The following is a 54,672-nucleotide window of genomic DNA, read 5'->3' as shown; positions in this document are numbered from 1 at the left end:
GGACCACGCTCCGGTCGGAGGCGTCGCGTGCGATCCGGAAGTAGGTGTGCGCGGCGGCCTCCGCCGCGACGCGTTCGTTCTCGAAGACGGCGATGCCAGCGGGCCAACCGGAGGCCGGTACGGGTTCGGCGGGCCGCGGCGTCGCATCGGTATCAAGTACACGACCGCTCACGCCGGGCCGCCTCAGGTCTTTGACGAGGGAGTCCAGGGTGCTGTCGCGCTGGTCCAGCCAGTCCACCCACTGTGTGGGTGACAGGTAATATCCGAGTCGTTCCGGCTGGACCTGCTCCAGCCGCACCCAATAGATCGGGATCTTCGCCTTGTCCGCGAGATGGACCTCCCGCTTGACGTGCACGCTCGAATCCGCCGAGGCGCAGAACAGCAGAACCAGTGCCTTGGAGTTCTTGATCGCGCGCGAGATCGCCTCGTCCCAGTCCGAGCCCGGCGGTACGTCGCGCGGCGCCCACCACGTCGAAATGTCGTGGCGGGCAAAGTATGTGGCGATGTGTTCGACGACGGGCCGCTTGCTGCTGTGATAGCTGATGAAGACGGCCACACCCCTCCTCCCCATGCGTCTGTCGGTGTTCGTATCGTATCGACTCCGGCGCGCGGGGAGTAGTTGCACGGTGGATGTCCCGGATCGAAGACCGCGGCCGGGAGCCGCGGGGAAGCGGGTCGGCGGTGCGATCGTGGGCGTAGTGGGCCAAGGGTAGGCGGCATCGAGCATGACTCTGCACGGTTTCGGGCGGCGCGCGGAGTCGCGCCGTTGTCGGCCGCGACGCTGTCGCTCGGGGGCGATCCGTGCTATCGAGGACGGATGACGCCGACTCGCTCCTTCTACGATGTCGTGATCGTCGGCGGCGGCCACAACGGTTTGGTGGCGGCCGCGTACCTGGCGCGGGCCGGGCGCTCGGTCCTGGTGCTCGAGCGGCAGCGGCACACGGGTGGCGCCGCGGTGTCGGAACGGGTGTTCGCGGGCGTCGACGCGCGGCTGTCGCGGTACTCGTACCTGGTGAGTCTGCTGCCGCGGTCGATCGTGGACGAGCTGGGGTTGCGGTTCGCGACGCGGCGGCGGCAGATCTCGTCCTATACGCCGGTCGGTGACAGCGGCCTTCTCGTGTCCGCCGAGCAGGCGCGGACCGAGGCGAGTTTCGCGCGGCTCACCGGGTCGGATCGGGAATTCGGTGCCTGGCAACGGTTCTACGGTGCCACCGGGCAGCTGGCGCGCCGTGTGTTCCCGACGCTGACGCGCCCGCTGCCTACCATGGACGAGCTGCGCGACCTGGTGGACGACGCGGCCACCTGGGAGGCACTGTTCGAGCGCCCGTTGGGCGAGACCATCGAGTCGGCTTTCGGCAATGACACCGTGCGCGGCGTGGTACTCACCGACGCGCTGATCGGCACGTTCACCCACGCGCACGATCCATCGCTGCGGCAGAATCGCTGCTTTCTCTATCACGTGATCGGCGGGGGCACCGGCGACTGGGACGTGCCGGTCGGCGGCATGGGCGCGCTCACCGACGCGCTGGCCGGGTCCGCGCGCTCGGCCGGTGCCGAGATCGTCACCGGCTGCGTGGTGACGAGTATCGAAACCGATGGCAGCACAGCCGAAATCGGCTATTCGGACGGAAGGGTCGGCGCGCGCTTCGCCTTGGTGAACGCCGCGCCGTACACGCTCGCTGGATTGCTCGGCGAGCCGTTGCCGCCGAAACCCGAAGGCGCGCAGCTGAAACTGAACATGCTGTTGCGTAGGTTGCCGCGCTTGCGCGATCCCGACGTCGATCCGCGCGAGGCGTTCGCAGGCACCTTCCACATCGGCGAGTCGTACGCGCAACTCGACCGAGCTTATGGCGAGGCGGCGATCGGCCGCATTCCCTCCGCCCCGCCCGCCGAAATCTACTGCCACACCTTGACCGACCCGACCATCCTTGCGCCCGACCTTGCCGCGCAGGGCGCGCACACTCTCACGCTGTTCGGGCTGCACGCGCGGGCGAAACTCTTCGCCGCCGATCCTGAGGGCGCAAAGGCGGAGCTGGTGAAAGCAACCCTCGCACAACTGGATTCGGTGCTGACGGAACCGATCGCCGACTGCCTGGCGACGGATGCGAACGGCGCAGCCTGCCTGGAGGTGAAGACCCCGCCCGAACTCGAGCGCGAGGTCGGCCTACCGGGCGGCCACATCTTCCACCGCGACCTGGCTTTCCCTTATCTCCCGGAAGACGCCGACCCGGCCGACCCCGCCGCCCGGTGGGGCGTGTCGACCGGGCATAGCAACGTGTTCCTATGTGGCGCGGGGGCGATTCGAGGTGGCGGGGTCAGCGGCATTCCCGGGCACAACGCCGCGATGGCCGTGCTCGACGCTCAGACAGTCTGAGCCTGCAACGCGATCTTGGCGTTGCGCCCCGGCGTCTCGGTGGCGACCGCGGCCTCGGCCGCGGAATCCAGCGGATAGGCGGCCTCGATGTCCAGCTTCAGCACACCGCGGGCCGCGAGGTCGATCAGCTCGCCGATCAGCCGCCTGCGCTGCTCGGCGCCGATCTCCTCGATCCGCTTCGAGCCCCAGAACCCTTTGACCACGGTCTGTTTGAAGATGAGGCTGCCGGGATCGAGCGAAAGAGGCTTGCCCGACAGCGCGCCGAAGGAGATCAGCTGTCCACCCGGCGCGAGCATCGCCAGCTCGTCGGCGGCGGCGCGACCACCCACCTGGTCGACGGCGCGTGCGATGGGCGCGCCCGAGGTCACGGCTTCCACCTGGTCGCGCCAGCCGTCGCTCTCGGTGTCGAGCACCGGCTCGAGACCGAGTTCGCGCAGCGCGGCGACCGAGGCCGGTCCGCGCACGAGGTTCAGCACATGGAGTCCGCGTTGCCGGGCGAAGATGTTGACCTGCCTGCCCACCGCGCCGTTGGCGGCGTTGATCACCAGCCATTCGCCCGAGTTCAGGCCGAGGTCTTCCACCAGCATCAGCGCACTCAACGGCATCGCGAGCAGCTGTGCCGCGGTCTCGTCGGATACCGAGTCGGGCACCGGGATGACCTGCCGGGCCGGGACCACGAAGTACTCGGCCCACACGTTCTGCGCTCCGGAGACCGTGACGCGCTGGCCCACCGATAGCCCGGTGACGTCGGGGCCCACCGCGTCGACGTGGGCGACCGCCTCGGTGCCCGGGATTGCGGGCAGCTCGGGCCGGTAGCCGTACACGCCGCGCACGATGGCCAAGTCGTGATTGTGGATCGGCGACAGGATCAGCGCGAGTCGCACCTCGCCCGGTCCCGGCTCGGGTGCCGGGCGGTCGGCGGTGGTCAGCACGTCCTTCGGTTCGCCGAACGCTTCGATGACTACGGCACGCATATCCGCTCCTTCTCGATCAGTCGTCGGCGACAACGAGTTGGACGTCGATGTTGCCGCGGGTCGCGTTGGAATACGGGCACACCAGGTGCGCCTTGTCGGCGATCGCCTGCGCGTCCTCCCTGGACAGATGGGGAAGCGAGATCTCCAGGGTAACCGCCAGACCGAAGCCCCCGCCGCCGTTCGGGCCGATGCCGACCTTCGCGCCGACCGCGGAATCGTCGATGTTCGCCTTGGCCTGCTTACCCACCAGGCGCAGCGCCGAATGGAAGCATGCGGCGTAGCCGGCCGCGAACAGCTGCTCGGGGTTGGTGCCCTCGCCGTTGCCGCCCAGCTCCTTCGGAGCGGACAGCTCCACGTCGATCTTGCCGTCGGTGGTGCGTGCGTGGCCGTTACGTCCGTCGCCGTTGGCAAGAGCTTCGGCGGTGTAGAGGATCTGCATGTCTACTCTCCTTCGTTCAACTGGGTCATCAGCGAGTGCGTCAGTCGCCGCAGGGTGTCGCGCAACGCGAGGAACTCCGCCGGGGACAGGCCGCAGGCCTCGGCCATCTCGGCCGGGATGTCGCCCGCCTCGGCGCGCAGCGCGCGCCCGCGCTCGGTGAGCTGGATATCCACCCGGCGCTCATCGGTCGCCGACCGCCGCCGCTCGACCAGACCCGCTGCCTCCAGCCGCTTGAGCAGCGGGGACAGCGTGCCGGAATCCAGGGCGAGCGCGTGGCAGACGTCGCCGACACTGCGTCCGTCGCGTTCCCACAGCGCCAGCATCACCAGGTACTGCGGGTAGGTGAGCCCGAGCCGTTCCAGCCTCGGGCGGTAGACCGCGGTCATCGCCCGGGACGCCGCGTAGAGCGGGAAGCACAGTTGCTCGTCGAGGGTGAGGTGATCGGTCATGAGCAATAATGTAGTGAGCAACTATATTGTGCGCAATAAATATGGGAGTTGTGGTCGTCACAGACAGCATTGTTGGCTCAACGCGGCCAGAGGCGCTCGAACAGGTGTCCGGCTCAGCGAGCAGGGAATCGCAGCACGCGATCGTCGCCGCGGTCGACCTCCCCGCGGCCGTCGGTATCGGAGGTGGTCAGCCATAGCGCACCGTCCGGCGCCACCTCTACCGTGCGCAATCGGCCGTAGCGGTCGCGCAATTCCGCACGCGGTGTGCCCGAGCGGCCGTCTTCCATCGGTACGGTCCACAATCGTCGGCCGCGCAGCGCGGCGGCATACAGGGTGTCCGCAGTGATGGCGATACCCGAGGGGGAGGCTTCCGCGGTGGTCCAAGTGACCAGCGGATCGGTGTAGCCGCGGTCGACGCCGCCCGTGCCCTCGACGGCGGGCCAGCCGTAGTTGCGTCCCGGCTCGATCAGGTTGATCTCGTCGAATCGGTCCTGGCCGAACTCCGCCGCGAACAACCGGCCCGCCCGGTCCCACGCCAATCCCTGCACGTTGCGGTGGCCGAGGCTGTAGACCGGCGAGCCGGGGTCGGGATTGCCTGGAGCGGGGCGGCCTTCGGGAGTCAGCCGGAGGATCTTGCCGTTCGGGCTCGCGGGGTCCTGCGACCGGCGGGATTGCCCGGCATCGCCGGTTCCGGCGTACAGCATGCCGTCCGGCCCGAACGCGATCCGCCCACCGTTGTGATTGCCGGCCTTGGCGATGCCCGCGACCAGCACCTCCGGCTGGCCGTCGAGCCGGAACCGAACGATTCGGTTGTCCGTGTCGGCCGTGAAATAGGCATAGACATAACGGGTTTCGGCATAGTCCGGGGGGACGGCGAGCCCCAGCAGCCCGCCCTCGCCCCGCGCGACGACTCCCGGCACTTGGTACACCTGTTCCGGCTCGCGGCCCGGCACCAGTCGCAGGATCCGCCCGGTGTCGCGTTCGGACACCAGCGCCGCGCCGTCGGGCAGAAACGCCAATCCCCATGGAACGTCGATGTTCTCGGCCACCTGCTCGGGCGCACCGAGATCGGGCTGTCCTGTCGGGCTACTCGGCGAGGTGGTGCCGACTCCGGTGGGCGGCGGCGGGACACTCGGTCCGGTCGGGTTCTCAGCGCCGCATGCCGCTATCGCCCCGGCGATGAGCAACCCGGCCACAGCGGATATGGCCTTTGCGCGTCCATGCGGAAGACCGTGGGACGGAGGTCTCATCCTTCCCATGTGCCGACCTCCGACGACATGAGAACTCCGGATAGTCCGCGTGTGCCATAGTGCGCTGGCGTGTACAGGCGCGAAAGCCGCTCGTTCGTACGTCGGGTGCAGCATTGTGCGCGCGTCAGCGAATCCGGCGACAGGCGCGTCGGTCGACTCGAGGTGCTCGAACTGGCCACCATCAGCCGAGATACGTGCTGTACCAGTCGAGCACGCGCCGCCAGGTTTCCGTGGCGGCCGCGGCGTTGTAGCGCTGCCCGGTGTCGTTGAAGTAGGCGTGATCGGCGTCGGGCGCAGTGAAGATCTCGTACGGGGTGCCGGTGCGGGCCAGCGCCGCCTCGGCGGCGGGACGGGAGGCGTTCACGCGGGCGTCGGCCGACGCGTAGATCGCCAGCACCGCGGCTTTCGACGCGGCGAGATCGCCGTTGTCCGGGAACGGGCCGTAAAAAGGTGTCGCCGCGGCCAGTTGCGACGCACCGGAGGTCATCAGCAACCAGGTCAGGCCGCCGCCGAAGCAGAAACCGGTGGCGCCCAGCTTCTTTCCGTCGACGCGGCGCTGCAGTTCATCGAGCCCGGCGCGCAGGTCGGCCACGAACTGGTCCTGCGGAATACGACTCAGCTCGGCGGTCGCCGCGGCCGGATCGGTGAACGCGGCGGTGCCGCCGCGAGAGGAGAGCAGGTCGACCGCGAGCGCGGAGTATCCGGCACCCGCGAATCGGCCGGTCACCGAGCGGATATGGTCGGTGAGGCCTTTGTTCTCATGGATGACCAGCACCCCGCCCCGCGGCTGCTGCGCCGCGGCCCACGCGGCTTGTAGCTGCGTGCCGCCGGGTCCGGCGAAAGTGATGGCGGTAGTGGGGATCGCGTTGACCGAGCCGGGCGGCGCCGAGGGAGCCGCGGGCGAGGGGTCGAAGTCGGTGATCTTGGTGTCGTTCCCCGAACAGGCGGCGAGCAGCGCGGCCGCGGCGCCGGCGCCCAATCCGAGCAGAGCCAGTCGGCGCAGCGCCTCCCGCCGGGACAGGATGCCGTCGGCGTGGTCGACAGCGATTTCCTCCGCGATGTAGCGCTGCAACGGCGTCATAGGCCCAACCATAGGCCGGATCAGCCGTGCTCGGGCGCTGTTCACCGACTGGTCACCCTGCGACAAACCGACCTGAGCAGGCTTCCTGCACGACCCGCCAGGCGGTGGTCGATGTAGCGCGACGGCGTCGGGTCTGTCGCGGGACGAACGACGGCGATCCGGATGTTGCCGTCGCCACCGTGCACAGCTCAGAGCTGCGACTGCACCTGGGTCGAGATCAGCTCGAGATGATCGAGATCGGCCAGATCGAGAACCTGGAGGTAGATACGGCCGGTTCCGATCTCGGCGTATCGGCCGATCTTGTCCACCACCTCGGCGGGTGAACCGGTCAGGCCGTTGGTCTTCAGTTCGTCCACGCCGCGTCCTATTGCCGCGGCTCGACGCGCCACGTCGGCGTCGGTCGCGCCGACGCACACCACCAGGGCGTTGGAGTAGACCAGATCGTCGGCCTTGCGGCCGTGTGCCTCGGCGGCGGCGCGAACCCGGTCGAACTGGCGCGTACTGTCCTCGATCGAGGAGAACGGCATGTTGAACTCGCTCGCGTATCGTGCGGCCAGCCGCGGGGTGCGGGTCGCGCCCTGGCCGCCGATCAGCAGCGGTATCGGGTCTTGCACCGGCTTGGGCAGGGCGGGAGAGTCGGCGAGCTGATAGTGCTCGCCGTCGTAGCTGAAGGTGTCGCCGGGTTTGGTGGCCCAGAGCCCGGTGATGATCGCCAGCTGTTCTTCCAGCCGGGCGAACTTGTCGGCTGGGAACGGGATGCCGTACGCGGCATGCTCTTCGGCGAACCAGCCGCTGCCGATGCCGAGCTCCACCCGGCCGCCGGACATCTGGTCCACCTGCGCGACTTGGATGGCCAGCGGGCCGGGCAGCCGGAACGTGGCCGCGGTGACCAAGGTGCCCAGCCGAATCCGCTCGGTCTCCCTGGCCAGCCCGGCGAGGGTGATCCAGGCGTCGGTGGGGCCGGGCAGACCGTCGGCGTCGCCCATGCTCAGGTAGTGGTCGGAGCGGAAGAACGCGTCGAAGCCCAAGTCCTCGGTAGCCTTGGCGACGGTGAGCAGCGTGTCATAGCTGGCGCCCTGCTGCGGCTCGGTGAAGATGCGTAGTTCCATACCGCATGACACTAGACGCCGGGCCTTCCGGCCATTTCCCGCGCTCATGAGTTGCGGAGGGCGGATGTCGACGGCGCGTAGCTTCGTGCGATGAACGCCGCGCGGCTACCCGTCCGGCCGGTATGGTGCTCGCGTTGCGTCGTTGTATGCTCCGCCAGGCTGTTGCCGAGGACAAAGTCGAGGTACGGGATATCGCACCGCGCAGGACGGAGGTTCCAGTGCACGATGTACCGGTGATCGTCGTCATGGGCGTGTCGGGTTCGGGGAAGACGACAGTGGGCACCCGCCTGGCTGACGCATTGGGCGTCGAATACACCGAGGGCGACGACTTCCATCCACCCGCGAATATCGCGAAGATGGCGGCGGGGACGCCCCTGGATGACGCCGACCGCTCCCCTTGGCTGGACGCCCTGGCCGCCGTGATGGCCGAGCGGTCCGGCCGCGGCGCTGTCGTCACCTGTTCCGCTCTCAAACGGGCCTACCGCGATCGGCTGCGCGCGGCTGTGCCCGATGCCTTCTTCCTGCAACTGGACGTACCGCGCGATGAACTCGTGCGACGCGTCACCCACCGGCGCGGGCACTTTCTGCCGCCCAGCCTGCTCGATTCCCAGCTCGCCACGCTGGAGCCGCTGGACGCCGACGAGAAGGGCAGCACCGTCGATGCGACCCGCCCGCCCCAGGAGTTGGTCGGCGAGGTTGTGGCGACTTTTCGGTAGGCCGATGGGCGCCTCAGTGCGGTTGGTGGGCCGGGCGGTGCAGGGCTGAATTCTTGTGGTGGCTGATGATGTCACCGAGCCGGAACACCTCGCTCGGGTCGGGCAGCAGGTGTCGTTTGGCGAAAACGCCGACGCGAGCGATCCCACGCACGGCGACCGTGAAAACTCGTGGGGGCGAGGCGATTCGAAGCGTCGAGACAACATGATCTTCACACAGCGCGACGGCCGGCCAGTGGCGGGAGCACCCGGGCTGACCGGTCGTAGAACAGGGCGAAGACGACCGCGTTGTGCAGGAAGGTATGCGTCGGCATCGGCCAGTTGCGCGCGACCGAGGAATGCCAGTTGCTGTGGGGAATGAATGCGACGCGCTTCCGGGAACGCGGCGCTGGGCCGCGAGATCGGGATACGAGCGCAGGCTGATGCCGCCCCTCGGTATCGCGGCCGGGGAGGCGGTTATCAGGACACCGGCTAGAGACCGCCGAGGCGCGACAGCGTGTCGAAGGCGAAGTCCAGGGCGCGCCAGAGGACGTCGATTTCGACGGTCGCGGCGGGCGCAAGGGCCGGGTCCCGCAAGGCCAGCCCGTTGCCGAAGATGACGACATTGGCGCCCGCGTCGGCGAAACGGAGCAGTGGACCGGTCGCGACGCCTCGGCCGAGCAGCAGGTCCAAGCCCTCGCCCACGAAGTAGAAACGCCACAGTGGTCCGAGATCGGCGCCGTAGACCGCCTTGGTCGACGCGACGATCAGCGCGCCCTGTTGGGCGATCGCATCGACGATGCGGAAGTAGTCGGGAGCATTGGCGGAGGTACTGCCGACCGCCGCGACGGAGTAAGCCAGATCGACGGTGAGGTGCGCGTTGTATCCGGCCATCGCTACGCGGGCGGGGGACAGCTCGCAGCGGCGGGCCAGATCGAAGTAGTGCGTCCACTGTGGATCGGTAGGTGCGCCGGTGAATTCGGCATGCACATTGCGCAGGAAACGCGACAGCAGCTCGAGGCTGATCCGGTGCGCCCACTCCTGGTCGGCGAAGGATGCGGGATCGCGCTGCAACGGCAGCACGGCGGCGTGTTCGACCGCGTCGAGCCCGAGCGCGAACAGTCCGCGCCGGTCACGATGGCGGACCAGGATTTCGGTGATCCGCTGATGATCGGCGATCGCCTGTTCCAGTCGCCGCAGCGACGAACCGGTCAACGTCGCGGGGTCGGAGAGCGTTGCGATTTCTGCGGTTTCGGCGGCCGTCAACGGGGTGCCGCAGGCCGCATGGATCGGTGCGGCAGAGGCGGTGGCGCCGGGAGCACCCGTGAGGAAAAGCATCGTGACGAGCGTGATCATCGAAAAGGACTGGTGCAGAATCGCTGTGCGCGCACGGGTGTACATCGTCGCTCCGGATGTCGGGAGAACTGGCATCGGGACGCCCGAAGCGGCGTTGCTCGGCGATGCGCCGCCGCAGCGGGCGGCGGCACAGGGCGGGCTTCGAGCCTAACCGAGCCGGCCGGGCCGCGCTGCGCGGCGAGCGCGGCGTCGAGACCGGGGGTATCGAGGAATTAGTCGCCTACGGGGCGTAGAACGTAGCGAACCCGGGAGTGTGGATGCCGCCCGGATTGAGTACGACGAGAACTTGCCCGACGCCGGTGCGCAGTGTTGCCTCGGGAGGTAATCCATGCAGCCCGTTGGACATTTGCGCGGTTCCGGTCGCACCGGTAGAGAGGTTGATCCATTGCACCGGCGCGGACACCGAGCAGCCCCAACGTCCGGGGTTTGCTCCGGTGACGACGACGATGCCGGACTGTTCGCCGACTACGGCAACGCAGCGAGCTGATCCGACAAGATCGAAGCTCCCGTTCGGATTCCCGAGCGGAGCCGCGTTGATCTGGAACGGAATCGTGGTGGCTGCGGCAGCTGTCCCAGCTGTCGACAACCCCGGGACGGCGAACGCCATCGCGCAAATGACAAGTCTACGAACGAACTTCATGAGCGAAATCTCCTGTCGAGCTGACCGGACGCGAATCTTCCTTTACAGCAAGCGAGTACCCACCACCCACCGTCTCCAGCCGAGCGGTTGATACGACGCCCTCGGTGCGGAACAGTCGTGCTGTCGAACACCGATCAGGAGCCGGACGACACGTTCGGCAGGCTGAGTTCGGCGATGTCGGAGATCAGGAGTCCCGCGCCGAGCAGTAGTGAGCCCACCGCGATCGCGCCGAACACGAATACCCACAGCAGGCCGGGCAGGCGGGTGAGCCGTGCGAGTTGATCGGCGTCCGACTCGACCTCGTGATTCCGGGAACGCTGCTGGCGGGAGCGGCCGCGTTGCAGCTCGGCCACCGGACGCGCCCCGGCGAACAGCAGGAACCACGCGCCCAGGTACGCGAAACCTGCCTGCAAGGTGTCGGTGCCGAACCAGGACACCACGAAGACCAACCCGCCGAGACCGATCACGGTGATGCCACCGTAGATGTTCCTGATCTTGATCAGCAGTGCGGCGAGCAGCGCGATGGCGGTCCAGAGCATCAGTGTGATCCGGCTCGCGCCGAGTAGGGCGGCGAATCCGAGACCGAGCAGCGGCGGCGCCGGGTAGCCCGCCATCGTGGTGAGGATCATCCCGAGGCCGTACGGCTTTCCGCTCGACACGGTCAGGCCCGAGGTGTCCGAATGCAACCGGATGCTGTTGAGCTTCCGGCCGGTCAGCAGCGCGACCACGGCATGCCCGCCTTCGTGCGCGATGGTGACGATGTTCCGGGTCAACCGCCAGATCGGCGTGTAGCCCACCAACATGAGCGCCGCCACCGCGGCCGCAACCACCAGCCACCACGGCGGTTGCGCTTGCGTAGTCGTCAGACGATCGGCGATGGAAGCACCGCGCTCGACAAATTCCGCTCTATCCACCGCCGCACCTTAACCGCCTGCGGGCAACCGCGCTCGGGGCAAGGCTCCCGGTCGCGGCACGCGCGCGGGGTATAGTTGGCCGGCCCGGGCGTCCATGTGCCCTGGCTCGTACTACGGGGATTGCATGGGAGGGGATCAATGAAGCGAATCGCAATCGCCGCTGCTTTCGGGTTGGCGGTAGCGGCAAACTCGTTCGGCTTCGGCGGGCAGGAGGTCGCTACTGCTTCTGCAGAGTCAGCGGCGGAGTACTGCGCGTCACCGGTCGACATCAATACGCCTGAGTACGTGAACTTCTGCTGCGAGCTCTACAACACGGGGCGGCTGGAGCGGATTCCCGTGATCGTGAACCGGTGGGACGCGCGCTGCCGCCCATGACGGTGACGGCGCGTCCGATCAGCCGGTTCGGTTGAGGATCCCGGCCATATCGCCCGCCACGCCCTGAGTTCGGTACGACATCGTTCCGTCCGGTCGCAATTCCAATCGGGAGGTCGCTCCGTCGTCGTTGCAGCCGCCGTTGTCCTCGGTGAGTTTGGCGGTCAGTGTCACGCTGCCTGCGGTCGCGGACGTGAGTGTCTCCGCCCGGCCGCACTTCAAGCCGACGATTCGGCCGGTATTGCTCGATTCGCCGACCTGCTCGCCGACCTTTCCCGGAGTGAGCCGCACTATGATGTCGTAGCTACCCAGCAGGTCTTTGGCTACACCCTGCCACTCGCCGACCAGTGCGTTCGGCACGGTAGCGACCGTGTCGCTTCCGGTCGTGGAAGTGGAACCGTGTGCGTCCTGGGCCCGCAGCTGGGCGCCGATCACGAATGCCGCCGCCGCGACCACAACGGCGACCACGAGCGCGCTCCCGATCAGCACGGCGCGGCGGCGTGGGGTGGACGCCGCTGCGGTGGGTGGATGGAAATGAGGCGAATCAGATTGCGCGGGTGGGTAAGTCGTCTGCCCAAAGGAATGGCGGGCGAAAGCTGGAGAGGGGTGTGGGCCTGGCTGCCGCTTTTGTGTCGGCACCGAGCCCTCGGCGTGGCCGCCATGCGCGTACTGCCGCTGTGGTGGTGGCGTCGGGTGGGCCACGGTGTCGGCGGTGCGCGCCGGATCCGGTGGACCGGGGGCAGGGAGCTCCGGGCGGTCTACTAGACCAGGTGTTGGAAACTCCGGTCTGTCGATCGGAGCGAGCGCCGTGGGCTCCAGCCGGTCGATCGTGCCGGAGTCCAGGTCGAGCAGCTCGATCGCACGCCTGCTGACTTCCTCGAGCGCCGGGCCCGGCAGCCAGCCGCCGCGATCGGGGATGCCGAGGGCGGTCAGCTGCGTGAGCAGCTGGTCCAGGGTCGGGCGCGCGGCGGCGTCTTTGGTCAGGCAGGCCGCCACCAGCGGACGCAGCCGTTCCGGCACGTCGTCGAGCTGGGGCTGCTCGTACACCACCCGCCACAGCATCTGCATCGTCTCGCCGACGCCGAACGGCCCGTGGCCGGTCGCCGCGAACACGAGCACGCCGCCCAGCGCGAAAATATCCGCGGCCGGGCCGATCGGATCGCCGGTCACCTGCTCCGGGCACATGAATCCCGGTGAGCCGATGAGCTTTCCGGTCGTGGTGAGCTTGCTGTCGTCGATGGCGCGGGCGATGCCGAAATCGATCACCTTGGGACCGTCGAGGGCCAGCAGGACATTCGACGGTTTCAGGTCGCGATGCACCACGCCCGCCCGATGCACCGCCACCAGCGCCTCGACCAGCCCGTGCGCCAGGACGAGCAGCGAGTTCTCGGTGAACGGGCCGTACCGGTCGACCGCGTCGGCCAGCGCGAACCCGGCCACATAGCCGGTGGCCAGCCATGGGGGGTCGGCGTCGACATCGGCGTCGAGCACCGGCGCGGTGAACCGTCCGCCGACCCGCCGCGCCGCGGTGACCTCGCGCCGGAAGCGCTCGCGGAATTCGGCGTCGATCATGTCCGGGCGGATGACCTTGACCGCGACGGTGCGCCCGCCCGCGTTCCGCCCCAGGTAGACCCTGCCCATGCCGCCCGCGCCCAGCACGCCGAGCAGCCGATAGTCCCCGATCCGCGCCGGATCGCTCGCACCGAGCGGTTGCATCGCGCTGCTGGCTCCCTTCGAATGGCGTCGACCATCCGAAAGGCTAGGCTACTCATCGGGCCGGCCGGTGTCCGGATCGCCCGTTGTCGCCGCTAACTCGCCATGCTCGGCACCGGCGTGCCCCGGTCCCGTCGCGCCCGCCTGGCCAGCAGATACGCCGCGAGGGCTGCGGGGATGTTCATCAGCACGCCGTACACCGCGCCGGGCACGGCCATGGCGTCCTGGTGCAGAACCGACGCGGCGACGGCGATCGCGATCGCCCCGTTGTGGATGCCGATCTCCATGGACGAGGCGATCGCCTGGTCGGTGTCCACCCGGAACAACCGGGGCACGAAGTAGCCGACGGTCAGGCTGATCACCGCGAACGACAGGCAGATCGAGGCCAGCGTGCCGATGTTCTCGGTGAGCGTCTCGAAGTTCTTGCCGACCGCCGCGGCGACCACCAGCGCGAGCACCACGATGGACAGGATCTTGACCGTGCCGCGCATCCGCTGCGACCACGCCGGGAACCGCCGGTGCACCAGCATGCCGATCGCGACCGGCACCAGCACGATGGCGAACACCTGCGCGAACTTGTCCGGCCGCAGTCCCAGCGACCCGTCGCCGTCCAGGAACAACGTGTAGGCCAGCGCGACCACCACCGGCATGGTGAACACCGCGAGCACCGAATTGATCGCCGTCAGCGTGATGTTCAGCGCGACGTTGCCGCCGGCGATGTGGCTGAACAGATTGGCCGACGGCCCACCCGGCGACGCCGCGAGCAGCATCATGCCGACGGCCAGCGCGCCGTCGAGGCCGAACAGGTAGATCATGCCCAGGCACAGCGCGGGCAGCACCGCCATCTGGCAGACCAGCGCGATCAGCGCCGCCTTCGGAAACCGCAGCACGCGGGCGAAATCGTCCACGGCCAAGGTCAATCCGAGCCCGAACATCACCAAGGCCAGGGCCAGCGGCAGGAACACCGCGAAAACCGTTGAACCCATTCGGATCTCCTCTCCGCCCAACCGGCCCCATCCGGGCCGACCTCGGGGATCGACGTTATCGAGTCGCGGCGGAGGTGGCCAGCCCTGGTCAGGCGGTGACGGTCACACCTGCGGCAGCCGACTCCCGAGCCTTCGCCAGCAGGCGGACCGTGGCGACGGCATCGCGCGGATCGACGGGAACGGGCGCGCCGTCGAGTACTGCCGCCGCCATCGCGGAATAGAACGCAGGGTAGTCGCCCGGCGCTGTCGGTAGCGGCGCGAAGTCCGGTTCGGCGCCCAGGACACCCCAGCGCTCGGGTTCGACAGTGCCCCATGGCAAACCGTCGTCGGGTCGGCGACCGGACCGCAGCGCGTCCTCCTGCGGGTCGAGCCCATAGGTGAGGTAACCGGCTTCGGAGCCGAGTACCCGGAAACGCGGGCCGAGGTGCGGGGCAACGGCATTCATCCACAGATGGGACCGGACGCCGCTGGTGTGGGTGAGGGCGACGAACGCGTCGTCGTCGGTGGTGATCGCTTCGCGCCGCCGGTCGAGCTCGCAGTACACCGAGCGCACCGGGCCGAGCAGCGTCACGGCCTGGTCCACCAGATGGCTGCCGAGGTCGATGAGAATGCCCGCGCCCTCCTCGTCGGAGCCGATCTCCCGCCAGCCGCCTTTCGGCACCGGGCGCCAGCGCTCGAACCGCGACTCGAAACGGCGCACCACGCCCAGCTTTCCGGTCCGCACGAGGTCGCGCACGGTCCGGAAGTCACCGTCCCAGCGCCGGTTCTGGAAGACCGACAGCGCGAGCCCCGCCCGCTCCGCTCGCTCGACGAGGTCTTCGGCGTCGGTCACCGAGACCGCGAACGGTTTGTCCACCACCACCGGCAACCCGGCGTCGAGCGCCTGGCCGGCCAGTGGCGCGTGCGTGCGGTTGGGCGTCGCGATCACGACCAGATCGATTCCAGTCGGCGCGGCGAACAGCTCTTCTGCGTGCGAGAACACGCGCACCCCAGGATGCTCGTGGCGCGCCTGCTCGGCCCGTTCCGCCGACGAGGTGACTACCGCCGCCACTCGCATCCGAGGTTCGGCGGCGATCAGCGGAGCGTGGAACACGGACCCAGCCAAGCCATAGCCCACAATGGCGACCTCGAGCATGCTCATGCCGTCACGCTACCGTCGCCGGAGGACGAAGCCGCCCTGGGCGCGAGAGCCCGCCGGATGCGGACGGGTTCTCAGGCGGAAGCCGGCTCAGCTCGGTTCGTCACCGGCTTCGTCGCTCCAGCGCTGCACCCATCCCTGGAGCGGGGCGAGCGCGGCGACGAGCTCCATGCCGTCGCCGCTGAGGTGATACCCGTCCGCTCCCGCGACCACGATTCGCACATCCCGCAATTCGCGCAGCCGATCGTTTAGCACGCTGGCCGAGACGCCATCGCACCGTGCCTGCAACTCGCGAAAGGTGGCCGCGCGCCCGTCCCGCAGTTCCCACAGCACCCGTAGCGTCCACCGTCTGCCGAGCAGATCCAGCAGCACCATGATCGGGCGCCCCGAGCGCGATCCGCGCACGGGGGAGCCGACAGCAGGCACCTTGCCCGCTTCGGATTCCGAAGCTACCATCGCCACCATCCTTGCTCTGATTTTCGAAGCACAGGATACCGGCGCTCACACGGCGCGTTGTGTGCGCCTCCATCAACTCTTTCATCCGACACGAGAGGATTGACCATGACAGCGAAGCAACCCGGCCCGCGCATCGCGCCACTGAATCCGCCGTACCCACCGGACATCGAGGCACAGCTGCTCAAATGGATGCCGCCCGGCGCTGCGGTGGAGCCGCTGGCGCTGTTCCGCACCCTCGCGATCCACGAGGAACTCTTCGGCCGGATGCGTCCGCTCGGCGCGGGCATCCTCGGTCACGGTCGCGTCCCGCCGCGCGACCGTGAGATCGTCATCCACCGCATCTGCGCCAGGGCGGGCGCGGAGTACGAGTGGGGTGTGCACGCCGTCGTCCAGGCGCCCGAGGTGGGTTTGACCGCCGAGCAGACCGACGCCGCGGCGATCGGAACCGCCGACGATCCGGCGTGGTCGCCGCAGGACACCGTGCTCGTGCGCCTCGCCGACGAACTGCACGACACCGCGGACATCTCCGATGACCTCTGGCCGGAACTCACCGCCCGCTACCGCGACGATCAGATCCTCGAACTCGTCACCATCGCGGGCTGGTACCGACTGCTCAGCTCCGTGCTCAACGTCGCGCGCACGCCACACGAGCCGTGGGCGCGGCGATTCCCCGTCCGCACCGCCTGAACGAGGACGTCGCGCCGTTCGTTCAGCGCTGGGGCGCCGCCGAGTACTCCTGCTCCGGCCGTCCGGTGCTGCCATAGCGCAGGCGCATATGCACGGCGCCGCTCGAGACCAGGGCGGCGAGATAGCGTTGCGCGGTGGCGCGGGAGACGCCGATGGCGGTGGCCACCTCGCCGGCGGACAGCGGGACACCCGCATCCCGAATAGATTGCAGAACAAGGTCTTTCGTGGGGGACGCCGCCGCCGCGGTCGGCGCGGTCGTGGTGGCGACGGGACGCAGCGCATGCAGCGCTGCCGACACCCGGGTGTTGTCGATCTGTGGGGTGGCGAGGATGCGCCGGTAGCGGGCGTATGCGGCCAGGCGCGCGGCAAGTTCGGTGTGCGGAAACGGCTTGATCAGGTAGGCCAGCGCTCCGGCCGCGATCGCGGCCCGCGCGGCGTCGCTCTCCGTGGACGCGGTGAGAATCATGGCGTCGCAGTGGATCTCGCGGACGAAATCGATGCCGGAGCCATCCGGAAGGTAGACGTCCACCAGTGCGAGATCGACCGGTTCCGCCGCGACGAGTTCCCGCGCGGCGGCGAGGGTGTTGGCGGTGCCCGCCACAGTGAAGCCCGCGATGGACTCGACGATTCCGGCGTGCAGGTTGGCGACCCGGAAATCGTCGTCGACGACCAGGACGGTCAGAGCTGTTGCGGCCATGGCACCTCGCTCTCGACGAGCACTCCGGGTATGCGGGCGATGAATTCGGCGCCGGTGAGTGGCGGCTGTCCGCCACCGGGGCTGGACAGGCGCACGTCGCCGCCGTGGGCGCGGGCGATCTGCCGGATCAGGGCCAGGCCCACTCCGCGCCCGCCGGGGACGCCGTGGTCCTCGCGGGTCGAGATCCCCTCGGTGAACAGTGTGTCGACCAGATCCGGGGCCACTCCGTCGCCGCTGTCCGCGACGGTGATGTGCAAGGTCGAATCCTCTTGCACCAGTTCGACTTCCACCTGCCGCACCGGGCGGTCACGATCGCGAACGGCCTCCATCGCATTGTCCAGCAGGTTGCCGAGCACGGTGGTCACGTCCACCGGATCGGCGAGGCTGCCCTCCACCCAGGTGTTGGGTCCGAGCACCAGTTCGACGCCGTTCTCCCTGGCGTGCGCCGCCTTGGCGGCCAGGAACGCCTGGAGGTACGCGTCGTGGATGGCGTCGATTCCCGGGGTCGCCGCACCGAGCGGACCCGCGCCGATCAGCTCGTCGATCGATCGCGACGCCTCCTCGACGCGTCCGCTGTGCAACAGGCCGCTGATCAGGTGCATCTTGTTGGAGAACTCGTGGCGCTGGGCGCGCAGCACCGTGCTCATCGACTGCACCGCGTCCAGCTGCCTGGTCAGCGACTCCACGTCGGTGCGGTCGCGCACGGTGAGCACCGCGCCCAGGTCGCGCCCGTCGCGGCTGACCCGCCGCGCCGAGATGATGACGATGTGCGAGCCGACCGTCGCGGAAGCGGGTTGTTCGTCCAGGTTGCGGAACGCCTCCAGCACCCGAGGGGTCAGCCCGATCTCCTCCACCGGACGTCCGAGGTCGGGTGCGATGCCCAGCAGCCTGCGCGCCTCGTCGTTGACGAAGGTCGTGCGCCACGACGCGTCGACGGCGAGCACGCCGCCCCCGATACCGTGCAGCACCGCGGCTTGACCGCGAACCAGTTCGGCGAGCTCGTCGGGCTCCAATCCGAGGGTCAGGCCGCGCCACCGCCGGGCGAGCAAAATCGAGCCCACGATGCCGACCAGCAGCGCCGCGCCGACGAGCACACCCGCGGTGCGCAGATCGTCCAGAAGCTGATCGTGCACCGCGTCCGTGGAGATGCCGACGCTCACCGCGCCGACGACGTTGCCCGAATCGGGTGCCAGGACCGGGACTTTCGCGCGGACCGAGTCGCCGAGGGTGCCCCGTTCCTCGGTGATCGATTCGCGGCCCGCGAGTGCCTCGGACGGGTCGGTGCTGACGTGTTCGGCGAGTCGGCTGGGATCGGGGTGCGCGAGCCGGATGCCCGCGTCGTCGGTGATCACCACGAACAACGCCGCATTGCGCTGCGTCGCATCCACCGCGAGCCGCTCCAGGGGACCCGAGGTGAGTTCCTCGCGTACCGCGGGGTCGTCGGCAACCGCGCCGGGCGCGTACCGGGCCACCTCCGCGCGCACCACCGGGTCGGCGGCGACGGTTCGCGCAATGGCGAGCGCGCGCTGCCCATAGGTGTCGCGCAGCCGCTGATCGCTGAGGTAGCCGAACACCGCGAACGCGACACCGAGCGTCAAGGCGACGACCACGATCTGCGACAGCAGAACCTGGGTCCGCAACCGCACGGCCCGCGCGCCCTCAGTGGCCATAGGCGCAGCATAGGCGGCTGTCTCGCCTTCGCTCGACCCGGCGCGGTCTATCGACGGACTTCGTCCGACTGCGTTCTTTCTGCGGCTGTCTCTGCCTTCGCTCGACCCGGCGCAGTGTATCGACGGACTTCGTCCGACTGCGTTCTTTCTGCGGCTGTCTCTGCTTTCGCTCGACCCGGCGCGGTCTATGGACGGACTTCGTCCGGCTGCGTTCTTTCTGCGGCTGTCTCTGCTTTCGCTCGACCCGGCGCGGTCTATGGACGGACTTCGTCCGGCTGCGCCCGTTCGACCACCACAGCGCATGAGCAGAATGCGCAGAACCTGCGAATCCCGTGTTTGTGGCGGTTGTGCGCACAAGCTCTGTGGTGTGACGCGGGACACGTACGGTCGCCCTATCTCGATCTCGCAGGAGTAGGAAGCAATGACGCAATCACTCATTCAGCTGCGGAGCGCGACCAAGCGCTTCCCCGGCACCGGCGGTGGCATTCATACCGCCGTGCGGAATTTGAACCTCGAGGTGCGGCCCGGCGAATTCGTCGCCGTCGTCGGCCCGACCGGGTGCGGTAAGTCCACCACGCTCTCGCTGGTGTCCGGGCTGGAACCCGCCTCGGCCGGGCGGACGCTGGTGCGCGGCAAGGACGTGCACGGCATCCCGGACGGCATCGGCTACATGTTCCAGCAGGACGCGGTGCTGCCGTGGAAGAGCGTGCTGGACAACGTCGCGCTCGGTCCGCGCCTGCGCGGCGCGTCGAAAGCCGAGGCGCGCGAGAAGGCGTCGGCGTGGGTGCGCACGGTCGGCCTGGCCGGGTTCGAGCGCTACTACCCGCACCAGCTGTCCGGCGGCATGCGCAAGCGCGTCGCGCTGGCGCAGACGCTGGTCAACGAGCCGGAGATCCTGCTGATGGACGAGCCGTTCAGCGCGCTGGACGTGCAGACCCGCCAGCTCATGCAGGACGAGCTGCTGCGGGTCTGGGCGGGCACCAATGCGGCGGTCATCTTCGTCACCCACGATCTGGAGGAGGCGATCGTGCTCGCCGACCGGGTGGTCGTCATGACCGCGAGCCCGGCCACCGTCTGCGGAGACTTCACCGTGGGGCTGGAGCGGCCGCGCAGCGTGGAGGACGTGCGGCTGACCGCCGAATTCCGTGACATCTACAAGGAAATCTGGGAAACGCTGCGCGACCAGGTCGAGGCAGCCCGGGCGAAGGGAGCCTCCCGTGTCGCATGACGTGCTGGTCGAGGACGCCGTCCCAACGCCGGTGGTGGAGAACGAGACCGAAGAGCAGATCCTGGCCAGGGTACGGACCAACGCCCGCCGCGCTCGCCTGCGCACCTGGGGGCTGCGCGCCGCGCTGGTCGCCGTGTGGCTCGGCGCGTGGGAGATCACCGCGACGGTGTGGATCGACCCGTTCTTCTACTCCAAGCCGTCGCTGATCTGGGCCCGGCTGGTCGAATGGTTCACCGAGGGCACCCAGTTCGGCTCGATCTGGTTGCAGATCTACACCACCGTGCAGGAGGCCGTGCTCGGCTTCGCGATCGGCACGGTCGCCGGTGTGGTGCTCGGCGTGCTGCTCGGGCGCAGCCGGTACTGGGCCGAGGTGCTCGCGCCGTTCATCAAGGCGCTCAACGCGGTTCCGCGCATCGTGCTCGCGTCGCTGTTCATCATCTGGTTCGGCCTCGGGCTGAGCTCGAAGGTGGCGACGGTGGTGGTGCTGGTGTTCTTCGCGGTGTTCTTCAACGCGTTCACCGGCGCGCGCGAGGTGGACGGCAACGTGATCAACAACGCCCGCATCCTCGGCGCGAGCCGCAGGCAGGTGCTGGTGACGATCGTGCTGCCGAGCGCGACCACCTGGATTCTGTCCAGCCTGCATACCGCCTTCGGCTTCGCATTGATCGGCGCGGTGGTCGGCGAATACGCCGGTGCGAGTAAGGGTTTGGGCCTGCTGATCAGCAACTCGCAGGGCACCTTCGACTCGGCGGGCATCTACGCGGGCATGATCATCATCACCGTGATCGCGCTGATCGCGGAGTGGGGGATCGGCATGGCGGAGAACCGGTTGCTGAAATGGCGTCCGTCCCAGGCGAACTCGAACCACGGGATCTGATCATGAAACATCGCAAGCATTGGGCGCTCGTCGTCGTCGCGATCGCGGCACTGCTGCTGACCACCGGATGCCGCGACTCCCGCAGCATCCCGATGGCCGATGGCCGCCCGCAGATCACCATCATGGTGGGCGGGCTGGAGAAGGTGATCTACCTGCCCGCCATGCTCACCCAGCAGCTGGGCTTCTTCAAGAGCAACGACATCGACGTGAAGCTGCTCGGTGAACAGTCCGGCGCCACCGCGGAAACCGCGCTGCTCACCGGCGACGTGCAGGGCGTGGTCGGGTTCTACGACCACACCATCGACCTGCAGGCCAAAGACCAGTGCATCCGCTCGGTAGTGCAGATGTCGGACGTGCCGGGCGAGGCCGAACTGGTGTCGAAGTCCGATACCGGCATCACGTCGGTGGCCGACCTGCGCGGCAAGAAGCTGGGCGTGACGTCCCTCGGATCCTCGACCGACTTCCTCACCCAGGCGCTCACCGGCCAGGAGGGCATGACCACGGCCGACTATACCCGGGTGAAAGTCGGTGCCGGACAGACGTTCATCGCGGGCATGAACCACGACGGCATCGACGCGGGCATGACCACCGACCCGACCGTGGCGCAGATGGTGAACTCCGGCGACGCGCGGATCCTGGTCGACATGCGCACCGAGGCGGGGACGAGGGCCGCCCTGGGCGGGTTGTATCCGGCGACGTCGCTGTACATGAGCTGCGCGACCGTCGACGCCCACCCGGAGATCGTGCAGAAGCTCGCCACCGCGTTCGTGCAGACACTCCAATGGATCAAGACACACACTCCGGAGGAGATCGCGGCGAAGATGCCCCCGCAGTACGCCAGCGCGGGCAAGGACCTCTACGTCCAGTCGATCCGCGACTCGATCGGCATGTTCAACGGCGACGGCTTGATGAAACCCGAAGGCGCGCAGAACGTTCTGGACATCCTCGGCAAGTACTCGAAGAACGTGCGCCCGGTGCGCGATCGCATCGACCTGTCCGAAACCTACACCACGCAGTTCGTGCAGGAGGCGTTGCGCGCACCGAAGCAGTAGCGCGTCGTCCTGGAAGTTCGACCAGCCGCCCGAGGGCCGTACGCTCTCGGGCGGCGCGGCACTGTCTGCCCAGGAACTGAGCACGCGCAGACCCAACTGATGCGTTAGCGGGCGGTGACGAATCCCGATTCGTAGGCCACGATCACGGCTTGGGTTCGGTCGCGCACCCCGAGTTTCGCCAGTACCCCTGCTCTTCATCTATGGTGACAACGACCCGGCCCGCGCCGAACCCTTCCACCCCGGCGCAGACGGCCACGTCTACCTCGCCCCTGATGCCAACCACCTCGCCCGCATCGCTGACCTCACACCGGCAGATCGCGCCACAGCTACCGCCACACTCGAGCGCTGGGCAGCGCAACCGCGCGGATGAGGCTTTCGGGAAGCAGCGTAGAGAAGAACTGGAACCCTGATTGCGCGGTCGAGGTCGAGTCGGTCGATGATCCCGACGGTAACGTGCCACGCCTGCCGCATTGACAGCTCTGGGCCTGGGACCGAACCGAATTCGCTGAATGCGACCGGCTCTTTCGTGCCACCGGAAGCCTCAGGGCCTGGGTGGCGCCGCCGACGCTGGCGATGTTCCGCGTGTCGCCGCCGCTATTGGTGTGACTGGATGGCATCCGGCATGTCCGGATCTGTGGGGACCGCGTCCTTGCGGACTTGATCCGGTGCCTCGAGACTGGGCTCATGGAGGCAAGTGATGACGTCCTGGTCGCGGTGTCGGACGGTGTGCTGATGCTGGACGTCGCCGGGCCGGTGCAGGTGTTGCACTGGGCCGGACACCGGGTCCGGTTCGCCTCGCCGGATGGGGCGCCGGTGCGTACCGACGTGGGCGTGCCGCTGGGGGTCGACGGTGCGCTCGGCGACTTCGGCGGACCGATCGAAACCCTGCTGGTGCCGGGACACGCGCCGGAGGATCGGGTTCCGGATGCCCTGGTGGACGCGGTGCGCGCGATCGGCGGCAGGGCTCGTCGGGTGGCGTCGGTGTGTACCGGGGCGTTGGTGCTCGCCGAAGCGGGACTGCTCGACGGTCGGCGCGCCACCACGCATTGGCTGGCGTGTGCCGAACTGGCTCAGCGGTTTCCGCGCGTCCAAGTCGACGCCGACGCCATCTATGTGCGAGACGGGCCGATCATCACGTCCGCGGGTGTCACCGCGGGTATCGACATGGCGCTGGCGCTCGTCGAGGAGCAGCACGGCGCCGAATTGGCGCGCAGCCTGGCCAAGCACCTGGTTGTGTTCCTGCACCGGCCCGGCGGGCAGTCGCAGTTCAGCGTGCGCACCACCATCCCGACTCCGCGCACCGAGGGGCTGCGCCAAGTGGTGGATTCGGTGGTCGCCGATCTATCCGGAGACCACAGCCTGGCGGCGATGGCCGCCCGCGCCGCGCTGAGCGAACGCCACCTGAGCAGGCTGTTCCGCCGGGAGATCGGCATGACGCCGGGGCACTACGTCAAGCAGGTCCGGCTCGAGGCCGCGCAGGCACTGCTCGAATCCGGCGACGAGCCGATGGCGGTGATCGCACGCCGCAGCGGGTTCGGCTCCGAAGAGACGATGCGCCGCACTTTCGTCGAATTGCTCGGCATCTCGCCGAGCGACTACCGCAGGCGCTTTCGCGCGCCCGCGCACTGATCCACCACCACTCACCAGGGAGTCGACCATGTCGATATCACGCCGTGCCGCTATGGGCGCGGGCGTTGCCGCAGGCGCCTACGCGATGGTTGCGAAACCAGCTATGGCACAGCCACTTTCGTTGAACTTCCCGCCGACTGCACTGGCGGGCAAGGCGAATGAGCTGATCGCCGCCCACCTGATGGCGGCGCTGCGCAATCACAGCGTGCGCAGCTTCTTTTTCGGACGCGCCATCGCCGAGCAGCAGGGCATGCGACCGGGCGTCGACTACGACGAGGAAACCATGTATCTCATCTGCGCGCTGCACGATGTCGGGTTGTCCGACATCGCAGGCGGCGATCAGAGATTCGAGCTCGACGGCGCCGACTACGCGGCGCGCTTTCTCGAGGACAACGGGGTCACCGATGGCAGGGTGGACACGATCTGGGACGCGATCGCCGCGCACACCGCGGGATTCACCGATTCGCCGGTATGGCGCCGTCGCCGACCGCCGGAAACGTGGATCGCGGTGGAGGGCATCGGTCTCGATATCGGGGGTGCGCCGACCGACCTGCCACCCGGATTCGCCGACCTGGTGCACGCCGCGTATCCGCGGCTGGGCGGTAGCCGCGCGCTCGCCGACCTGGTCGAGGCCCAAGCCTTGGCGAATCCGCGCAAGGCCCCGCCCGCGAGCTTGGCCGGTGAGCTCCTGCGCCAGCGCCACCCCGAACTCCCGTACCTGACCTGGGAAGCGATCCTGGCGTCCAGCGAATGGGGTGACTAACGTGCCGCCTCGGCCGCGGTGAGTTCGGCCTTCCACTCGCGGAAGCCCTCCTCGGTGCGCCCGCGGCGCCAGTAGCCGGAGATCGATGCCGCCCACTCGGCGGATACGCCGCGCTCCTTGCGCACGTAACGGCGCAGGTCGTGCATCACCGCCTTGGCCTCGCCATGGATGAACACCTGGACCTGTCCCGGCGCCCACGGGGCCTGGCGAACCGTCTCGGCGAGCAGGTCCCCCGGCGGGCGGGCGCCGCGGTGCAGCCAGGTCAGCTCGATGCCGTCCGGCTTCTTCAGCGGCAGCTCGTCGTCCGGACCGGCGACTTCGACGAACACGAGTCCGGTCGCGTCTCCCGGCATCGCCTCGAGCGCGGCGGCGATGGCGGGCAGGGCCGCCTCGTCACCGGCCAGCAGGTGCCAGTCGGCGTCCGGGCGGGGCGAGTAGGCGCCGCCGGGACCGAACAGGTCGATGGTTTCGCCGGGCGCAACCGCGGCCGCCCACGGTCCCGCGATTCCCTCCGGGCCGTGGAAGACGAAATCCACTGCGATCTCCCCGGCGACCGGGTCCACCGAGCGGACGGTGTAGGTGCGCAACACGTCGATCCCGTCGCGCGGGAAGATGAACTTCACATACGAGTCGGTGCACTCGCTGGGCTGGAATGCGCTGAAGCCGGGGCCGCCGAGATGAACCCGGATGAGATGCGGGGTCAGCCACTCGGTGCGTTGCACGGTGAGGGTGGTGCGGGGGCGGGCCAAGTGAACCTCCGATAAGTCAATAATTAGGATTGCCTTACTTACCCTACCTGTGTTCGGTTCAGCCCGCGTACAACCGCTGACGGCGCGTCCGCGCGGGAGTGAGGATGATGAGCATGACGCAGTTCGTGCCGACACCGACCCATACCGTGCAGCAGCGCTACCGCGACTCCGACCCGGTCGAGCCGCCGCAGTGGAACCACGTCTTGCAGGTGCTGCACGAGCATCGTTCGGTGCGCCGCTATCTGCCCGACCCGGTCCCTGACGCCACGTTGCGCCTGTTGATCTCCGCTGCGCAGTCGGCGCCGACCTCGTCGAATCTGCAGGTGTGGAGCGTCATCGCGGTGCGCGATCCGCAGCGCAAGGCGCGCCTCGCCGCGCTCGCGGGGGACCAGGGCCACATCGTGCAGGCGCCGGTGCTCCTGGTATGGACGGCCGATTTCGCGCGACTGCGCCAGCTCGCCGACGACCGCGGCGCGCCGCTGGAAGGCGCCGACTATCTCGAGTCCAGCTATGTCGGATTCATCGATGCCGCGCTGGCGGCGCAGAACGCCGTCGTCGCAGCGGAATCGCTCGGACTCGGCACCGTCTACATCGGCGCGCTGCGCAACAAGCCGGAACAGGTCGCGGCCGAACTGGCCTTGCCGCCGCAGGTGTTCGCGGTCTTCGGCCTGGTGGTCGGCCACCCCGATCCCACCGAGGACGCGCGGGTGAAGCCCCGCCTGCCGCAGGCGGCTGTCCTGCACCGGGAGACCTACGATCTGGACGCGCAGCGCGCGCATGTGGCCGAATACGAGGGCCGGATCGCGGAATTCTATGCCGAGCAACAACTCTCGCATTCCTGGACCGAGCGCGTACTGGCCAGGCTCGCCTCGGCGACCAGCCTCAACGGCAGGCACCGGCTGCGCGAATCGCTGGCCAACCACGGCTTCCGGCTGCACTGACTCACCGGCTCCCGGCGGCGTCTGCCGTTGCTCGAGCGGCGACCTTTTCTTTGAGCAGCTCGAACGAGCGCACGCGGTCGTCGATGTCGTAGACCAGCGTGTTGATCATCAGCTCGTCGGGATCGGTGCGCCGCAGCAGGTCGGCGAGCTGACCGCGCACCGTCTCCGGCGAGCCCTGCAGCTGCCCGGCCCGGCGCTGCTGGATGAACGCGCGTTCGTGCTCCGAGGGCCGGAACGCGGCCGCCTCCTCCGGCGTCGCGAGTGCCTGCGGCTTGCCGCGGATCAGACTCAGGAAGGCCAGGTCGCGGGGTCCGGCGAGGGTTTCGGCGCGCTCGTCGGTGTCGGAGCAGATGGCCGAGAGGGCGACCATCGCGTACGGGCGTTCCAGCTGCGCCGAGGGCCGGAAGTGCTCGCGGTACAGCGCCAGCGCGGGCTCGGTGTTGTCCGGGCTGATGTGGTGGGCGAAGGCGAACGGCAGGCCGAGCATCGCGGCGACCTGCGCGCTGTAGCCGCTGGAGCCGAGCAGCCAGATCTCCGGTTCCTCACCCCGGCCCGGGGTGGCGGCGATGCCTTGGGGATCGGCGCCGCGGAAGTAGCCCAGCAACGCGGCGAGTTCCTGCGGGAACGACTCCGCCGACAGTCCGTTCTCGGTCCGCCGCAGCGCACGGGCGGTCGCCTGGTCGGTCCCCGGCGCGCGTCCGATACCCAGGTCGACCCGTCCGGGATGCAGCGCGTGCAGGGTGCCGAATTGCTCGGCGACCACCAGCGGAGCGTGGTTGGGCAGCATCACCCCGCCGGAACCCACCCGAATGGTCGCGGTGACGGCCGCCAGATGGGCCAGCAGCACGCTCGGCGCCGAGCTGGCGATGCCCGGCATGTTGTGGTGTTCGGCGACCCAGAACCGGTGATAGCCCAAAGCCTCGGTGCGCCTGGCCAATTCGGTGGTCGCGTCGAGCCCCTCGCCGACGGTGCGGCCGGACTGCACCGGCGCGAGATCCAGTACGGACATCGGGACGTCGATCATGGGTCTCCTCCAGAGTGCGGATCCCCAGTCCCAACGCCCCGCGTGCCCGGTGTATTTCGAGGCCGCGTCAACCGCGCGCGATCGTGCGGAACACCTCGACCGTCTCCTGCTCGTCCTGGCTGGTCCCGTGGTCGCTGAGCTTGACGATGACCGTGCCGCTCGGCGGGTCGACGTAGACGTACTGGCCGTAGACCCCGACGGCGGTCAGGTCCGCGCCGTCCCCGCCGGTCGGGTGCCACCACTGCGCGCCATAACGCCAATCGCCGACCTGGTGCGGGGCCGGAGTGCGGATGCGCTCGATCCACGCGGGCGGCACGATCTGCGCTTCGCCCGCACGTCCGCCGTCCAGCACCAGCTGGCCGATCTTGGCGAAATCGCGGGCCGTGGCATTCAGGCAGCAGAACCCCTTCTCCTGTCCGCCCGCGCGGTCGAGGTTCCACAACGCGTCGTCCTGTGCGCCGATCGGACCCCAGATATCGCGCCGCAACACCTCGCCCAGCGGCATCCCCTCGACCTTCGCCAGCGCCATGCCGAGCAGCTGGGTGTCCACACTGCGGTACTGGCCCGCCGTTCCGGGGTCGAATCGCAGGCCGCGGTGCTCGCGGACGAATCCGTCGAGGTCTTCGGTGAGATACATGCGGGCGGTGCCGGTCAGCGGCATGTACTTGTTGTAGTTCTCGTCGACGTCGACGCCGGAGGCCATGTCCAGCAGGTCGCGGATGGTGACGCGGTCGTAGGCGCCGCCGGTCGCCAGCCGGGGGAGTATGTCCACCAGCCGATCGTCTTCGCGGAGCTTTCCCGCGTCGATGGCGCGGCCGGTGAGCAGCGACACGATGGATTTCACCACCGACCACGAGGACTGGCGTGTGGTCGCCGTGACGCCGTCGCGGTACCACTCGTGGGTCAGGGCCCCGCCGCGCAGGACGAGGAACGAATTGGTGTGTGTGGTGCCCAGGAACTCGGCGACCGAGACGTGCCTGCCTTTCCACGGGACCCGGTCCGGCAGCGGTCGCGCCGCGACGGGTAGCGGACGTGGCGTGGCGGAGGCGGCCACCATCCGGCTCTCGAACAGCGCGCCCTGGGTGGAGGGCGGGTCCACCATGAGGTTCAGCAATGTCGGCGGCGCCGGGATGCGCAGGAGCGCCGTCGTCGCGAACGCCGCGCCGATGAGGACGGCGACGACCGCGATCAGGGCGATGACGGTGCGGAGGGCGTAGCGGCGCGGGTGCGACGGCCGTATTGCGTTTTCAGTCATGACAGATGCTCATCAGTATCGAACCGATGATGGCATGCGAGAGGTCCGATCCGGTAGCCATCGGCCGCCCGGCGTCACGGTGTTGCGTCGCGGGGCGGTAGCGTGGCGGGCTGATTCATGCCGAACTTGCGATGCTTCGAGGTCGTGTTCGACGCATCCACCGACCACCGCGTCGGCGCGTCGACGCCCAGCGAGGGAAGGAACGCGATGACAACTTCCGACCGTCACCTTCAGGACGCGCGACCGCTGGACCCGGCGGACAGCGGCGACTCGGAAGGCTACGCACGGGGCCTGAACCCACGCACCATCCAGATGATCGCCATCGGCGGCGCGATCGGCACCGGCCTGTTCTACGGTGCGGGCGGTGCGATCGAGCAGGCCGGCCCCGCTCTCATCTTGGCCTACCTGGTCGCGGGCCTGGCCATCTTCGTGATCATGCGAGCGCTGGGCGAGCTGCTGACCTATCGGCCGACCTCGGGCAGCTTCGCCGAGTACGCGCACGAGTTCCTCGGCCGCTTCGCCGGTTTCGTGACCGGCTGGTCGTACTGGGCGGTGTGGGTGGCCACGTGCATGGCCGAGATCACCGTGGCGGGCAAGTATGTCGAGTACTGGTTCGACATCGCACCGTGGAGCACCGCGCTGGTCGTGCTCGCGGTGATGTTCGCCGCCAACCTGATCTCGGTGCGGCTGTTCGGCGAGGGTGAGTTCTGGTTCTCCACCATCAAGGTCACCGCGATCGTCGGCATGATCCTGCTCGGCATCGGTGTGCTGCTGTTCGGGTTCGGGCACGCGTCGAACCCGACCGTCACCAATCTTTGGGCCGACGGCGGCGTGTTCCCCAACGGCATCGGCCAGTCGCTGCTGGTGCTGCAGATCGTGCTGTTCGCCTATGTCGGTGTCGAACTGGTCGGCGTCACCGCAGGGGAAGCGCGTGAGCCGCGCAAGACTCTGCGTAAAGCGATCAACACGTTGCCGTTCCGGATCGGTTTGTTCTATGTCGGTGCGCTCGTGGTGATCATGGCGGTGTCCAGCTGGCGCCAGTTCCAGGCGGGCAAGAGCCCGTTCGTGGAGGTGTTCGAGCAGATCGGCATTCCCGGCGCGGCCGGTATCGTCAATTTCGTGTTGCTCACCGCGGCGCTGTCGTCGTGCAACTCCGGCATCTACTCGACCGGCCGCATGCTGCGCACCCTGGCACTGCACGGAGAGGCGCCCGCCGGGTTGAGCAAACTGAGCGCGAACGCGGTGCCCTACCTCGGCATCACCGCCTCGGCAGCGGCGATGGTGCTCGGCGTGATCGTCAACATCATCTCCCCGGACAAGGCGTTCGCCTACATCACCTCGGTGTCGACGATCGGCATCATCTTCGTTTGGGGCGTCATCCTGGTATGCCATCTGCTCTACCGCGCCAAGGTCGCCCGCGGTGAGCTGCCCGCGAGCGATTACCGGCTGCCCGCCGCGCCGTACACCACGCTGCTGGCGCTGGCCTTCCTCGGATTGGTGGTCGTGCTGCTGCTGTTCACCGACAGCGGCCGCACCGCTATCGTCGTCGGCGGCGTGTGGGCAGCGCTGGTGTCGGGCGGCTACCTGGTGCTCAACAGGCTCGGCAAGCCCGGCGCGACAACCGAATCCGTGGTGCGCTAGATCTCGGAACCCCCGCTACGCCGCGAGGAACAGCGCGGTGGCGCCGATCGCCTCCACACCGCAGTAGAACCAGTTGGGGTAGAAAGCCGTTCGTTCGTCGAGCAGGGCAGACAAGATCCGGCCCACGGCCATGCCCGCCAGGGCGGCGCCGACGGCCACCATGATCCCCGAGCGCAGTGAACCGAGGTCCAACGCGGCCACGGCGAGCACGACCGCCATCGCCACGCCGAAGCCGCCGTAGACGGCGCGCACTTCATAGCGTGCGGGTGGTTCGGTGAGCTGGATGCCGAACGGCCGGATCAGCGCGGCGGGCGCACCGAGCGCGTAGCCGCCCATGCCCAGAAAGAACACCCCGATGATCGCGCAAACGGCCAGCGCCACTGTTTCCTCCAAGTCCCGGTTCGGTCAGGAAGCCCAGCATGCGCCGTCCTGGGTGCCGCAGCTTCTGTAAACCTGCTATCGCCCCCGGGCAGCCGTGCCATCTGGATGCGGCCTGCCGCCGGAGGTCGAGGCCGAGCCCATGGCGGCGCAGACACCAGCCTGTCACGACCCCGCCGCAGCTCGCCAGACGCAAGCGCCGTCGCCGAGCCCACGCCGATGCACCACACGCCGGAGGACGCGGGCCGCACGACGGCCCGATCGCCTACGCGGCACCCGGTCGCATTTTTACGGTCTGACCAGGCCGAGTCGCTTCGCCTGGCCACCGGCGACCCGGTGGTCGGGTGCCGGCCGAGTCCCGGCTCGGCATCATGGCCGACGCGACGACCATGACCACGGCCATCACCGCGATCGTGACGAAAACCAGATGCACCGCCGCGGCGAGCGTGCCGGGCAGCGGGTGATCGGTGTGTCCGATTCGGGAGTTCACGATCGCCCCGAACACCGCGACACCCACCGCACTGCCGATCGAGCGGGCGAACATATTGGCCGAGGTGACCACGCCACGTTCGGACCATTCGGCACTGGTCTGCGCCGCGATCAGGGTAGGCGTGGCGACCAGGCCCATGCCGATGCCGATGACGAAACAGGATGCGGCGACCTGCCACAGCGTCGAGTCCTGCGTGATCAGGAGCGTGCTGGCGGCCCCGAGCGCGGCCAGTCCGCTGCCGATCAGGGCGCTCGTGCGAAAGCCCAACCGCAGGTATACCTTTCCGGCCTGGGAGGCGGCCAGCGGCCAGCCCAGGGTGAGCGCGCCCACCGTGAGCCCCGCGACGAGCGCGCCGGTGCCGAGCACGCCCTGGGTGAAAGTCGGGACGTAGGAGGTCAAGCCGAGCAGGATGGCTCCGATCAGCACCGACACCAGGCTGCTCGCGATCACCACGCGGCGGGTGAACACCCACAGCGGCAGAATCGGATTCTCCGCCCTCCGCTCCACCAGCCCGAACAGCACGAGCACGACCGCGCCGCCGCCGAAAATCCCGATGCTGACGGGGGAGGACCACGCCCACGCCTGACCGCCCTCGAGCAGTCCCAGGATCAGCGCACCGGCGCCGAGGGTGAGCAGGGCCGCGCCGAGGTAGTCGACGCGCTGCCTGCGCCGCGGCGCGCTCTCGGTGAAGCTGCGCACCAGCATCCAGCCGGCGAGCGCGGCGAGCGGAAGGTTGATCAGGAAGATCCAGCGCCAGCCGGCATATTCGGCGAACAGGCCGCCGAGCAGCGGACCCGCCACGCTCGACATGGCCCACACGCTGGCCAGGTAGCCCTGCACCCTGGCGCGCTCGGACAACGTATACAGGTCACCGGCGATGGTCATCGTCATCGGCTGGATCGCCCCGGCGCCGATCCCCTGCACCGCGCGGAAAACGATCAACGCGAGCATGCTGGTCGCCACTCCACACAGCAGCGAACCCAGCGCGAATATCGCGATGCCGAACAGGATCACCGGTTTGCGACCGACGGTGTCGGCGAGCTTGCCGTAGATCGGCACCGTCACCGCCTGCGCCAGCAGATAGATCGAGAACAGCCAGGGAAACTGCGCGAAGCCGCCGAGATTGTCGGTGATGGTCAGTACCGCTGTGGCGATGACGGTCGAATCGAGCGCGACCAGCCCGGTCGCCAGCATCAGCGAACCGAGAATCGCGCCCCGTTCCGAGCGCAGCCCGATGGGCGCCGTCATGGTCTCGGTCGCCACCCGCGGCCCCTCTCGTTCGCTTACCTAATCATCTCGAACGACGGTATCCGCTCCTCGGTTATTCCCGCATGGAATTTTCTCGTGGTCGCGACCGGAAGAAGGCGGGCTGCTCACCGAGGCGGCGTTTCGGTGAGCAGCCCGGTCGGCGCACCGGCGCTGCCGTTGTCCGGCAGACAGTCGGTGCCCCGGTCAGTACGGCTGATCGGCCCCGGTTCGTGGTGGCCGCGTGCCGAGGCGGGTCAGTTCCTCGTCGGTGAGCAACCGCGAGCGGATCAGGAAGCGCACGCCTTCGGGCGCTTCCAGGGAGAACCCGCTGCCGCGGCCGGGCACCACGTCGACGGTGAGGTGGGTGTGGCGCCAGTACTCGAACTGGTCGGCGCTCATCCAGAACGGGGTGTCCGGGTCGAGGCGCCCGAGCAGCACGTCGGAGGCGCCGACCCGGAACTCGCCACGCGGGTAGCACATCGGTGAGCTGCCGTCGCAGCAGCCGCCGGACTGGTGGAACATGACCGGGCCGTGCTGCTCGATCAGCCTGTGCAGCAGCGCTTCCGCCGACTCGGTGAGCTCGACGCGCCGGACCGGATCGGGCATCAGAAGAATCCGAGCTTGTCCGGGGAGTAGCTGACCAGCAGGTTCTTCGTCTGCTGGTAGTGGTCGAGCATCATGCGGTGGTTCTCGCGTCCGATGCCGGACTTCTTGTAGCCGCCGAAGGCCGCGTGCGCGGGATAGGCGTGATAGCAGTTGGTCCAGACCCGGCCCGCCTTGATCTGGCGGCCGAGCCGGTAGGCGGAGTTGATGTCGCGGGTCCACACCCCGGCGCCGAGACCGTAGAGGGTGTCGTTGGCGAGTTTCAGCGCCTCGTCGATGGAGTCGAAGGTGGTCACCGACACGACGGGCCCGAAGATCTCCTCCTGGAAGATCCGCATGTCGTTGCGGCCGGCGAAGATCGTCGGCTCCACGTAGTAGCCGCCGGGGTAGCCCTCGACCTTGCGCGGACCGCCGCCGGTGAGCACCTCGGCTCCTTCCTGGCGGCCGATGTCGATGTAGGACAGGATCTTCTCGTACTGGTCGTTGCTGGCCTGCGCGCCGATCATGGTGGTCTCGTCCAGCGGATCCCCGCCGGTGATCGCCTTGGTCCGCTCGAGGCACCGGGCGATGAACTCGTCGTAGATCGAGGAGTGGATCAGTGCGCGCGACGGACACGTGCAGACCTCGCCCTGATTGAGCGCGAACATCACGAAGCCCTCGACGGCCTTGTCCAGGAAGGCGTCGTCGGCGGCCATGACGTCGGGCAGGAAGATATTGGGGCTCTTGCCACCCAGCTCGAGCGTGACCGGGATGATGTTCTCGCTGGCGTACTGCATGATCAGCCTGCCGGTGGTGGTCTCGCCGGTGAAGGCGACCTTGGCCACCCGCGGGCTGGCGGCCAGCGGTTTGCCCGCCTCCACCCCGAAGCCGTTGACCACGTTCAGCACTCCGTGCGGCAGCAGATCCGCGATCAGCTCGACAACCTTCAGGATCGAAGCCGGGGTCTGCTCGGCTGGCTTGAGCACCACCGCGTTTCCCGCCGCCAGTGCCGGCGCGAGCTTCCAGGTGGCCATCAGGATCGGGAAGTTCCACGGAATGATCTGCCCCACCACGCCGAGCGGTTCGTGGAAGTGGTAGGCGATGGTGTCGGCGTCGATCTCGCTGATACCGCCCTCTTGCGCGCGGACCGCACCGGCGAAGTAGCGGAAGTGATCGACCGCCAAGGGCAGGTCGGCGGCCAGCGTTTCGCGCACCGGCTTGCCGTTCTCCCAGGTTTCGGCCACCGCCAGCGCCTCGAGGTTGTCCTCGATCCGGTCGGCGATCTTGTTCAGGATGTTCGCCCGCTCGGCCGCCGACGTGGCACCCCACGCCTCGGCCGCGGAGTGCGCGGCGTTCAAGGCGAGATCGATATCGGCGGCCGAGGACCGCGCCACCTCGCAGAACGTCTGTCCGTCCACCGGGGAGGGATTCTCGAAGTATCGGCCCTCGACGGGGGCGGTCCATTCGCCGCCGATGAAGTTCTCGTAGCGCGTGGCGAATTCGACGACGCTGCCCTCGGTTCCCGGCTTTGCGTAGCTCATGGCGGGTAACTCCTCGCTGGTTGCGGACGTGAAGCGCACGGCGGTCCGGCCGTGATGGAGGTCACTATGCCGCGTGCGGGTTGAGGAAACATTGAGGCGCACGGGCGCGGCGCAGCGCGGTCCGATGGCCACGAGCGATGGCGTCCAGCTGACCCGGTGACTGCCGCGCGGCATGGCGGCCGAACGCCAGAAGAGGGGAACTCAGCCGCGCAGCGCGCTGTGCAAGCGAGCCGCGGCGAGCGCGCGACGACCGTCATCGGCGGGCAACAGGCGCAACGCGTGTTCGTGCACTTCGATGTCGTGCGGCGCGCGCTCGCCATAGCGCAGCGCGTGCTCGGCGGTCCCGCTGGACAGCACCGCGGTGCGCACTCCGACCTCCAGATATTCGCGCCATCGCACGATTCCCGGAGTATCCGAGTCGGGCAGCAGCGGCCCGCGATACAGCTTGACGGCCGTGGCCGTATCGCCTGCTTCCAGCGCAACGAGCACGTCCACCGCGTCGCAGGACAGCGGGCTCACCAGTTGATAGACGCGGCTGGTGATGTCGCCGCCGGTCGCGCGCCGCAGGTAGGACATCTCGGACTTGAGGGTGCTCGCGCCGACCGGCCGATCGCCGTACACCGCGAAGTGCAGGCGCTCGTGGGTGTAGCCCTCCGGCTCGAGCGCCAACAGCGCCAGGATCTCCAGGTGCCTGGGGCGCAGCCGCACCGGCGTGCCGTCACGGATCAGGCGCCCGGTGCCGAGGCAGGTCAGCCGGACGCCCGGCGCCGCCATGCGGTGGTGCAGCTTGGTCTCGATGGCACTGACCACGGTGCGTGCCGTGGCCATGGCCAGCGGGTGAGCGCGGTCCCAGGTCGTGGACAGGTCGAGCACGCCGAGCTGATGTCCGTCCGCGGCGCGGATCGGCGCGCAATAACAAACCCATCCGTGCAGGGCTGCCACCAGATGCTCAGCGGAGAACACGGTGTGCGGCCGTTCGGTGCGCAGCGCCAACGACAATGCGTTGGTCCCCATGTGCGCCTCGTCCCATCGCCCGCCCGGCGCGAAGTTCACCTGCTCGGCGCGGCGGCGCATGACCGGACCGCCGTGCGACCACAGAATGGTGCCGCTCTCGTCGGTGATCGCGGCGACGTAGCCCGCGTCCTCGGTGATGCCGCGCAGCAGGTCGGTCAGCTCGGATACCGGTGTGCGCAGCGGGGACTGCGCCCAGCGGGCGGCGACGTCGGCTTCGTCGAGGGGAGCGTGCTCACACGCGGGATCAACGGTGCGCAGCGATCGCAGCCAGGATTGCGCGACCTCGCCGCGCAGCGCGGAATCACCCTGCGGTGTTCCGGCGGGTACCCATCGGGACCACTCTTGTTCTAGTGCAGCCCGTTGCTGCGCGAGGGTACGGCCCTGTGCCATCTCGCGATCCTGTGTCGTCGCTCCGATCGTCTCCGTGCTCTCTCATCATGCCGCAGAGGGCGCGTCGGCATCCCGTTTTGGGCGGGGCCGCACGGAGTCGATGGGCGGGAGCGGAGATCGGCTGTGCCTGAGATGAGATGTGGCGATCGGTCGGCTCGGCTCTGTGCGCCTCGGTACTGCCGATCCGCCCGCTGGCGGCCATGCCTCGGTGAAGGTCGACCGCACACCCGAGGGAATGCGGGATCTCGGCGGTTGCGTGTGGACGGCGTTATCCCGGAGTGCGCCCGATTCTCGGTGCGCCTGCCGACGCAGATGGCGGAGAGCGGCGCGTTCGTCGCGGGACCGCACGGTGGAGCGCATGACGCCGTTCTCGGAGTGGAAGCGTCATCGGCAAACAGGCCGGTGCGGGGAGTTCGGAATCGAGATCCTAGGGGCCAGTCCGCGTCGCGCGAAACGTGGAGTGCGCCCATGGAAACGGCGGCGGCGACCGGTGCCCGGTGTGCGGCCGCCCGATCGGCTGCCGCACCCCGAACCAGCCGATTACGGTGTGGCGAAACCGATCAGCGCACCGATGCCCGCTCCGATCGGAATGGTGACCAGCGCGCCGACGCCGCCGAGGAAGAAGCCGATCACGGCGCCGATCCCAGCGCCGATGAGTGCGCCGACGCCGGCGTTGTGCTGCTTGCGGGCGAGGGTTTCCTGCTCGTTGACGAACTGGTTGAGGCGCTCGGTGGCCTGGGGCGCGCCGACCGGCGTCACCGTGAGGGTGCGGCCCGCGTCGGTGATCGTCGGTGCCAGTCCGTATGTCGCGCCGGAGGACTGGAAGGCCAGCGGAACGGTCGTGAGGACCTGCCCCGCGCCGTCACGCAGTTCGACAGCTTTGGCATCGGCGGTCAACGCGAAGCTGCCCGCTTCGACAGTGGTGACCACCGCGCTGCCGTCCGGGGCAGGCGCCGAGGTGAATCCGACTCCCTGCTCGGCACCGTGCACGGCGACCTCCGCGGCCGCGGTGGGTTGGGCGTGGGCGACGCCCGTCGCTATTCCGGTGGCTCCGACCGCGAGGAGGGCGGTGGCGGCGAATCTGTTGACTCTCATCGTATTTCCCCACATAGTCGTGTCGGCCACGAGTGCCGACGAATCCCCGATGTGCCGGTTCTCGGCCCTACCCATTCTGGCCGCACGGCTTTCCCGAAGCAATCGTTCTGCGAATTTCACCGGAAAATAGCCGTGCCGTGCCATCGGTGCGCTCTCGTGAATTACTCGCGGGCAGTGGGGGTTTCGTCCGAATATTCCGATGGATTGCCGAACGTCTGCTGGAACATCCTGTGCCGCAGGGAATTGGATCTGCTTAGTGAAGGATTTCTTCGAAAATTCCTGGCGTGCGCCCATAATGATGGCGAACTGGGCGATGGCGCTGCCTCGAAGCTGCGGCGCGGCCGATATCGCCTTGGGCGACAGGCGATTTCCGGCTCCGCCGCCGGTTCGGCGGGATGCGGGGCGATCGCGTGCCGAAGCGCGGACGCGGAGCCGGAATCACCTGGTCGGCTGTGCTGATGCGCTGGTGCTCAGAACGCGCTTCCGGTACCGAGCAGCGGCACGAAGATCCCGGGGAAGATGCCGAACGGGCTACCCCAGTAACCGTATGGGTTGCCAAAGTAGCCGTAGCCGCCGTAGCCGCCCCAGCCGCCGTAGCCGCCCCAGCCGTGGCGTCCCCATCCGCCGTGGTGGTGCCAGCCGCGGCCGTGGATCTCTGCACCCTGGTTCACCTGCGCGACGGTCGGCTGCTGTGCGAGCGCGGGCGCCGCGGTCGCGGCGACGGGTGTCAGTGCGAGCGCGGCGACCATGGCCACCCGGGCGACCGTTCGCCGTGCGCGTCCGGTCTTGTGGTCGTGCATCATCGGTACTTCCTCACTTCGTTGGGTAGTCGTCCGGTCGGCGACCGATCGGGTCTCCGAACCAAAATCACGCCGCCGCATATCGTACCGCTGAATAACGGCACGTTCAATGTGGTTCGATCGTGCGAGAAATTCCGGCTTCCCTGCGCCCGGCGACCTCGTGCAGGGTGGCCGCGATGGGTACCGTCAGGGCACCGGACATCGAGGGAGGAGTCGAGGACGATGGCTACGAGTGCCGAGGTGCTGACCGACGCCTACGAGCGGATCAAAGAGACTGTGCACGAAGCGGTGGACGGGCTGGGGGAGGACGACCTGGTCCACCGGCTCGATCCGGGCGCCAATTCGATCGCGTGGCTGGTCTGGCATCTGGCCAGGGTGCAGGACGACCATATCGCCGACGTGGCGGGTGTCGAGCAGGTGTGGACCGCGCAGGGCTGGCACGACCGGTTCGCCCTGCCCGTCGACAAAACCGCGACCGGATACGGCGACCGGCCGGCCGACGTGGCCGTCATCCGCGCCCCGGCCGACCTGCTCACCGGCTACTACGACGCGGTGCACGAGCAGACGCTGCGTTTCGTGCGTGAACTCGAGGACGACGACCTCGACCGCGTCGTCGACACCCGATGGGACCCGCCGGTGACGCTGGGCGTGCGGCTGGTCAGCGTGATCTCCGACGATCTCCAGCACGCCGGGCAAGCCGCGTTCGTGCGCGGGGTGCTCGACCGGCAGAGATGACCGGCAGCGGGAACCCGGCTCGGCGCGCGTCATTGACGCCGTGACGTAAGTTGGTTCCGCGCATCCGAAAAGCTCACAGAGAGTGCCGTTGTGGTCGTGCTTGTTGTCGTCGGAATCATCCTCGCGGTGTTCGGCGTCGTCGCGGTGTTCGGCGCGCTGCACTGGTATCTGTGGCGGCGCCTGGTGCGGGACACGACCCTCGCGGGCTCCCGCGGGCGACGCGTCGGCACCGCCGTCGTGGTGGCGGGCCCGCTGCTGCTGGTCGGTGCGACGGTCGCCGAAGTGTTGTCCGCTCCGTTCACGGTGGTGCGGATCATCGCCTGGCCCGGCTATCTATGGGGCGCGCTATCCGTGTACCTGCTGCTGGCGCTGCTGGTCGGCGAGCCGATTCGGCGCCTACTGCTGCGCTGGATCGAGCGCGACCGAGCGGTGGAAGCACCGACCGCCATGGTCGAGACGGAACCCGCAGCCGCCCTGAATCCCGATTCGGACCAGGCTGTTACGCGGGAACCGGCCGCCGCGGTGGCCGATTCGGGCTCTGTGCGCGCGCTGAATCCGCGGTCGGACCAGGCTGTTACGCGGGAACCGGCCGTCGCCGTCGCCGGTTCGGGCTCTGTGCAGGCGCTGAATCCCCGGTCGGACCAGGCTGATGGGCGGGAACGGGCCGCCGCCGCGGTCGACGCGCACTCCGCGGCGGCCTCGAATCTCGTGCCGGACAAGGTTGTCGCGACAGCGCAGGCTGATCCCGCGCCGACCGCGGCCACTCGGCTACCGCGCCGCGTCTTCGTCTCGCGGGTGGTGAGCGGAGCCGCGGTGGCCGCCGCCGCGACCACCGTCGGTTTCGGGGCCTACGGCGTCCTCGATGGACCCAGTGTCAAGCGTGTGGCCGTGCCGCTGGCGAAATTGCCGCGCGGCGCGGATGGATTCCGCATCACGGTGGTCAGCGACATCCATCTCGGGCCGATCCTGGGGCGCGGTTTCGCCGAGCGGGTGGTCCGGACCGTCAACGACACCCAGCCCGATCTCATCGCGGTCGTCGGTGACCTGGTGGACGGCAGTGTCGAGCACCTGCGCTCGGCCGTCGAGCCGATGGCCGGGTTGCGCGCCCGGCACGGCGCGTTCTTCGTCACCGGCAATCACGAATACTTCTCCGGCGCCGAGCAGTGGATCGACCACGTCCAGGAACTCGGCATGCACCTGCTCGCGAATGCCCGCACCGAGCTACCCGGATTCGATCTCGCGGGGGTCAACGACGTGCAGGGCGTACGGACCGGGCAGGGCCCGGACTTCGGCGCGGCCCTCGGCGACCGCGACCGGACGCGCACGGCGGTCCTGCTGGCGCACCAGCCGGTGCTGATCGAGGACGCGGTCGCGCACGGTGTCGATCTGCAATTGTCCGGCCATACCCACGGTGGGCAGATCTGGCCCGGCAATTACCTTGCGGGCCTGGTGAATCCGACCGTCGCCGGGCTGGAGCGCTACGGCGACACCCAGCTGTACGTCACCAGGGGAGCCGGAGCGTGGGGTCCGCCGGTGCGCGTGGGCGCACCGTCGGACATCACTGTCGTGGAACTCGTGTCGCTCACGGCATGAGCGGTCAGGCCCGGAGGCGGCAGCGAAGCGTGACCACGGAGGGCTCCGCTCAGGCCGGCAAGGGACACGGCCTGAGTGCCCTACCCGAACAGCCCGCCCAGCACGCCGCCGCTCTGGCCCGCCTCCTGGCCGCCGCCGGTGCCGCCGAGGAACCCGCCGGGTGGCAGCTCCGAGGGCTGCACGATGACGAAACCGCGCCCGGAGAACGAGAGCGTCATCGCCTCGCCGGTGCTGCGGCCCATCAGCCTGCCGAGACCGAAGGAGTCGTTGCGCTTGATCCCGGTCTGCAGGCTCGACGACCAGGCCACCGCCGCCTGCGGATCGGCGTAGGTCGGCTGGTCGACGTTGAGCACCACCGGTGTGCCGTGCGTGGTGATGGCGATGCGGCCCCGGCCGGTGAAGACGCAGTTGAACAATCCGGCGTTGCTGGCGAATCCGGCGGCGCCCTGCACCATCCGGATGTCGTAGCGCAGGCTGGAATCGAAGGCGAGCACGTTGGCGCCGTTGATGGTGAGGCCGTCGGTGCCGTCCAGATCGATGGTGTGCACGTCGGCGGCGCCGCTCGCGACGAACAGGTCGCCACGGCCGGACACTTTCATCAGCGGAACGCCCTCACCGGTCAGCCGCTGCTGGATCGCCCGCCCGATACCGCCGGCGCCGAGCGCCTGGAAGTTCAGGTCGCCCTGGTAAGCGACCATCGATCCGGCACGCGCCATGACCTCGCCGTTGACCGCGACCTTGATCATCTTGCCGCCCTGCTTCTGGATGCCGGCGCCGGTGACTTCGGCGTGGCTGGGGGCGAACAGTTCGCTCTGCATCGGCAGCGCTCCTTGCTGAGGTGAAGGCATCGGTGGTGGTGGCGCGGCAGGCGCGGAATAGGCCGGTTGCGGTGGATAAGCCGGTTGTGGTGAATGGGCCGGAGGTGGGGGATACGCGGACTGCGGCGCGGAGTGAGATGACGGAGGCGCCGGAGCCGCTGGTTGAGGTACCGGCGGGGGAGTGGGAGCGGGCGGCGCAGGCTCGTCGTCGATGTTCACCCCGAATGCCGTCGCGATACCGGCCAAGCCGTTGTCATAGCCCTGGCCGACCGCACGGACCTTCCAGCCGTTGCCGCGCCGGTAGATCTCCACGCACACCACGGCGGTCTCGGTGCTGAGGCCGGTCATCGGGAATGCCAGCGTGCCCGAGGAGGACGCGATGGTCGCGCGCAGCGAGCCGGCGGCCGCGAAGGTGGGCGGCCCGCTGCCGTCCAGGCTCGCGGTGACGACGACCCGGTCGACCTCGCCGGGCAGTGCGCTGGTCTGGATGTCCACCACGTCACCGGCGCCCTGGCCGTGCCGGTAGGTGACGCCGGGTGCGACGGGTTGATTGAAGAACACGAAGTCGGCATCGGAGCGTACTCTGCCCGCGGCGTTCAGCAGCAGCGCCGAAACGTCGACCGGGGCCGAGCAGGTGACGGTGACCGTCAGCCGATCGCCTGGCGCGGGGCGGTTCTCACCGCGGGCGAGATCGGTCACGGCAGGCCGCCCAGTGCGCGGACGCGCCGTCGGATTGACATGCGATTCACGGCCTCCAGTGTGTCGTGTGCCCGGAACGCGCGCCACAGGTGGGTATGGGCGCGTCGTCCACCAGCCGGTTTCGCCCACCGACGAGCTCGCGTGGCACGATCCGACGGTGCCGCCGCAACCGGGACAGGGAGGACGACAGTGGCCGAGCCAGGGACAGGGTTGGGGGCGGGCGGGATGCGCGACGCGGCGCGGATGACGTCCATCGCGAACACGATCGACCACTACAGTCTGGAGCGGATCGCGTCGCTGGAAATACCGTGCGGCGCAGCGATACTGGATGTCGGCACGGGTACCGGCAGCCTAGCGGCCGCGCTGGCCGAGCACCGGCCCGACGCCCGCGTCGTCGCGCTGGATCGGGACACCACACCGATCACCGAGTCGGTGCGGCGCACATCGAATCTCACCGTCGTCGCCGCGGACGTGACCGAGTGGCGGCCGTCGACCACCTTCGATCTGATCCACGCCCGCTTCGTGCTGTGCCATGTCGCCGAGCGCGATCGCGTCGTCGCGGAGCTGTGCTCGTGGCTGAATCCCGGGGGATGGCTGGTGCTGACCGAGCCCTACCAGCTCACCGAGACCGACGCGCCGTCGCCCGCGGTCGGCCGGGTCTTCGCCGCCTACCGCGACTACGCGACCTCGACCGGAACCTCGCTGACCTGGATCCGCTCCGTCCCCGCGCTGCTGTCGCAGTCGGGCCTGCGCGTGGACGTGCACGCCAGGGCGGGCAGGTTCGGCGGCGGCCCGGACGACCGGTGGTCCGGCCTCCTCGGCGCGGTACAGGACCAGCTCGCCGCCGACGAAACCGACCTGGCGCATCTGCACGCCACCGCCGCCACGCCCGGCTGGCTCGACATCCCGCAGGTCGTCTTCACCGTCATCGGCCGCGCCCCGGAGCATGCCCGCACGGCAACCTTGTAGCGCCGCCGATCGGATGGTCCTCCGGTGTCGCCCTGCCTGCGCTCGATATTTCCGGTTCCGGCAAGCCTTTCCGATGGGTTCCGGAGAGCCCGCTATCGGTCTCTCGCCGCAATGCTCGTGCGGTTCAGAGGAGTTCGGCGTACATGATGCCGTCGAGGACGCCGAATTCGACCTGTCCCGGGAACAGGGGTGGTACGCCGGTGGCGTGCGTGGCGTGGTTGAGCGCGATGGTTTCGGTGGCCCACCGGTGCAGCGGCTCGGGTAGGCGCAAGACTCGGTGGTCGGTGCAGCGGATGTAGGGATAGGTGATCTCGCCGGGCGCGGCGAGGGGGTTGTGGATGTCGAGGGTGGCGATGTCCAGGACCAGTCCGGTGTGCTTGGCGGAGGCGACGGTCGGTGGCTGCAGTTCGATGTCGTCCATGACCGAAGACGGTAGCTCCCGGGATGCCCGATCCGCGTTATTCCACGCGAATGTCCCCGGGATTCAGGGGGAAGTGGGGGACGGCGAGGTTCATCGAGTTGGGTGAACCTCACCGCTACCACCAGCGATCGCGGCCGGCTTGGGCGCGCCGGTTCCGCGCAGGATGTCCCGGAGCCACCGGGACAGGCTGAGCCTAGGCGACGCTGGACATTCGCGGTGGCGTTTCCACGGAATCGTCCGTGCCGGGTACATGGCCCGGATCGGCGCGATGGTGAGTGGGGTCACCAAACCTGGGACTGCCGTGCGGGCCGACACGGTTTAGGATGCGTCCGACGTCAAAAGAGCTGTGCGCGTTGAGTATCCGGCACGGCCGCGTCGGCAATTCGTTTCTCAGGAGGGTGAAAAGACGTGCTGTATGGAGTCATAGCGGCCATTGTCATTACGTTGTTGGCAGCGGCGGCGGCGGCGATGGTGTGGGACCCACGCCGCCGCGAGTTCGACGAGTACGACCTCGACGTGGACGAAATGGGCGTTATGTCAGAGGAGTACGCCCGGCAGGGCAGTGTCGAATGGCCACGGAAGGAGATGTCCGAACGGTGGTAGCCCCCGCGCTACGCGGCGGACGAAACGGTGCCCGGTCGATGGCGACCGGGCACCATGCGTTTTCCGGCCCCGATCGACCACAGCCGCAGGACAATCCGGTCAGCGGCCCGAATGGCTCCGGTCGATCAGATCCTCAGCGGCGCCACCTGCTGCCGTCAGTCGACGGTGAAGTTCCGCCAGGACCCGTGCAGACCCTGCCCACGCAGGGAGGTGCTACGTCCGTCCTCGATCGGGTGGAGGGTGATGACGCCGAATCCGATCTGCACCGTTTCCGGCAATTGCGGAGCGCGGGTGTTGTATACGGGCACGTCGTCGACGTACCAGCCGACGACGCCCGCGACCCGGTCGATGGTGACCGCGTAGCGGTGGAACTCGCCCGGCTTGATGTCGACACCCGCCAGCGGCGCGTGCACCACATGGGTGAATGCCTGTTCCCTGGGCACGACTCCCGGCACGAACAGCCGTTCGTGGATGGCGTAGGCGTGCTTGCTGGTCGCGATCAGGTCGAACACCTGCGCGCTGCCCATGTCGAGGACGTTGAAGGCGGCGAACCCGTCCCGGTAGTCCTCGCCGGTGGCGCCGATGTTCTCGGCGGCCATCTCCACCGCGAAGGTGCGTGATCCGGCGGTGAGGTCGAATGCCTCCGCCGACACCAGCAGGTGCTTCGGGTTGTCGAGGATCTGGACGTCGGCATTCGACCGGGTGAAGGCGGCGATGCGGACCGATACGGTGCCGTCCCCGATTTCGGTCTCGGCGGCGGGGTCGGCGTAGCGCCAGGTCTGGTCCTCCCCGAGCGGAACCTCCAGAAACCGCCACCGGTCTGCGCGGAGATCTGGTCCGTTCAGGTCGTCGTATGTCATTGCGGCATTACCTCTCTACCGGGTCACGATCGTCAATCGGTCAGGTCGTCTTTCTCGCTCGCGGCCCGGCGGCGCAACGGGGTGACGACACCGTTGGTGGAACCCGCTTTGAAACCGACGCCGCCGAGCAGGAGCCGCTCCTCGGTGAGCCGGGGGCGTAGCGAGGGGCCCATCGGCCACCAGTCGTCGAGCTCGACCAGGCCGGGTTCGATCAGCTTCACATCGCCGAAGTACGAGGCGATCTGTTCGCGGGTGCGGTACCAGCCGGAGCCCAAACCCATTTCGGTGAAACGTCGTTGCAGCTCGATGGCCATATCGTGGGCTTCGGCGCCGTCGGCGGGGTCCCAGAAGTGGGTGATCGCGACGTAGGAACCCGCGGGGAGCGCGTCGACGTACTGACGCATGATCCCCGCGGGATCGAGCGCGTCGTCGACGTGATGCAGGATGCCGCACAGGATCAGCGCCAACGGGCTGGTGAGGTCGAGATGCCGGGTGACCTCCGAGTGTGCGAGCAAGGTCTTCGGCTCGGTCAGATCCGCGGGCACGAAATGGGTGTACTCGTTGCGTTCCAGCAAGACCCGGCCGTGAATATTGCACACCGGGTCGTTGTCGACGTACACCACGCGCGCTCGAGGATTCTGCTGCTGAGCGATCTCATGGGTGTTGCCTACGGTGGGCAGCCCTGCGCCGACGTCGAGGAATTGGTCGATGCCTGCCGTGCCGGCGAGATATCGCACCACGCGGTGCAGCCAGCGGCGGTTCATCCAGGCCACGTCGCCCTGCCGCGGCGCGACCTCGGCGACCTTGTCGCGGACGAAGCGATCGACCTCGTAATTGTCTTTGCCACCCAGGGTGGCGTCGTAGACGCGGGCGATGCTCGCGCGTGTGGTGTCCACGCCGACCGGGACGCGAACGCCGGTCTGGGGGGCGGGATCGGACATGGAGACCTCTCTCTGCGTTTCCGCGGCCTGGCTCACCAGCCTAGGGTCCGTCGATGTCGCGGGCAATCGGCGTGAATGCGTTCGGCCGGAGCGGATTTCGTCTGATTCACGGCTTATGCGCCGGGTCGGTGCAGCACGCGTCCCGGCAGTAAACCGCCCTGCACATGCGTGACGCGCCACCAGTCGAGCTGCACCACCACCGCCTCGACCGGAGTGGACAGGAACGGTTCGATCCGCGGCTCCTTGCCGCGCAGGGTCTGGAAGGTCTCCTCCCGCTCGCCGGGTTGCGTTCGCACCACGGCCGTACCCAAGCCTTGAGCGAACGGGTCGAGGAATCCGTCGGGGACGATCTTGACGCCGATGCTCGGGTTCGCGCGCAGCCCGGCCAATGTCCGGCCGCCGGTCTCGAGCACGAGCGTCAAGCGGAATGGATCGCCGTCCAGCTCGGCGAAGAAAGCGTTCGAGCACCAGTTGACGCCGTCCTTGGACGTCGCGAGGTCGACGCTGGTGAAACGCAGGATGCCGGACAGCTTGTCCTGGATGTCCTGATCGGTGCTCTGCACGTCGTTCGATGTCATATCGCGCTCCGTGGTGGGGGAAAGGTTTACGGTTTGCGGCCGAGGCCGCCGAGGATGAGACGTTCGTCGGGCCACGGCGTGCGCAGCGCGGGTCCGCCGGGCCACCAGTCGTGCAGCGCCGCCAACCCGGGTGGAACCAGGTCCAGTCCCTGGAAGAATGGCTGGATTTCGGCGCGGGTGCGCCACCGGCCGGTACCGAGGCCCTCGTCGTGCAGCGCCTGCTCGGCCTGCCTGGCCAGGCTGTGCAGGTACTCGTCCTCGTCGGCCGGATCGAAGAAATGGCTGATCATCACGTACGAGCCCGAGGCGAGGCGCTCGACGTACCGGTGCATGATGCCCGCCGGGTCCTGGTCGTCGTCGACGTGATGCAGCGTGCCGCACTGCATCAGCAGCAAGGGACGGTCCAGATCCAGGAATTCGCCGACCACGGTGTTGTCGAGTACCTCGGTGGGCCGGGTCAGGTCGAGATCGAGGAAGTGGGTGCGTTCGTTCGCCTCGAGGAGTTCCCGGCCCTCGGCGGCGCAGACCGGGTCGTTGTCCACGTAGACCACCGTGACCTCGGCGTCGAGCTCCTGGGCGATCTCGTGGGTGTTCTTCTGCGTGGGCAGTCCGCTGCCCAGATCGAGGACCTGATCAATGCCCGCCGACCGGGTGACGTATCGAACCACGCGCTCGAGCCAGCGCCGGTTGGCGGTGCCGACGTCGTCTTGGTGCGGCACCACCTTCTTCAGGTGTTCGTACACCTCCCGGTCGACCTCGAACCAATTCGTCCCGCCGAGAGCGTAGTCGTACACGCGTGCGATGCTGGGTGTATTCGGGTCCACTCCCGCCAGTCGGGTCGACCCTTCCGCTGACGTCATGGCTCTCCTCCTCCGCGCGGCCACCGTCGGGGGCGACTCTACGCACACCGGTCCGGGCTCGACCAGACTTGCAGACAAGTTATTGCGTTGCCACTCTTGCGAATACACGCGTGCCCACGCAATTTTCGGTTCGTGCTCGCGTCGTGATCGGCGGCGGGGCACGGCCGAGTAGGATCAGCAGCCGACGTCACGTCAGCTGTGATGGTGGAGGCACTAGGCCCCGCGGTCTAACACCCGATCGACCGGAGGCACCCATGATCAACGATGAGGCCAGCGGCGACAACGTGGAATTCCCTGCGGCAGAACGCGGTCCGACCGTTCTGCGGATCGCGCTCGGCAGCCGGTTGCGGCAACTCCGCGAGGGCTGCCGAATCACCAGGGAGGCCGCGGGCGACGCCATCCGCGGGTCGCATGCCAAGATCAGTCGTCTGGAGCTGGGCCGCACCGGGTTCAAGGAGCGGGATCTGCGCGACCTGTTGACCCTCTACGGCGTTGTCGATCCCACTGAACGCGAAACGTACTTCGAACTGGCTCGCCGTGCCAACGATCCCGGCTGGTGGCAGCGCTACAGCGATCTGCTGCCGGTGTGGTTCGAGACCTACATCGGCCTCGAACAGGCCGCCACCACGATTCGCACCTACGAGGCGCAATTCATTCCCGGTCTGCTGCAGACCGCCGACTACGCGCGTGCGGTGATCCAGCTCGGCAACAAGAGCGAGACCGAACGCCGGGTCGCCATCCGCATGCGCCGCCAGCAGATCCTCAACCGGGTAGCCGCCCCGACCCTCTGGGCGGTCATCGACGAGAACGCGCTGCGCCGGCCGGTCGGCGGGACGGAAGTCCTGCGAGAGCAGGTCGAGTACCTGGTCGAGGTGGCCGGACGCCCCAATGTCAGGATCCAGGTGCTGCCATACGCGGCCGGAGGACATTCCGCCGCGGGCGGGCCGTTCAGCATCCTGCGATTCCCGGAGCCGGAGCTGCCCGACATCGTCTATACCGAGCAACTCACCAGCTCGATCTACTTCGACAAACGGCGCGACGTGGAGCTGTATATGTCGGTCATGAACCGGCTCAGCGTGGAAGCGCTGTCACCCGCGGACAGCGTGCGCTTCCTGCGCGCGCTGCTGTCCGAGACCTGGCCTCGGTGAGCGGAACGCCTGATGTCGCCCGAGGTCGATTCACCCCCCGCGAGCGGGCCGGAGGTCTCCCCGGCCACCCGGGAAGCGGGCGTGATCGAAATGCCTTCGATGAAACATCAAGGAAGAGAAAGCAATTGCGCGATGTCTCGCGAATCATGTTGTTGTCGAGGGTGATTCGATCCAACTGCGGCTGTGCCGGACAACGGTTTGGTATCGGAGATCGTTCGCCGATGCTGATTCGTTATCAATAGCGGCTTCCTGACCTCGATTTCGGCGGATTCCGGGTCCACTGCCGTCCATGCACATGCACGCGCGCATGTACGTACCGATGGACGATCATCGCCGCGACGCGGCCGAGGCATTGTGGCAGTATCCCTGTCGAGGTCGGGGTCTGAGGATCGACTCGGGCACTGGCTGGTTCGGCCGCGGCGGCCCCAACACTGGTTGGGGCCGCCGGCGGAGCCGACGTGACCGCGCCTGAAGCGCGCAATCAGGGGGTCCAGGTGATCCGGCCGCCTTGGAAGTCTTGGGCTTTGCCGTTCTGGAAGTCGTATTCGTCGCTGGTGGGGTAGCCGTAGCGGCCTGCTTCGCCGCCTGCGGCTTCCCAGGACTCGCGGATGGCTCCCCAGATGACGTGGGAGCCGGTCACGGGAGACCAGTAGATGGCGCCGCCGCCGAAGAGGTTGTAGCGGCCGATGCCGCCGCGCGCAGGTGATTCGTCGGTGATGGGGAAGCCCAGCGGGCTGTTCTCCCACCCATAGGAGCCCCACTTGTCCCGGATCGTGCCGCCGATCTGATGGGCGGCGGTCCCGATCGACCAATAGATGGAGCCGTTCTGGAAGACGTTGTAGCGGCCGGGTTTCGACGGTGTCGCCGCTTCGCGCGTGACGGGGTAGCCGAGCAATCCGCCCTCGTACCCGAGGTCGCCCCACTTGTCGCGGATGGCGCCGCCGATTTGATGGGCTCCGGTGTCGGGGTGCCAGTAGATGGAGGAGCCGCGCTCGAAAGCTTGGTAGCGGCCGCCGCGGGCGGCGGCGGATTCGGGGGAGACGGGGTCGCCGAAGAACGCGGGCCCACCGGCTTGGTCGTATTCGACCTCGATCGCTCCGCCCACGTCGAAGGGGCCGATCGGGCGTGCGGCCGCGTCGGTTCCGATGCCGGTCAGCAGCATGCCGATCACGGCGGCCGCGACGGATATATCGCGGGCGCGCGACCGGTGCGGGCGACGGTGCCGTGCCAAGTGGACTCCTCGGGCATCTGGGTCGGGTGCGATGTGGAGCTGAACCTGTAGCCGGCGTGCGGAATCAAACTACCGCCGGACAGCCCGATACAGCCGGATCGAACGAGGATGAACCGCCGAGTGTCGGGCAGCGTCTCGCCTGCGCGCCGAGTTGTCGCACCGAAGTCCATCCAGCCCGTCCTCGGTTCCGAACCACCTCGCGGTGCTGCCGTGCCCACGGTCGCACCTTCTCGGATAGGGCGTCGCCGGGGCGGGAGTGCGCCGCACTTCTGGCCCGGCAGCGTCAGGAAACGCGAATGTCTTGCCGGGAAACGTAATTCAGCGCAGCACTGCTGCCGCCGCCGCGGCGATGGTCGCGGCAACGGTGCTGAGGGCAGGGGAGTCCAGGCGCCACTGCTGCCAGTACAGCGGGACATCGATGACGACGCCGGGATCGATCGAAACCAGGCGACCGGTGGCCTGATCGTCTCGCGTTTGCAAGTCGGGCAGCATGCCCCAGCCGAGTCCGAGACGGACCGCCTCGGCGAACCCGGCGGACGACGGGACGTAGTGGCGTGGCGGGTCCAGCGGCTTGCGACTGCGCCGGCGCAAAAGGCGATCTTGCAGGTCGTCCTTGCGGTCGAACAGCACCACCGGGGCCGCGGCGTACGCCTTCGCCGTCGCGCCGTCGGCGAACCAGGTGCCGGCGAACTCCGGACTGGCCATCGGCCGGTAGCGAACAGCACCGAGACGATCGACCTTGCAGCCTTGCACCGGTTGCGCGGTGGCGGTGATCGCGGCCATCACGGTGCCGTCGCGCAGCAGCTGCGTGGTGTGCTCCTCGTCCTCGCGATGGATCTCGAAGCACACTCCGCGCGGCGCACGGCCGAGCGCGGGCATCACCCAGGTCTCCAGCGAGTCGGCGTTGACCGCGATCGGCAGCCGGATCGGACCGTCCGAGGGCTCGCCGCCGAGCTCGCGCGCGGTGTCTGCGGCCAGCAGCTGGATCTGCCTGGCCAACCGCAGCACGGCGAGGCCGGATTCGGTGGCGCGCACCGGTTTCGTGCGTTGCACGAGGATCCGCCCCGCCGCGTCCTCGAGCGCCTTGATGCGCTGGCTGATCGCCGACGGTGTGACACTCAACCGCCGCGCCGCGGCGTCGAATGTCCCCTCGGTGATCGCGGCGTCGAGGGCGCGCAGCTGGTCGAGCTGGAGATCCATGTTAAAAGATTATAATGATTGCTAAGAATCTTTAGCTTGTCTGCGTATGGTGCGCGGCTTAGCGTCGCTGAACGTGAGCATTTCTTCCGCGGCGGTGGCAGCCGCGTCCGGTCTGGGCTTCGGCCTGTCGCTGATCGCCGCGATCGGTGCGCAGAACGCGTTCGTCTTGCGGCAGGGAATCAGGGGCAGGCACGTGCTCGCGGTGGTGACGGTGTGCGCGGCGTCGGACATCGTGCTGATCGCGGCCGGGATCGGCGGGTTCGGTGTGCTCGTCGAATCCGCTCCGGAGGTCTTGACGGTGGCGCGCTACGCCGGTGCGGCATTCCTGATCGGCTACGCGGTCCTGGCGGCGAAGCGGGCGTTCGCTTCCGCCGCGCTGAGCGCCGAATCGGGCCGAGCCAGCGCGGCGCTCGGCGCCACTGTGGCCACCTGCGCGGCGCTGACCTGGCTCAACCCGCACGTCTACCTGGATACCGTGGTACTGCTCGGCTCGTTCGCGAGCACCTATGCGAGCCCGGACCGCTGGTTTCTCGGAGCCGGGGCGATGCTGGCCAGCGTGCTCTGGTTCACCGCGCTGGGATTCGGCGCGCGACTGCTCGGCCCGCTGTTCGCGCGTCCCTTCGCTTGGCGGGTGCTGGATACGGTGATCGCGGCGATGCTCCTCGGCCTCGGCCTGGGGCTGCTGTTCAGCGGATGAACAGGCTGTTCGACACTGCTCGTTGATTTTCGCGGCGAACTCGTAATCGGCGGCGCCGCTACCGGTTCGCGACCGCGCCGCCGCCGATGCCGAGATAGACCACCATCAGGACGAACAGGAACCAGCCCGCACCTTGCCAGATCGGCCAGGTCCGGCCGCGGCGCCACTGGACGTAGGTTTCGACGAAGGCGCCGATCCCGCCGATCAGCAGGACAGCCGACGGTCCTATCACTACGGCGGCTTCCGCGGTGGCGTCGCACAGCAGCGTGTCCGCATCCGCGCACTCGCTTTGCGCGGACCACAACACGACCAGCAGGAAGACCAGCGCAGCCGTGGCCAGCACCGAGCCGACGTAGATCGCGGCGCGGCGGAACATCCGCGGATCGTGCCAGCGCTTCTCGACGTCGTCGACCATTTTCACCTCGCCGTACTCGCCCGTCGATTACATCGATGTGATTGCCGAACGGCGACGGCTCAAACGGCGGGCGCAGATGCGGAATCAGGGTCCGACGAGGAAGGATTCGGTCTCGGCCCGGCTGGAGCGGGCTACGGAGTGTCGCGGGCTGTACACCATCGCGATACGTTCTAATCGATCTTGTCACGAGTTGGCCGGGCAACCACCTGCTCGGCAGCGCAGCTCTTTCTCTCGAATCTGTCTCCGGCATCACCTCGGCATGCGAAAAAGGAGCACGAACGTGAGCATGATTCTCGCCGCGCTACACGAGACCGTGATGGCGCAGTTCGACAATCCGACCCCGGAAGAGCCGCCGATGGCGGACAAGTTGATGCAGCTGGGCCGCTACTTCACCTGGTTGGTCCAGCTCTCCGGCATCACGGCGATCACATACGGCGGTGGCAGGTTCGCATGGGAGAAGTGGAACGGCGGAACCCTTCAGTCGCCCAAGATGGTCGCCAGCGCGATGGCGGGCGGCGCGGTGGCGACCAGCGCGGGCACGATCATGAACGCCATCATCGGCTGACGCGCGGCACGGGACCCGTGACCACCGGCTCGACGGCTGCTTTCCGTCGGGTCGGTTTGTTTTGTGCCCGGTTTGTCGGATTGCAGGCGCCGCGGGGCGAGCACCGATACGGTGACAAACCGCAACGCGGCACCGCAGGGTTGTGCTCGCCGGCGCGACAGCGCACCCGGCGACCGCCCGATCTCGGATGAAAGGCAATCACTATGGGCACCATCGCAGTTCACGAGTTCATCACACTCGACGGGGTGTACGAGAATCCGTCCTGGACCTTCGAGTACGGATTCGATCCGAAGATGGGCGAGACGCTCGGCGCGATCACGTCCGCGGCGAAGGCCATCCTGCTCGGCCGCACCACGTTCGAGATGTTCGCCCCGGCGTGGTCGACCCGTACCGTCGAGGACGATCCGGGTGCGCCATTCTTCAACGACACCATGAAGTACGTCGTCGCTACGCGGGAACCAGAGGTGGAATGGGCCAACAGCACCTGGCTCGGCGCCTACGACCCGGACGTCATTCGCAAGCTCAAAGACGAGATCGACGGCACCATCTACATCAGCGGCAGTGGCACGCTGGTGCGGGCGCTGCTCGACGCCGGTCTGGTCGACGACCTGCACCTGTTCGTGTACCCCCTCGCGCTCGGCAAGGGCGAGCGGCTGTGGAGCGACGGCGTCGACGCGACCGAGCTCGCGCTGAAGGAACACGAGGTCTACGACAACGGCGTAGTCCACCTCGACTACGGCCCGGCCCAAGCTTGACGCATACAGCTGGGCGGCCGTCGTGGCCAATGGCACCTACCGCGTGAGCGGACAGGCGAGCTCGGTATGAGGTCGCCCCGGAACCGGTCTCTTCCGCGGTCGGCGGTCAGTCGGGCGATGCGGGGTGGCGGATCTCGTCCGCTACCGATCCACCCGCGACATCGGCCGCGACGCCGAGTTCCTCCTCATAGCTGTGACCGGCGCGCACCGCGTCGCTGTCCCACGTGATATCCCTGAGCTTCTTCGACTGCTCGGCTCGCGGTTCTCGGTTCGGGTCGACGTCGGGCTCCTCCTCGGCCAGCCGGTCTCCGATCGATCGAGGATGGGCTTCCTCCCAGTGCGTCATGCCATACCGGGTGGCTCCCGACCAGTGCTCGGGCGGGTCCATCCCGGCCTCGAGCGGATCCGAACGCAGCTGGTCCTCGTCCAGGTCCTCGGCGCTGGTGAGGGCGGCCGGATCGGATTCGGCCGAGTCGGGCGCGCCCGTGTTCTGTGGCGCGTCGTAGGTGTCTTTCGGTTCGGTCATTGCCGACTCCTCTCCTGCATCGAGCGACTTCCCGCCACCGCCGCCACCAAACACCGCAGGTGAGCAGCCGGATTGCGATACCACGCGCCCGGCAGGTGGTTTCCGGCACAGAATCATCGCGACGATTCGTGCCGAAAGCGGGTATGCGACCCCCTGATGCAAGCCGACCGAAGGAGGATGTCATGTCCGTTTCGGCCTCGCGCCCGCAGTACCGCGCCCGCCGACGCCGTCAGCGCGGCAGTTCCGATGCGGAGGGCTCGATCCGTCCGACCGTCGCCGCCTGGGTACTCGTGTTGTGCGTGCTGAGTATCGCTCTGGCCTTGCTGTGAGAACGACGTTCCGGCCGCGGTAGCGGCTGACCGAGCCGGGCGAGCCCGGCACCACTGGGAATCGCCCAGGGTGCCGGGCGCCGCCGGTCGGATTTCGTCCGGTCAGCCTCGTGGCTTGGTGATCATGTCTTTGGCGCGATCCATCATCGCGGCGAACGGACCGACGAGAGCATTGGCCATGGCCGACTCGACGCCGGGATGGGGGCGGGTCGGTGCCATGGCTTCGGCGAGTTCGACCGTGCTGCGCATCCGCTGCAGGGAATCGGGGTCCATTTCCTGGCGCAGGCGGTTGAACTCCTCGTTCTCCTCGTGGTCGGCGTGCGCCAGCACCGCACGGCGCAAACCGTCCAGCTTGACCTCGAACTCGACCGAGCCGATGTCGACCGCTTCGAGCTCTGCCAGCTGCTTCTTCGCCTTGTTCTCCTCGTCGAGCCGTGCTTCGACGATGCCGGCGCCGTCGCCGATCTCCCGGCGGGCACGCGGGTGGATGATCTCCTCCTCCGCGGTCTCGTGCACGGCCAGGAGCCGGCGCAGCTCGAAGAATCTCTTCTCGCGCTCCTTGACATCGGCCGCCTGGGCGGTTTCGAGAAACAGTTGCCGGATCCGTCCGTGTTGCTCGATCAGGAAGTCCACGGCGTCCGAGGTCGAATTGATCGTTGCGGGGCACATGCTTGGGTTCTCCTTCCGGGATGGCGGCTTCATCTCGCCGTTGACCAGGTGTGGAGCCAGCGGCGACCGCTGCGATACAGGCGTCTTCGCACAGCGCATTCCCGCGCCGCGGCCTACGAAACCGGCGTCTCGGATGCCGTGCCGCACCGATCTCGCGGCGGGTCCGGCGGGCCACTGTTCGGTGCGAACCGACCGGCGCGGCAGTCGGTTCGCCGTGCGCGTGCATCGGACTCTCCCCCGGATCTGGGGGAATGGCACCGGCGCGGATGGGGGCGCTGCACGTCCTGGCCGCCCGATCTGTCTGCGCGCCGTGACACGATCGACGTCTAATTCTCAGCATGTACACGGCGGCCTCTGGCGAAGCAC

At 68.3% G+C, this 54,672-nt stretch carries 60 protein-coding genes (1 of these 60 only partly in view); 22 read left to right on the top strand and 38 right to left on the bottom strand.

The genetic code is table 11. From position 1 onward, the window contains the following. Positions 1-556 carry the beginning of a TIR domain-containing protein gene (locus tag OHA40_RS03170; RefSeq protein WP_330231568.1) on the bottom strand. 713 nt of this gene lie to the left of the window's left edge, so the window shows 556 of its 1,269 coding nt (coding positions 1-556); it begins with the start codon at positions 554-556; the stop codon falls past the left edge of the window. A gap of 261 nt (positions 557-817) precedes the next feature. Here OHA40_RS03170 and OHA40_RS03165 point away from each other — a divergent pair, with 261 nt between their 5' ends. Continuing rightward, positions 818-2,374 carry a phytoene desaturase family protein gene (locus OHA40_RS03165; protein ID WP_330231567.1) on the top strand — a complete coding sequence of 519 codons (1,557 nt, stop codon included), beginning with the start codon at positions 818-820 and terminating at the stop codon, positions 2,372-2,374. Here the strand turns inward: OHA40_RS03165 and OHA40_RS03160 are convergent. From OHA40_RS03160 to OHA40_RS03135, 6 genes are all read right to left on the bottom strand, one after another. Beyond that, positions 2,362-3,348 (bottom strand): zinc-binding dehydrogenase, encoded by a 987-nt coding sequence (locus OHA40_RS03160; RefSeq protein WP_330231566.1) that lies wholly within the window; start codon positions 3,346-3,348, stop codon positions 2,362-2,364. The genes OHA40_RS03165 and OHA40_RS03160 overlap by 13 nt on opposite strands. Positions 3,349-3,364: 16 nt before the next feature. After that, positions 3,365-3,787 carry an organic hydroperoxide resistance protein gene (locus tag OHA40_RS03155; protein ID WP_330231565.1) on the bottom strand — a complete coding sequence of 141 codons (423 nt, stop codon included), beginning with the start codon at positions 3,785-3,787 and terminating at the stop codon, positions 3,365-3,367. Positions 3,788-3,789: 2 nt separating this feature from the next. Then, positions 3,790-4,236 (bottom strand): MarR family winged helix-turn-helix transcriptional regulator, encoded by a 447-nt coding sequence (locus tag OHA40_RS03150; protein ID WP_330231564.1) that lies wholly within the window; start codon positions 4,234-4,236, stop codon positions 3,790-3,792. Positions 4,237-4,349: 113 nt separating this feature from the next. After that, on the bottom strand, positions 4,350-5,423 hold the full coding sequence (locus tag OHA40_RS03145; protein ID WP_442944023.1) for a PQQ-dependent sugar dehydrogenase: 1,074 nt from the start codon (positions 5,421-5,423) through the stop codon (positions 4,350-4,352). A 244-nt stretch (positions 5,424-5,667) separates the two neighbouring features. Then, complete coding sequence (locus OHA40_RS03140; RefSeq protein ID WP_330231562.1) at positions 5,668-6,567, bottom strand: dienelactone hydrolase family protein; 900 nt, start codon at positions 6,565-6,567, stop codon at positions 5,668-5,670. A gap of 188 nt (positions 6,568-6,755) precedes the next feature. Then, positions 6,756-7,676, bottom strand: coding sequence for an LLM class F420-dependent oxidoreductase (locus OHA40_RS03135; RefSeq protein WP_330231561.1), 921 nt, complete (start codon positions 7,674-7,676; stop codon positions 6,756-6,758). Between the two features lie 245 nt (positions 7,677-7,921). Between OHA40_RS03135 and OHA40_RS03130 the strand changes: the two genes are divergently transcribed. Beyond that, a complete protein-coding gene (locus tag OHA40_RS03130; RefSeq protein WP_330234022.1) occupies positions 7,922-8,392 on the top strand; it encodes a gluconokinase in 471 nt (156 codons plus the stop codon). 13 nt (positions 8,393-8,405) lie between these two features. Here the strand turns inward: OHA40_RS03130 and OHA40_RS03125 are convergent, their stop codons facing one another. Together OHA40_RS03125 and OHA40_RS03120 are read right to left on the bottom strand one after the other, a co-directional pair. Beyond that, a complete protein-coding gene (locus OHA40_RS03125) occupies positions 8,406-8,543 on the bottom strand; it encodes a hypothetical protein (RefSeq protein ID WP_330231560.1) in 138 nt (45 codons plus the stop codon). 317 nt (positions 8,544-8,860) lie between these two features. Continuing rightward, positions 8,861-9,706, bottom strand: a complete 846-nt coding sequence (locus OHA40_RS03120; protein ID WP_330231559.1) for a DUF5995 family protein — start codon at positions 9,704-9,706, stop codon at positions 8,861-8,863. Between the two features lies 1 nt (position 9,707). On the opposite strand from OHA40_RS03120, the gene OHA40_RS03115 reads away from it, so the two are divergent. Then, positions 9,708-9,875, top strand: a complete 168-nt coding sequence (locus tag OHA40_RS03115) for a hypothetical protein (RefSeq protein WP_330231558.1) — start codon at positions 9,708-9,710, stop codon at positions 9,873-9,875. 69 nt (positions 9,876-9,944) lie between these two features. Here the strand turns inward: OHA40_RS03115 and OHA40_RS03110 are convergent, their stop codons facing one another. Both OHA40_RS03110 and OHA40_RS03105 read right to left on the bottom strand, forming a co-directional pair. Beyond that, the gene (locus OHA40_RS03110; RefSeq protein WP_330231557.1) at positions 9,945-10,331 is read right to left on the bottom strand and encodes a hypothetical protein; all 387 of its coding nucleotides are present in this window, start codon (positions 10,329-10,331) and stop codon (positions 9,945-9,947) included. A gap of 167 nt (positions 10,332-10,498) precedes the next feature. Next, on the bottom strand, positions 10,499-11,278 hold the full coding sequence (locus OHA40_RS03105) for a M50 family metallopeptidase (RefSeq protein WP_330231556.1): 780 nt from the start codon (positions 11,276-11,278) through the stop codon (positions 10,499-10,501). Positions 11,279-11,416: 138 nt separating this feature from the next. On the opposite strand from OHA40_RS03105, the gene OHA40_RS03100 reads away from it, so the two are divergent. Continuing rightward, positions 11,417-11,653, top strand: a complete 237-nt coding sequence (locus OHA40_RS03100) for a hypothetical protein (protein WP_330231555.1) — start codon at positions 11,417-11,419, stop codon at positions 11,651-11,653. Positions 11,654-11,671: 18 nt separating this feature from the next. Here OHA40_RS03100 and OHA40_RS03095 read toward each other — a convergent pair whose 3' ends face one another. The 4 genes from OHA40_RS03095 to OHA40_RS03080 all read right to left on the bottom strand — a co-directional run bounded on the left by OHA40_RS03095 (position 11,672) and on the right by OHA40_RS03080 (position 15,943). Beyond that, complete coding sequence (locus tag OHA40_RS03095) at positions 11,672-13,366, bottom strand: serine/threonine protein kinase (RefSeq protein WP_330231554.1); 1,695 nt, start codon at positions 13,364-13,366, stop codon at positions 11,672-11,674. Between the two features lie 92 nt (positions 13,367-13,458). Continuing rightward, on the bottom strand, positions 13,459-14,349 hold the full coding sequence (locus tag OHA40_RS03090) for a bile acid:sodium symporter family protein (RefSeq protein WP_330231553.1): 891 nt from the start codon (positions 14,347-14,349) through the stop codon (positions 13,459-13,461). An 88-nt stretch (positions 14,350-14,437) separates the two neighbouring features. Beyond that, entirely contained in the window at positions 14,438-15,490 is a 1,053-nt protein-coding gene (locus OHA40_RS03085) for a Gfo/Idh/MocA family protein (protein WP_330231552.1), read from the bottom strand. 87 nt (positions 15,491-15,577) lie between these two features. Further along, entirely contained in the window at positions 15,578-15,943 is a 366-nt protein-coding gene (locus tag OHA40_RS03080) for a winged helix-turn-helix transcriptional regulator (protein ID WP_330231551.1), read from the bottom strand. A 105-nt stretch (positions 15,944-16,048) separates the two neighbouring features. On the opposite strand from OHA40_RS03080, the gene OHA40_RS03075 reads away from it, so the two are divergent. Next, positions 16,049-16,630 carry a carboxymuconolactone decarboxylase family protein gene (locus tag OHA40_RS03075; RefSeq protein WP_330231550.1) on the top strand — a complete coding sequence of 194 codons (582 nt, stop codon included), beginning with the start codon at positions 16,049-16,051 and terminating at the stop codon, positions 16,628-16,630. A gap of 22 nt (positions 16,631-16,652) precedes the next feature. Here OHA40_RS03075 and OHA40_RS03070 read toward each other — a convergent pair whose 3' ends face one another. Both OHA40_RS03070 and OHA40_RS03065 read right to left on the bottom strand, forming a co-directional pair. Continuing rightward, positions 16,653-17,327: a response regulator transcription factor gene (locus tag OHA40_RS03070; protein WP_330231549.1), complete on the bottom strand. Its 675-nt coding sequence runs from the start codon at positions 17,325-17,327 to the stop codon at positions 16,653-16,655. Then, positions 17,309-18,997: a sensor histidine kinase gene (locus OHA40_RS03065; protein ID WP_330231548.1), complete on the bottom strand. Its 1,689-nt coding sequence runs from the start codon at positions 18,995-18,997 to the stop codon at positions 17,309-17,311. The genes OHA40_RS03070 and OHA40_RS03065 overlap by 19 nt, the downstream gene beginning before the upstream one ends. A gap of 421 nt (positions 18,998-19,418) precedes the next feature. Here OHA40_RS03065 and OHA40_RS03060 point away from each other — a divergent pair, with 421 nt between their 5' ends. From OHA40_RS03060 to OHA40_RS03040, 6 genes are all read left to right on the top strand, one after another. Next, positions 19,419-20,225, top strand: coding sequence for an ABC transporter ATP-binding protein (locus tag OHA40_RS03060; protein ID WP_330231547.1), 807 nt, complete (start codon positions 19,419-19,421; stop codon positions 20,223-20,225). Continuing rightward, positions 20,215-21,102, top strand: coding sequence for an ABC transporter permease (locus OHA40_RS03055; RefSeq protein WP_330231546.1), 888 nt, complete (start codon positions 20,215-20,217; stop codon positions 21,100-21,102). The genes OHA40_RS03060 and OHA40_RS03055 overlap by 11 nt, the downstream gene beginning before the upstream one ends. A 2-nt stretch (positions 21,103-21,104) precedes the next feature. Continuing rightward, positions 21,105-22,154 (top strand): ABC transporter substrate-binding protein, encoded by a 1,050-nt coding sequence (locus tag OHA40_RS03050; protein ID WP_330231545.1) that lies wholly within the window; start codon positions 21,105-21,107, stop codon positions 22,152-22,154. Positions 22,155-22,275: 121 nt separating this feature from the next. After that, the gene (locus OHA40_RS34640) at positions 22,276-22,524 is read left to right on the top strand and encodes a hypothetical protein (protein WP_442944022.1); all 249 of its coding nucleotides are present in this window, start codon (positions 22,276-22,278) and stop codon (positions 22,522-22,524) included. Between the two features lie 314 nt (positions 22,525-22,838). Beyond that, positions 22,839-23,783, top strand: coding sequence for a GlxA family transcriptional regulator (locus OHA40_RS03045; RefSeq protein ID WP_330231544.1), 945 nt, complete (start codon positions 22,839-22,841; stop codon positions 23,781-23,783). 28 nt (positions 23,784-23,811) lie between these two features. Beyond that, on the top strand, positions 23,812-24,546 hold the full coding sequence (locus OHA40_RS03040) for an HD domain-containing protein (protein ID WP_330231543.1): 735 nt from the start codon (positions 23,812-23,814) through the stop codon (positions 24,544-24,546). On the opposite strand, the gene OHA40_RS03035 is transcribed toward OHA40_RS03040, so the two are convergent. Next, positions 24,543-25,295, bottom strand: coding sequence for a siderophore-interacting protein (locus OHA40_RS03035; RefSeq protein WP_330231542.1), 753 nt, complete (start codon positions 25,293-25,295; stop codon positions 24,543-24,545). The genes OHA40_RS03040 and OHA40_RS03035 overlap by 4 nt on opposite strands. A 113-nt stretch (positions 25,296-25,408) precedes the next feature. Here OHA40_RS03035 and OHA40_RS03030 point away from each other — a divergent pair, with 113 nt between their 5' ends. Continuing rightward, entirely contained in the window at positions 25,409-26,236 is an 828-nt protein-coding gene (locus OHA40_RS03030; RefSeq protein ID WP_330231541.1) for an NADPH-dependent oxidoreductase, read from the top strand. Between the two features lies 1 nt (position 26,237). On the opposite strand, the gene OHA40_RS03025 is transcribed toward OHA40_RS03030, so the two are convergent. After that, positions 26,238-27,260, bottom strand: coding sequence for an LLM class flavin-dependent oxidoreductase (locus tag OHA40_RS03025; RefSeq protein ID WP_330231540.1), 1,023 nt, complete (start codon positions 27,258-27,260; stop codon positions 26,238-26,240). Positions 27,261-27,327: 67 nt separating this feature from the next. Further along, positions 27,328-28,515, bottom strand: a complete 1,188-nt coding sequence (locus OHA40_RS03020; RefSeq protein WP_330231539.1) for a serine hydrolase domain-containing protein — start codon at positions 28,513-28,515, stop codon at positions 27,328-27,330. Positions 28,516-28,722: 207 nt separating this feature from the next. Between OHA40_RS03020 and OHA40_RS03015 the strand changes: the two genes are divergently transcribed. Continuing rightward, complete coding sequence (locus OHA40_RS03015) at positions 28,723-30,156, top strand: amino acid permease (protein ID WP_330231538.1); 1,434 nt, start codon at positions 28,723-28,725, stop codon at positions 30,154-30,156. 15 nt (positions 30,157-30,171) lie between these two features. Here the strand turns inward: OHA40_RS03015 and OHA40_RS03010 are convergent, their stop codons facing one another. The 7 genes from OHA40_RS03010 to OHA40_RS02980 all read right to left on the bottom strand — a co-directional run bounded on the left by OHA40_RS03010 (position 30,172) and on the right by OHA40_RS02980 (position 37,697). After that, the gene (locus OHA40_RS03010) at positions 30,172-30,537 is read right to left on the bottom strand and encodes a DUF4345 family protein (protein ID WP_330231537.1); all 366 of its coding nucleotides are present in this window, start codon (positions 30,535-30,537) and stop codon (positions 30,172-30,174) included. Positions 30,538-30,799: 262 nt separating this feature from the next. Further along, entirely contained in the window at positions 30,800-32,287 is a 1,488-nt protein-coding gene (locus tag OHA40_RS03005) for an MDR family MFS transporter (protein ID WP_330231536.1), read from the bottom strand. Positions 32,288-32,476: 189 nt separating this feature from the next. Continuing rightward, positions 32,477-32,878, bottom strand: coding sequence for a DUF779 domain-containing protein (locus OHA40_RS03000; protein ID WP_330231535.1), 402 nt, complete (start codon positions 32,876-32,878; stop codon positions 32,477-32,479). Further along, entirely contained in the window at positions 32,878-34,395 is a 1,518-nt protein-coding gene (gene exaC, locus OHA40_RS02995) for an acetaldehyde dehydrogenase ExaC (protein ID WP_330231534.1), read from the bottom strand. Before exaC ends, OHA40_RS03000 begins: the two co-directional genes overlap by 1 nt. Positions 34,396-34,596: 201 nt before the next feature. Continuing rightward, positions 34,597-35,799 (bottom strand): transcriptional regulator, encoded by a 1,203-nt coding sequence (locus OHA40_RS02990; RefSeq protein WP_330231533.1) that lies wholly within the window; start codon positions 35,797-35,799, stop codon positions 34,597-34,599. A 540-nt stretch (positions 35,800-36,339) separates the two neighbouring features. Next, on the bottom strand, positions 36,340-36,894 hold the full coding sequence (locus tag OHA40_RS02985; RefSeq protein WP_330231532.1) for a hypothetical protein: 555 nt from the start codon (positions 36,892-36,894) through the stop codon (positions 36,340-36,342). 470 nt (positions 36,895-37,364) lie between these two features. Further along, a complete protein-coding gene (locus OHA40_RS02980) occupies positions 37,365-37,697 on the bottom strand; it encodes a hypothetical protein (RefSeq protein WP_330231531.1) in 333 nt (110 codons plus the stop codon). Between the two features lie 219 nt (positions 37,698-37,916). On the opposite strand from OHA40_RS02980, the gene OHA40_RS02975 reads away from it, so the two are divergent. Next, the gene (locus tag OHA40_RS02975) at positions 37,917-38,429 is read left to right on the top strand and encodes a mycothiol transferase (protein ID WP_330231530.1); all 513 of its coding nucleotides are present in this window, start codon (positions 37,917-37,919) and stop codon (positions 38,427-38,429) included. A 90-nt stretch (positions 38,430-38,519) separates the two neighbouring features. Next, positions 38,520-40,022 (top strand): metallophosphoesterase, encoded by a 1,503-nt coding sequence (locus tag OHA40_RS02970; protein ID WP_330231529.1) that lies wholly within the window; start codon positions 38,520-38,522, stop codon positions 40,020-40,022. 80 nt (positions 40,023-40,102) lie between these two features. Here OHA40_RS02970 and OHA40_RS02965 read toward each other — a convergent pair whose 3' ends face one another. Beyond that, positions 40,103-41,539, bottom strand: a complete 1,437-nt coding sequence (locus OHA40_RS02965) for an AIM24 family protein (RefSeq protein WP_330231528.1) — start codon at positions 41,537-41,539, stop codon at positions 40,103-40,105. A 189-nt stretch (positions 41,540-41,728) separates the two neighbouring features. Between OHA40_RS02965 and OHA40_RS02960 the strand changes: the two genes are divergently transcribed. Continuing rightward, positions 41,729-42,508 (top strand): class I SAM-dependent methyltransferase, encoded by a 780-nt coding sequence (locus tag OHA40_RS02960; RefSeq protein WP_330231527.1) that lies wholly within the window; start codon positions 41,729-41,731, stop codon positions 42,506-42,508. A 124-nt stretch (positions 42,509-42,632) separates the two neighbouring features. On the opposite strand, the gene OHA40_RS02955 is transcribed toward OHA40_RS02960, so the two are convergent. Next, positions 42,633-42,929 (bottom strand): hypothetical protein, encoded by a 297-nt coding sequence (locus OHA40_RS02955; RefSeq protein ID WP_330231526.1) that lies wholly within the window; start codon positions 42,927-42,929, stop codon positions 42,633-42,635. 408 nt (positions 42,930-43,337) lie between these two features. On the opposite strand from OHA40_RS02955, the gene OHA40_RS02950 reads away from it, so the two are divergent. Further along, entirely contained in the window at positions 43,338-43,532 is a 195-nt protein-coding gene (locus OHA40_RS02950; protein ID WP_330231525.1) for a hypothetical protein, read from the top strand. 155 nt (positions 43,533-43,687) lie between these two features. Here OHA40_RS02950 and OHA40_RS02945 read toward each other — a convergent pair whose 3' ends face one another. The 4 genes from OHA40_RS02945 to OHA40_RS02930 all read right to left on the bottom strand — a co-directional run bounded on the left by OHA40_RS02945 (position 43,688) and on the right by OHA40_RS02930 (position 46,771). After that, positions 43,688-44,392: a DUF6081 family protein gene (locus tag OHA40_RS02945; RefSeq protein ID WP_330231524.1), complete on the bottom strand. Its 705-nt coding sequence runs from the start codon at positions 44,390-44,392 to the stop codon at positions 43,688-43,690. A 32-nt stretch (positions 44,393-44,424) separates the two neighbouring features. After that, positions 44,425-45,333, bottom strand: a complete 909-nt coding sequence (locus OHA40_RS02940; RefSeq protein ID WP_330231523.1) for an SAM-dependent methyltransferase — start codon at positions 45,331-45,333, stop codon at positions 44,425-44,427. A gap of 113 nt (positions 45,334-45,446) precedes the next feature. After that, entirely contained in the window at positions 45,447-45,911 is a 465-nt protein-coding gene (locus OHA40_RS02935) for a hypothetical protein (protein WP_330231522.1), read from the bottom strand. A 26-nt stretch (positions 45,912-45,937) separates the two neighbouring features. Next, entirely contained in the window at positions 45,938-46,771 is an 834-nt protein-coding gene (locus tag OHA40_RS02930) for an SAM-dependent methyltransferase (protein ID WP_330231521.1), read from the bottom strand. Positions 46,772-47,025: 254 nt separating this feature from the next. Here OHA40_RS02930 and OHA40_RS02925 point away from each other — a divergent pair, with 254 nt between their 5' ends. Next, the gene (locus tag OHA40_RS02925; protein ID WP_330231520.1) at positions 47,026-47,919 is read left to right on the top strand and encodes a helix-turn-helix domain-containing protein; all 894 of its coding nucleotides are present in this window, start codon (positions 47,026-47,028) and stop codon (positions 47,917-47,919) included. Between the two features lie 481 nt (positions 47,920-48,400). On the opposite strand, the gene OHA40_RS02920 is transcribed toward OHA40_RS02925, so the two are convergent. Both OHA40_RS02920 and OHA40_RS02915 read right to left on the bottom strand, forming a co-directional pair. Continuing rightward, on the bottom strand, positions 48,401-49,150 hold the full coding sequence (locus OHA40_RS02920; protein ID WP_330231519.1) for an LGFP repeat-containing protein: 750 nt from the start codon (positions 49,148-49,150) through the stop codon (positions 48,401-48,403). Positions 49,151-49,468: 318 nt separating this feature from the next. After that, complete coding sequence (locus OHA40_RS02915) at positions 49,469-50,350, bottom strand: LysR family transcriptional regulator ArgP (RefSeq protein WP_330231518.1); 882 nt, start codon at positions 50,348-50,350, stop codon at positions 49,469-49,471. Between the two features lie 79 nt (positions 50,351-50,429). Here OHA40_RS02915 and OHA40_RS02910 point away from each other — a divergent pair, with 79 nt between their 5' ends. After that, complete coding sequence (locus tag OHA40_RS02910) at positions 50,430-51,047, top strand: LysE/ArgO family amino acid transporter (RefSeq protein WP_330234021.1); 618 nt, start codon at positions 50,430-50,432, stop codon at positions 51,045-51,047. 58 nt (positions 51,048-51,105) lie between these two features. Here the strand turns inward: OHA40_RS02910 and OHA40_RS02905 are convergent, their stop codons facing one another. Continuing rightward, entirely contained in the window at positions 51,106-51,462 is a 357-nt protein-coding gene (locus OHA40_RS02905) for a hypothetical protein (RefSeq protein ID WP_330231517.1), read from the bottom strand. A 286-nt stretch (positions 51,463-51,748) separates the two neighbouring features. On the opposite strand from OHA40_RS02905, the gene OHA40_RS02900 reads away from it, so the two are divergent. Together OHA40_RS02900 and OHA40_RS02895 are read left to right on the top strand one after the other, a co-directional pair. After that, positions 51,749-52,027, top strand: coding sequence for a hypothetical protein (locus OHA40_RS02900; RefSeq protein WP_330234020.1), 279 nt, complete (start codon positions 51,749-51,751; stop codon positions 52,025-52,027). 203 nt (positions 52,028-52,230) lie between these two features. Further along, entirely contained in the window at positions 52,231-52,782 is a 552-nt protein-coding gene (locus tag OHA40_RS02895) for a dihydrofolate reductase family protein (protein ID WP_330231516.1), read from the top strand. A 106-nt stretch (positions 52,783-52,888) separates the two neighbouring features. Here the strand turns inward: OHA40_RS02895 and OHA40_RS02890 are convergent, their stop codons facing one another. Continuing rightward, positions 52,889-53,308, bottom strand: coding sequence for a hypothetical protein (locus OHA40_RS02890; RefSeq protein WP_330231515.1), 420 nt, complete (start codon positions 53,306-53,308; stop codon positions 52,889-52,891). A 182-nt stretch (positions 53,309-53,490) separates the two neighbouring features. Between OHA40_RS02890 and OHA40_RS02885 the strand changes: the two genes are divergently transcribed. Next, positions 53,491-53,637 carry a hypothetical protein gene (locus OHA40_RS02885; protein WP_330231514.1) on the top strand — a complete coding sequence of 49 codons (147 nt, stop codon included), beginning with the start codon at positions 53,491-53,493 and terminating at the stop codon, positions 53,635-53,637. Between the two features lie 102 nt (positions 53,638-53,739). Here the strand turns inward: OHA40_RS02885 and OHA40_RS02880 are convergent, their stop codons facing one another. Next, a complete protein-coding gene (locus OHA40_RS02880; RefSeq protein ID WP_330231513.1) occupies positions 53,740-54,306 on the bottom strand; it encodes a hemerythrin domain-containing protein in 567 nt (188 codons plus the stop codon). Between the last annotated feature and the right edge of the window lie 366 nt (positions 54,307-54,672).

This window comes from Nocardia sp. NBC_00508 (assembly GCF_036346875.1).
GTDB lineage: Bacteria > Actinomycetota > Actinomycetes > Mycobacteriales > Mycobacteriaceae > Nocardia.
Note: the sequence above shows the minus strand (reverse complement) of the source record. Positions and strands in the feature narration are given on the sequence as shown.

Excerpts from the sequence above, each read along its gene's own strand:
- OHA40_RS02885 (WP_330231514.1), top strand. The coding sequence starts at position 53,491 with ATGTCCGTTTCGGCCTCGCGCCCGCAGTACCGCGCCCGCCGACGCCGT.
- OHA40_RS03070 (WP_330231549.1), bottom strand. The coding sequence starts at position 17,327 with ATGGCCGCAACAGCTCTGACCGTCCTGGTCGTCGACGACGATTTCCGG.
- OHA40_RS03155 (WP_330231565.1), bottom strand. The coding sequence starts at position 3,787 with ATGCAGATCCTCTACACCGCCGAAGCTCTTGCCAACGGCGACGGACGT.
- OHA40_RS02925 (WP_330231520.1), top strand. The coding sequence starts at position 47,026 with ATGATCAACGATGAGGCCAGCGGCGACAACGTGGAATTCCCTGCGGCA.
- OHA40_RS03025 (WP_330231540.1), bottom strand. The coding sequence starts at position 27,260 with ATGATCGACGTCCCGATGTCCGTACTGGATCTCGCGCCGGTGCAGTCC.
- OHA40_RS03135 (WP_330231561.1), bottom strand. The coding sequence starts at position 7,676 with ATGGAACTACGCATCTTCACCGAGCCGCAGCAGGGCGCCAGCTATGAC.
- OHA40_RS03050 (WP_330231545.1), top strand. The coding sequence starts at position 21,105 with ATGAAACATCGCAAGCATTGGGCGCTCGTCGTCGTCGCGATCGCGGCA.
- OHA40_RS03085 (WP_330231552.1), bottom strand. The coding sequence starts at position 15,490 with ATGAGCATGCTCGAGGTCGCCATTGTGGGCTATGGCTTGGCTGGGTCC.
- OHA40_RS02930 (WP_330231521.1), bottom strand. The coding sequence starts at position 46,771 with ATGACGTCAGCGGAAGGGTCGACCCGACTGGCGGGAGTGGACCCGAAT.
- OHA40_RS02895 (WP_330231516.1), top strand. The coding sequence starts at position 52,231 with ATGGGCACCATCGCAGTTCACGAGTTCATCACACTCGACGGGGTGTAC.
- OHA40_RS03140 (WP_330231562.1), bottom strand. The coding sequence starts at position 6,567 with ATGACGCCGTTGCAGCGCTACATCGCGGAGGAAATCGCTGTCGACCAC.
- OHA40_RS03040 (WP_330231543.1), top strand. The coding sequence starts at position 23,812 with ATGTCGATATCACGCCGTGCCGCTATGGGCGCGGGCGTTGCCGCAGGC.
- OHA40_RS02980 (WP_330231531.1), bottom strand. The coding sequence starts at position 37,697 with ATGATGCACGACCACAAGACCGGACGCGCACGGCGAACGGTCGCCCGG.
- OHA40_RS02880 (WP_330231513.1), bottom strand. The coding sequence starts at position 54,306 with ATGTGCCCCGCAACGATCAATTCGACCTCGGACGCCGTGGACTTCCTG.
- OHA40_RS03045 (WP_330231544.1), top strand. The coding sequence starts at position 22,839 with ATGGAGGCAAGTGATGACGTCCTGGTCGCGGTGTCGGACGGTGTGCTG.
- OHA40_RS02940 (WP_330231523.1), bottom strand. The coding sequence starts at position 45,333 with ATGTCCGATCCCGCCCCCCAGACCGGCGTTCGCGTCCCGGTCGGCGTG.
- OHA40_RS02905 (WP_330231517.1), bottom strand. The coding sequence starts at position 51,462 with ATGGTCGACGACGTCGAGAAGCGCTGGCACGATCCGCGGATGTTCCGC.
- OHA40_RS03150 (WP_330231564.1), bottom strand. The coding sequence starts at position 4,236 with ATGACCGATCACCTCACCCTCGACGAGCAACTGTGCTTCCCGCTCTAC.
- OHA40_RS03160 (WP_330231566.1), bottom strand. The coding sequence starts at position 3,348 with ATGCGTGCCGTAGTCATCGAAGCGTTCGGCGAACCGAAGGACGTGCTG.
- OHA40_RS03100 (WP_330231555.1), top strand. The coding sequence starts at position 11,417 with ATGAAGCGAATCGCAATCGCCGCTGCTTTCGGGTTGGCGGTAGCGGCA.
- OHA40_RS03000 (WP_330231535.1), bottom strand. The coding sequence starts at position 32,878 with ATGCCCGATCCGGTCCGGCGCGTCGAGCTCACCGAGTCGGCGGAAGCG.
- exaC (WP_330231534.1), bottom strand. The coding sequence starts at position 34,395 with ATGAGCTACGCAAAGCCGGGAACCGAGGGCAGCGTCGTCGAATTCGCC.
- OHA40_RS03030 (WP_330231541.1), top strand. The coding sequence starts at position 25,409 with ATGACGCAGTTCGTGCCGACACCGACCCATACCGTGCAGCAGCGCTAC.
- OHA40_RS02985 (WP_330231532.1), bottom strand. The coding sequence starts at position 36,894 with ATGAGAGTCAACAGATTCGCCGCCACCGCCCTCCTCGCGGTCGGAGCC.
- OHA40_RS03165 (WP_330231567.1), top strand. The coding sequence starts at position 818 with ATGACGCCGACTCGCTCCTTCTACGATGTCGTGATCGTCGGCGGCGGC.
- OHA40_RS03060 (WP_330231547.1), top strand. The coding sequence starts at position 19,419 with ATGACGCAATCACTCATTCAGCTGCGGAGCGCGACCAAGCGCTTCCCC.
- OHA40_RS02945 (WP_330231524.1), bottom strand. The coding sequence starts at position 44,392 with ATGACATACGACGACCTGAACGGACCAGATCTCCGCGCAGACCGGTGG.
- OHA40_RS02955 (WP_330231526.1), bottom strand. The coding sequence starts at position 42,929 with ATGGACGACATCGAACTGCAGCCACCGACCGTCGCCTCCGCCAAGCAC.
- OHA40_RS03095 (WP_330231554.1), bottom strand. The coding sequence starts at position 13,366 with ATGCAACCGCTCGGTGCGAGCGATCCGGCGCGGATCGGGGACTATCGG.
- OHA40_RS03120 (WP_330231559.1), bottom strand. The coding sequence starts at position 9,706 with ATGCTTTTCCTCACGGGTGCTCCCGGCGCCACCGCCTCTGCCGCACCG.
- OHA40_RS03065 (WP_330231548.1), bottom strand. The coding sequence starts at position 18,997 with ATGGCCACTGAGGGCGCGCGGGCCGTGCGGTTGCGGACCCAGGTTCTG.
- OHA40_RS02900 (WP_330234020.1), top strand. The coding sequence starts at position 51,749 with ATGATTCTCGCCGCGCTACACGAGACCGTGATGGCGCAGTTCGACAAT.
- OHA40_RS03090 (WP_330231553.1), bottom strand. The coding sequence starts at position 14,349 with ATGGGTTCAACGGTTTTCGCGGTGTTCCTGCCGCTGGCCCTGGCCTTG.
- OHA40_RS03080 (WP_330231551.1), bottom strand. The coding sequence starts at position 15,943 with ATGGTAGCTTCGGAATCCGAAGCGGGCAAGGTGCCTGCTGTCGGCTCC.
- OHA40_RS03015 (WP_330231538.1), top strand. The coding sequence starts at position 28,723 with ATGACAACTTCCGACCGTCACCTTCAGGACGCGCGACCGCTGGACCCG.
- OHA40_RS03020 (WP_330231539.1), bottom strand. The coding sequence starts at position 28,515 with ATGACTGAAAACGCAATACGGCCGTCGCACCCGCGCCGCTACGCCCTC.
- OHA40_RS02975 (WP_330231530.1), top strand. The coding sequence starts at position 37,917 with ATGGCTACGAGTGCCGAGGTGCTGACCGACGCCTACGAGCGGATCAAA.
- OHA40_RS03075 (WP_330231550.1), top strand. The coding sequence starts at position 16,049 with ATGACAGCGAAGCAACCCGGCCCGCGCATCGCGCCACTGAATCCGCCG.
- OHA40_RS02915 (WP_330231518.1), bottom strand. The coding sequence starts at position 50,350 with ATGGATCTCCAGCTCGACCAGCTGCGCGCCCTCGACGCCGCGATCACC.
- OHA40_RS02990 (WP_330231533.1), bottom strand. The coding sequence starts at position 35,799 with ATGGCACAGGGCCGTACCCTCGCGCAGCAACGGGCTGCACTAGAACAA.
- OHA40_RS03130 (WP_330234022.1), top strand. The coding sequence starts at position 7,922 with ATGGGCGTGTCGGGTTCGGGGAAGACGACAGTGGGCACCCGCCTGGCT.
- OHA40_RS02935 (WP_330231522.1), bottom strand. The coding sequence starts at position 45,911 with ATGACATCGAACGACGTGCAGAGCACCGATCAGGACATCCAGGACAAG.
- OHA40_RS03110 (WP_330231557.1), bottom strand. The coding sequence starts at position 10,331 with ATGGCGTTCGCCGTCCCGGGGTTGTCGACAGCTGGGACAGCTGCCGCA.
- OHA40_RS02890 (WP_330231515.1), bottom strand. The coding sequence starts at position 53,308 with ATGACCGAACCGAAAGACACCTACGACGCGCCACAGAACACGGGCGCG.